The organism is Cellvibrio sp. OA-2007, assembly GCF_000953825.1.
In the GTDB taxonomy this organism is placed as follows: domain Bacteria; phylum Pseudomonadota; class Gammaproteobacteria; order Pseudomonadales; family Cellvibrionaceae; genus Cellvibrio.
This window is the reverse complement of sequence record NZ_BBUL01000096.1, coordinates 287,587-338,568: the sequence shown is the minus strand read 5'-3', so window position 1 is coordinate 338,568 and position 50,982 is coordinate 287,587. Positions and strand designations below refer to the sequence as shown.

Sequence of the window (50,982 nt, the reverse complement as noted above, 5' to 3'; positions counted from 1 at the left end):
TTTGTTCGTTTGCGTGGATTGTTTCTTGCTCATGGATCACCTCTGGAGTAAGTTTACTCAGTTTCTAAGGTGTCCGATATTCGCGGTAGGGATCAGCCCTGGTTTTTATGGCTGGCCTATTCTGCGCCTCATTCACCCTTTCATCTGCCTCCGGCCAGTTTGTTAAAACGCACCGAATTAACCGGTACAGCGGAAGATATAGCCGCGCATCACCGCGAATACTATTTGGCGATGATTGAAGCCATGGATACTGAAATAGGGCGTTTGTTATCAGCGATGAGTGAAAGCCAGCGCGCGAATACAATGATTATTTTTATTGGCGATAACGGCACACCGGCAACCGTGGTGGATGAAACTGTATTCAGTTCCAGCCATGCCAAAAACAGTTTGTACGAGGGTGGCATTAGGGTGCCGATGATTGTGGCGGGTAAGGGTGTTGCACGCAGTGCCAGTCGCGAAGCTGCACTTATCAACACAACCGATTTGTTTGCCACCATCGCCAATGTGGCGGGCAACCCGGTGAGCAGTATTAACGATAGTTATAATTTTTCTGGCTTATTCACTGCTAATAACACTGCAACCGCACCGCGCACTTACAATTATTCTGAATTTGAAAGTGCCGAGGTGCAGGGCTGGACGGTGCGTAACCAGCAATACAAATACATTCAATTTCTTAATGGCACTCAAGAGTTGTATGACTTGAATGCGGATCTGGGCGAGAAAAATAATTTATTAAAAACAGCGGGCGATTATTCGCAAGTGGTCGCTGCATTAAAAGCGCAGGGCGATTTAATTCGCAACACCAGTCCCGCAGCAGCAACTGATCTCACCAATAAAACTTTGGTTAACCGCAGTGCCAATTGCGCTGATTATGTTGCAACTTATCGTGCAGATGCACGTGATGTGAAAAACAATAAAGCGTTTCAGGGTGATCTTAAGATCAGTGTGGCGGGTGAAAAATGTATTTTCACTACCAACGAAATTCCCAATCACGACTTTAACGATGGCACGCAAAAATTTGCCAATGATGTGAGTGCACAAAATACCGTATTTGAAATCACCAGCATGCCCGCGTTTGCAGCAAGCACAACAGAAATTAGTTTGTTGGTGGATAACGCCATTTTATTAAATGGCGTAAAAGTCGATTTGCTCGCGGCGGGTTGTTACAACGTGGGTGATGGCAAAGTAGGTTGTAATAATATGGCGCAGCCTTGGCGTTATGATCCTTTATATGCCGCCAATGGTTTTGTGGTAGACAGCCACAATGCGCACGCCCAGCCAGACGGTACCTATCACTATCACGGCGCGCCCAAAACTTTTTATTCCGAAGTGGCCGGTGAAGATGAGTCGCCACTGGTCGGTTTTGCTGCCGACGGCTACCCAATTTACGGCCCCTACATTAATAAAAATGGCGTGCTGCGCAAAGCAGTGCCCAGTTATCGTTTAAAGAGTGGCGCGCGCCCAAGCGGCAATGGCAACCCAGGTGGAACCTACAATGGCCAATTTCGCGACGACTATGAATACGTCGCCGGTTTAGGTGATTTGGATGAGTGCAACGGCATGCTGCACAATGGGGTGTACGGCTACTACATTACCGATGGTTTTCCCTACATCGTAAAATGTTTTAAAGGCACACCGGATAGTTCTTTCAATAAATGACATGCTGATTAATAGCACTCGGATAGCGAGTGTGTTATTTTTTCCTAAGCCGCACCCATCCAGTGGGGCTTTTTTACAGCAGCAAAAGGAGTTAGTGATGGGGAAACGCTATACAGAAATTTCCGCTGAAATCATAAAATTTATTGCCCAGCAAAAAATATTTTTTGTCGGCACCGCAACGGACGACAGCCGGGTAAATATTTCGCCCAAAGGCATGGATTCACTGCGTGTGCTCGATAGCAACCGTGTTATCTGGCTCAATGTCACCGGCAGCGGTAATGAAACCGCTGCACATCTGCAAACCCACTCACGCATGACAATTATGTTCGCCGCCTTTGACGGCGCGCCGATGATTTTGCGTTTATACGGCAATGCAAAAGCAATTCATCACGGTGATCCAGAGTGGAATACACTGTACGCCCGTTTTCCAATAACCCCCGGCGCCCGCCAGATTTTTGATTTGCAAGTCGATCTGGTGCAAACCTCTTGCGGTATGGCTGTCCCATTTTTTGATTATGTGGGCGAGCGCGAGCAATTGACCAATTGGGCGATCAATAAGGGCGAAGATGGCGTTAAAGAATATTGGAAAGAAAAAAATCAGCTAAGTTTAGATGGCAAGCCAACAGGCATGGAAGAGAAGTTTTTTTAATAAAATAGGCATGTCAACTGCGTAAACTGCTTACAGTTTAGTCACATGCTGATTGCATCAATTGGGTGGCGCGATACATATTGTTATATTCGTATGGTGAATTGGCTATCCAGGCCATTTCTATTTCATGAAAATTAAAATGCTTCTTTTTTTACTTCGGCATTAACAATGCGGGCTTTTCCTTTGTGCAGCTCTACCAGATGGAAAAGTGCTTTTTGCATCCTAGATGAAAAGCTTGCGTCTAATGTTTTGTAGATTTCAAAAAGAAATACTGTTTTCTGATTGCTGATGTCATCGTCTTGAGTGGTGCACGGTTTATCACATATTAACGAGAAAGAAATATATTTATCTGTTTTGATAATGCTAATTTTTGATATCTTTTCAATAGGTATAGACTTTTTAATTGTATCCCCACCTAGCGCGTAGGGGAGTGTTAAGAGGCTGATAAATTGGCCATCTATGATATCGTATTTTAGCCTTCCATCTAGATTAAACTCACTTTGTGTTAATATCCAGTCTTTTGTCTCTTCTAGTGTCTGAGCAGTAGCTGTTGTTGTCATAACAATGGTAAACAACAAAATGAATTTATTCATAGTGTTGAAATATCTAATTCTGAGTTTATTTGTTTTCATGTTTTTTATCTGAAAATTTATCTATTTTTTAGGTTTATGGTTGGAGTATAGATTTAATTTAAAGTCTTCTATTACTGAAGGCTCCCAGTCGCGATCAATAAAATCAGTTTGCATATAGCTTTTGCTTAAAACCTTAATTTCATACCTGTAGGCATTTGGTGTTGTGGGTGAAATAAAAAAGGCCACTACTTTATTAGAGTGTGCGCGCGCTTTAATGACTCCCGATGACTTATGCTGCTCAACTACATTCATCTCGACTTTCATTGATGCTAGCGCCGCACTCCAAATTTCTTCATACATTTTTCCTTCTACGCTAAATGTCCTTCCCCCCGGGCTTCCTGGCTGAAGGTCAGCTAAGCTTATAGTTCCTGCGCAGCCATAGAGAAAAACAAAGCCTAGTAACATTGCCTTCCATTTGGTGGGTGAGTTTTTAGTCGGGTATAAATTAAAAACTTTACGAAACCCATTTGTTGTGATTTTGGTAAGAGATCTTCTATTTTGTGCGGTCATATTTTGGCTCACTAACTTTGCATTTGAACCATATAATTCTGCCTCTGGTGCAGCTGGGTGTTAATTTGAAGTTTCCCGCGAATCGTCCATTAACGCTTCCGTCGCCTTCTCCTTTTATATAGTAACTATCCTCTCCGCCGCATACGGCTGAAATTGCCGCGAGTGCATCACGTCTGCGCGATTCTATTAACTGAGTCAGGCCCGCGTTGCAATAACTAATTTCTCCAGTTGCTCCCACTTGCGCTGATGGAGCTCCAAGCGTAGCCTGCTTTTCTTCGGGAGAATAGATATATGGTTTGGCTTGATTGCTAAACAGAGCGCTTCCTCCGGTTGAGCATGCGGATATTAGGAGTATGCTTGCTGAAGTACTTGCGATGAAAAATTTACTAACGATACTGGATTTACATATACGTAAAAAAATTGTCTTCATCTTGGTTGGTTCCAAACTAGGTTTGTAAAATTCTAGGAGTTTGTAGTTATTTTGATGATGATTTGAATGAATTGTAACCCTACCTTGGTAGGGTGAGCCGGAAGTGGAAGTACTGTTAATATCGACCAACAATTAATTGGATGGCCATTGTGACTACCTTGAAAACAGCGCTCGTGATTGATGACCATCCTTTGGTAGCTCGTGGTATTGGAGGTTTTCTAAGGTCCCATTGTGGTTTTGATGAAGTAGATGAAGTTACAGATACTGAAGACGTCTGGCGCTTAATAGATGTTGCGAGCCCGCCAAGCTTGGTAGTACTTGATTTTTGGTTGTCTAATAACGCATCTCTTCAATTGTTGGTAGAGCTGAAGGCGAAATTGCCTAATACGCCGATATTAGTGATGAGTGCTGATGGGGATATGGTTGTTCAGCAGAAAGTTTTCGCGACAGGAGCTCACGGATTTATTCATAAGCAAGAGGCTGGGTCAGTTTTTGTTGAAGTTGTATCTAAGTTGTTGAGCGGAAAAAGATGTTTTGAAAGTTTGACAAAAGAAAATCTGCGTACAGCGCAGTCTAAAGAGTTGTATGTTACTGCTTCTGAGCTTGGTCTAACTGAACGTCAAGGAGAAATTCTTGGAATGATTCTAAAGGGGTTTCCGAATAAACGTATTGCACAACAACTTTCCATTTCGGAACAAACTGTAAAAGAACATGTAAGCGGTATTCTCATTAGAATGGGTGTGGGCAACAGAGTTGAGATTATAACAAAGCTTCGTGGAAAACGACTGGAATAACTATGTGGCTTTCCCTCTATGAAAGATAAATTTGAATTTGCGCATGGTGAGGCTAGTGTTATTCAGCTTAAAGACATTAGTGCCTCTGGCCGCGCGCGTTTGCTAGATATGGCTTTCGCTAGGCTTAGGTTTAGCTTGTTTGTTATGCCCGTAGTAAGTGTGGTCTTTGTTTGGTATTACGGAAAAATTAACGAAGATTACAGAGTGTTAATTTGGTCGGCACTCTATTGTTGCGCTGCATTAGTTACTTTTTTAATTCTTAGGCTTTATCGTGAAGATCAAAAAAAACAGTCTAGTGAGTGGCTCTTAATTACGTGGCTTCCAAGAATTCAGCTTGTTGCCGCTTTTCATGGGCTAGGCTTGATGGTGTTGCTGCCTATGGTTAGCCATACAGCGACAATAGAATTTAAATATTTATTTACGCTTACTCTGGCCGCTATCGTTGCGGGAAATGCCACACACCAAGCGCCAATGCTTAGTGTTTTTAATTGCTTTTTGATTTTCAGTTGGCATTGTACTGTGTTATTGATGCCCTGGTCATTTTCGTCTCATTGGCAATTTATTATGCCGCTTTCTGTGCTTTATGGAATAGGAATGTTTAAACATGCTCTAACTTCGCACCGTTTTTTCGTCAGAATGATTTGGCTTGAAGAAGAGGGCTCGCGTTTGGCCGAAAATTTTAAGCTCGCCAAGAATGCTGCGGAGACCGCGCTTAGTGATAAGAATCAATTTCTCACTACCGCTAGTCATGATTTACGTCAACCTATGCAGGCAATGGGCTTTCTAATTGAATCCATTATTCGGCGCAATATTGATGCAGGCCTAAAACGGTCGTTAGATGATTTGAAGCAAAGTGTACGCTTGGCGACACAAATGTTTAATTCGTTGCTTGATCTGTCGAGAATTGAGGCCGGGGCTGTAGATATAAAATTGCGGCCTGTAAATCTAAATTCATTAATTGACGATATTGCATTAATTTTTCGTGAAGAAGCGGTAAATAGAAATCTTGACTTAAGAACTTGGAATAGAAAAGAAAAGGTATTTGTAATTGCAGATGAAACTTTGTTGCGCCAATCAATCACCAATCTGATGCACAACGCTCTACGTTACACGAAAAAAGGAAAAATTTTGATAGCAACTAGAGTGCGAGGAAGTTGCTGGGAAGTTGGGGTGTGGGATACAGGAATGGGTGTTGCTATTGATGATAAAGAACATATTTATTCACCGTTTTTTCGTAATGAGCATGCGTGGCGCATTGATAGTGCAGGGCATGGCCTGGGCTTGGCGGTCGTGGCACGTAGCGCTAAGTTCATGAATGCTACTTATGGCTTTACCTCAAGCGAAGGGCGCGGCTCGCATTTTTGGCTGCGGTTACCTGCTGCGAATTCGATAGATTTTAGTCCTCAAGGTTTAGCTGTAAATAATCTATTTGAAGAGATTAAAGATTTTTCACGATTAACGGGTTCATGTTTAATTATTGATGATGATCCTCATGTATGTGTTGCGTGGGAGTCGCTGCTCTGGTCGTGGGGGGTGCGTACTAAATGCGCACCGTCGGGTGCTCTTGCATTGGCCGTTATACAGGCCGGGTTTCAGCCGCAAGTAATTTTCTGTGATCAGCGTTTGCGCTCTGGTGAAAGTGGTTTTGATGTTTTGCGTAGCTTATTGCATCTATATCCGGAAGCTCACGGCGCGATGATAAGTGGTGAGTTTAACTCGCGTGAGTTGGAACATGCAGAAAGTGAAGGGTATTTGGTGCTTCATAAGCCTTTAGAGCCTGATCAATTGTACGCAATCTTGTCTAGGTGGTTGCAGCTTAAACAAAATTGATTAGTGCTCGCTAAAATTTTGCATGGCGGGCTTAACGTTGGTTGTAATTTTGACGGGAGTTGTTGTTTCGGGTTCTAGCGTAAGCCGATTCCCTTTGATTATTAAGCTGATAAAGGTACTGGTTGGAGATCAACTGTTTTTGAGGGTGCGTTCGAGGCCGTCAAGGATAAGGTAAAGTCCTGCAATCCGTTGTGCGCACCGTCGATAAGCTGTTCAGAAAGCGCCCGCAGGTAGGGGTATTTATCAGCGGGAATCATCGGCAGAAAGCTCTGGGCCGCTTCACGATATTCGGACGGATCGACAGGGGAGTTCGACACCTGCAGTGTAAATCCGTAAATATGATTGTCGAGTGCATTCCATGCATGATCTGCCATCGCATGTGAAATACCTGGCAAGCGCAGCAACACACCGCTGCGCGGCGGGACAGTTTGCAAGTTGCGGCTTTGTGGTTTTGCCTCGTAAAAGCTTTCCGCAAAACAGGAACTTAAAAACTACCGCTTAGCTCCTTAGAAAATAGGAGCTCAGAAGTAATAAATATGTTTTCATGTAGGAATTTTATCTAGCCTTGGGAGATTTTAATAACTTGACGGAATGACTTCAAAGGTACTGACATTAACCTACAGCAAGCGCCACGGTTACCCTACCTATCCACGCGATATGCATTTGATCGCGACGGCGGCTGCTGACGTTCTATTTTCTACACCTAATTTTTTAAATATCTGCTCCAAGTGTTTATTCACCGTGCGGGGGCTCATTTCTAAAATTTGGCCGATTTCGCGGTTGGTTTTGCCGTTGGCGATCCATAACAACACATCGGCTTCGCGGCCGGTTACGGCAAATTGTTGTTTGAGTGATTGGGTATCATCTGCCGGTTTGGGTGGGTTGGTGAGGCGCAGTAAATATTCTTTGCCGTCGATTAAATTTAACATTTCCACACTCAATTCTTGCGTGAGCTGTTGCAGTGGCAATTGCCGACCGGTCTCCGGTTTGTGGCTTATCCACTCGCGCAATTGTTGGCTAATAGTGTGTGTGAGCGCGATGGAGTCGGCGGTTGCGCCAGCGCCGTCCAGTAATTGATATACCTGTGGGGTGGCCCAGACCAGTTGACCGTGCAAGTCGATGGTAAATAAATATTGCCCGGCAGTATCCAGTGCGGCGCGCGCGCTTTGGGTGATGCGTGCATTGGCTAGGTGCACCCGCATGCGCGCCATTAATTCTTCCGGGTTTATGGGTTTTGTTACATAGTCCACTCCGCCCGCATTTAAACCCATCACCACATGTTCGGTATCGCTCAGGCCGGTCATAAAAATAATTGGTACATCGGCGAGTTGTGGATTAAGTTTTAATTGACGACAAGTTTCAAAGCCATCCATGTTCGGCATTATGGCGTCGAGCAAAATAATATCCGGGCGAATATTTTTGGTGATGGTGAGCGCCTGTACGCCTTCCAGTGCGACTAACACCGTAAAGTTGGACTCTTCCAATACATCATTCAGCATATGAATGCTGTCTATCGCATCATCTACCACTAATACAACTTGCGACTGGGCTTTAGTGTTCATTGCAATTTACTCGTGGTTTTTACTCATCATGTTCTTGAAGGGATTCTGTCATCAATTCTTCTGTTGATTCAGCGTCATCGGTATCTGCGTCAATCAGCGCTAATATTTTTTCAAACTGAAAATTGTTGGTGAGCTTGGTTAATTCCTGAAGAAATGCCGGATGCGCGGCACCGGTTTGTTCCAGTTGTTGAATTTTGTCTTGCAGGCCTTTTTTATGGCCGATACTGGCGAGCTGGGCTATATCATCCAGATGTTGATCAGCGGGTAATTCAAGTGCGCCAATAAGCTGTGCCTGAGGTGTAATTACCTCTTGTTTTTCATAACACCACACCAGACTTAACAGCCGACCAATATGATCCAACAACACATCAATACGCACTGGTTTTATCACATAAGCGTCGTGTAGTGGGGTGATTTCGGTGTTGTTGTGTGCGGGTAAATCCTTACCTTCGCTGGCATCGGCAGACACCATAATGATCGGTGAGTTAAAGCCCGTCTCACGCAATTGTTTGGCCAGCTGCCAACCATTAAGGCCGGGCATGGAAACATCCAGCATAATCAAATCAGGGCGATTGTTATTATCGATTTCCTGTTCGAGGCGGCTTAGCGCGAGCAGCGGATTATCTAATTCGATAATGTCAAAACCGAGTGGCGTCAACATGGCGCGCATAAGTTGGCGATGAGATGCTTCGTCATCTACCAACATAATTCTGCGCACCGCACCTTTATAACCGTAAATGGTTTGTACCGGTGCAGTGATAAATTCCGCTTTCGGTGTGCTAATACTCGACAGCATTAAACTGGCTTTAAAGGTGCTGCCACTGCCAAGGGTGCTGGTTACAGAAATGTCGCCGCCCATAATTTCACTGAGTAAGCGGGTGATGGTTAAACCCAGCCCGGTTCCTGTTGCGGTCGAACCTGCGCGACGCACGCGCTCAAATGGGCGAAAAATCCGTTCTATATTTTCTGGTGCAATACCTTCGCCGGTATCGCTAATGGTAAATTCGGCAACCTGACTGCGATAGCGCAATTTAAACATTACGCTGCCTTTTTCGGTGTATTTAATCGCGTTGGATAATAAATTAATTAAAATTTGGCGCAGGCGTTTTTCGTCGGTGCGGACAAATTCAGGTAAGCGATCTTTGCACTCATAAATAAACGCGAGCCCCTTGGCCTCCGCTTGCAGGCGAAACATGTGGACGAGCTGTTCCATTAATACGGCAATGCGTACTTGATCCTGATGTAAATCCAAACGGCCTGCTTCGATTTTGGAAATATCCAACAAGCCTTCAATTAAATCTGCTAGATGCTCACCGCTGCGGCGAATAACACCCAATGCATCTTTGCGATGGGTGGGCATGCTTGGATCTTTTTCTAATAATTGTGCGTAGCCGAGCACTGCATTGAGCGGTGAGCGCAATTCGTGGCTGATTCCGGTGAGGTAGCGGCTCTTGGCTTGGTTGGCGGCTTCCGCTTCTTCTTTTGCGGTTTGCAATGCGCGGTCGGTGCGTTCATGTGCTTCAATTTCTTCCATTAATAAGCGTGTTTGGCGTTGCGATTCCTCTTGTGCAACTACGCGGCTTTCGTGGGCTAATACAAATAACCAACTCACCACACCGGTAATAATCACCAGTAAGAAAAAGACTTTCCATAAGGTGGCTTCCAATAAAGCTGCAGTTTCCGGTGCATCAATCGGTGTTTGAAAATAAATGAGCGACAAGAGTATTGCCGAAAGCCCATTGATAAACAGCACTAAAACCGCAAAGTGACCTACGCGAGAATTAATATTGGCGGTGATCGATTTCGGTAAAAAGACTTTAAAAAAATTACTCAGCTGAGTGGAGTAATTTGCACCGGGTTTACAGTAATCCTGACAGCGCGCATCTAGTGAACAACAGAGCGAACAAATGTGCCCAGCGTAAGCGGGGCAGTAGGTCATATCTTCCGTTTCAAATTTATGTTCACAAATACAGCAGGAAATAGTGGCGTGGTCGCCATCGCTGTATTCGGCATCATCCATCACATTGACCACGGGGCGAGCGAGGTAATAGCGGCCGCCTGTGATAAATGCAATCGCAGGAGCACAGATCAGTGCTAAACCTAACGCAATAAAATGGGAAAGTGCTTGCGCGATATCGCCAAAAATTCCAGTGTGACAAATAATGCCAACGACTGAGGCAATTAACATAGAACCAACCCCAACGGGATTGATGTCGTACAAGTGAGCACGTTTAAATTCAATATGTTTGGGGCTGAGGCCGAGTGGTTTGTTGATCACCAAATCTGCCACCAGTGAACCGAGCCAGGCGACGGCGACTATGCCGTAGAAACCGAGTGTCTGTTCCAGTGCGCGATAGACGCCAAGTTCCATCAACAATAATGCAATCGCAACATTAAACACTAACCAGACTACGCGGCCCGGGTGACTGTGAGTTAAACGCGAGAAAAAATTCGACCAGGCAATGGAACCGGCATAAGCGTTAGTCACATTAATTTTTAATTGACTCAGGATGACAAAAATACCGGCGATGGATAAGGCCACTTCCGGTGAGCTGGCGATATAACTGAAGGCCACCATGTACATGCGTGTCGGGTCGGCGGCTTCGGTGATACTAATACCGTGATTTAACGTGAGCACCGCGAGAAAGGAACCTGCGAGAATTTTAATTGCGCCAATCACAATCCAACCCGGGCCACCGGCAATTAATGCCGCCCACCAGCGCAAACGGGTGTGAGGTTTGGGTGCAGGTAAAAAACGTAAAAAGTCTACTTGCTCGCCAATTTGTGCAATCAATGAAAAAATAACGGCGGATGCGGCACCAAACAATAAAATATTAACGCCTTCGCGGAGGGCATCTTGTGCCTGCAGGCTGCCGGAAAATGCTGTCCAACTTTCTACTGCGCTGGCATCGGCATAAATAATAAAAACAAACGGTAATAGTTGCAGAATAATCCACAGCGGCTGGCTCCATAATTGGAAGCGACTAATAAACGTAATGCCGTGGGTCACCAGCGGAATGATCGCCAGCGAGCTGATTAAATAACCCCATGCGAGTGGAATGCCAAATAATAAATCCAACGCCATCGCCATAATCGCGGCTTCGAGTGCGAAAAAAATAAAGGTGAACGATGCGTAAATCAGCGAGGTGATAGTTGAGCCTATATAACCAAACCCTGCGCCGCGGGTAAGCAAATCTATATCAACCCCGTATTTTGCGGCGTAATAGCTGATAGGAATAGCGGTGAGAAAAATAATGAGGCTGACCGCCATGATGGCAGCAACGGCATTGTTAAAACCGTAATGCAAGGTAATAGCGCCGCCGATGGCTTCGAGTGCGAGAAAAGAAATTGCACCTAGTGCAGTTGTGGCTACCCGTGCAGCAGACCAGCGCCGTGCGCTTTTGGCGGTGAAACGCAGCGCGTAATCTTCCAGGGTTTGGTTGGCAACCCACTGGTTGTAGTTGCGGCGCACGCGAAATATATGCTGCTTGGCAGTCATGGAATACCCGTTAAACAGTCTGTTCGTCCGGGAACGTCTCGTTGATTAAAAGTGAGTGGTTTTTATTCGCGCTTTATATTTGCGCGTTATTTGTGTGCATTTATGCACTTATGGTTTCTTTCTTGGTGCGTTTTTGTTGCTGTGAAATCAATTTATATACTTACTGCTGGCGTTTAAACACCTACCGTCAATCTCTACTCAATTGCTGTACCAACATTATGGGGCGCTGAAATTAAGCTGTTTCAGGTTTTATCCAGCTTTAAGCCTAATGTCCAAGTTTGCCAAATATGGACATGAGTGCTAGGCTAGGCCAAGCCAAGTACGTAAAGAAGAGGCCACGCCATGAATATCAGCTTTACCGAGAAACAAGCTCAATATATAGCCGCGCAAATTGATGGTGGCGATTATCAAAATGCCAGCGAGGTAGTGCGCGATGCGCTGCGGTTACATGAGGTATACCGTCATCGTGTTATCGATGAGCTGCGCGCTGAAATTGCCAAGGGCTGGGAAGGTGCGACCAGCAGTAAAACCGTTCAGGACATCATTGCTGATAAACGCAAAACCAAGCGCAAATGACTTCTGCATTAAAAACCTATCGCCTATCGCTGGCAGCGGAAGCTGACCTGGGCGATATATTTGATTACACCGCCGAACAGTTTGGCGCAGATCAAGCTGCTAGCTATCTTGCTGGGCTTGAGGTGCAACTTGTCCAACTGACTGCCAATCCAAAACTGGGGCGCGAGCGCAAAGAAATTCGCGCTGGGTTGCGCAGTATTGCTTATACCAGTCACGTCATCTTCTATCGCATTCGCACGGACCATATCCGTGTTGTCCGCATTCTTCACGGCAGTCGTGATTTGCCAAGGTTTTTCTGAAAGCCAGAATTCATCTTTATTGATCGTCGTATATACCTTCTGCATTAATTCTTTTGAAAAATACCCAAGCCTACCGCTAATTGCTATGCGTCAAATGACGTAGTGGTCTGTGTCATTTATCGAATGGTTCTCACTGCTGGTCGCGTTTAAATTGTGAACCGTAGAGAAAGCTTCAGCTTCAAAGTTTCTTCTCGACAATCAACGTCTTAGTAAGGACAAAAACTCAGTGGTAACAATCTGCAAATCCCTATTACAGCTTGTGTACAACCCAAACAATTTTTAATTACCTGAGGAACGACCATGAACAAGACCATGCTATCTACCCTCCAGACACCGCTCCAAAAACAAAGGGTGGGAATGAAAACCTGGAAAAAATGTTTGCTAACACTCGCTGCATCACTGGCATTTGGTACCGTCCATGCTGCTGATGTGAATACCACTGGCCTTGCAGTGACAGATACGACGGTTAAGGTCGGTATTCTTCACTCGGTGACGGGCACTATGTCGATCAGTGAAACCGGTTCTGTGCAAGCAGAAAAAATGGCGATTGAACAGATCAATGCCATGGGCGGTGTGCTTGGGCGCAAAATTGAATATATCCAAGAGGATGGTGCGAGTGACTGGCCAACCTTTGCGGAGAAATCTAAAAAATTATTGGTGAACGATAAGGTCGCTGCGGTATTCGGTTGCTGGACTTCTGCATCGCGCAAAGCCGTATTGCCGATTTTTGAACAATACAACGGCATGCTCTACTACCCCACCTTTTATGAAGGTTTGGAGCAATCACCTAACGTGATTTACACCGGTCAGGAAGCGACGCAACAAATTATTGCGGGCATTGACTGGGTAACCAAAACCAAAGGTGCAAAATCATTTTACTTGCTCGGTTCAGATTATATTTGGCCGCGCACCTCGAACAAAATTGCGCGTAAACATATTGAAAAATTAGGTTTGAAAGTGGTGGGTGAAGAATATTATCCACTCGGTCATACCCAATTTAACTCGGTGATTAACAAAATCAAACTGAATAAACCTGATGTTATTTATGCGATTGTAGTGGGCGGCTCTAACGTTGCGTTCTACAAACAATTAAAAGCAGCGGGTATTGATATGACTAAAGAGAAACCACTGGTGTTGACCATCTCGGTAACTGAAGATGAAATTCTCGGTATCGGTGGTGAAAATATGGTGGGTGCTTATGCGGCGATGAAGTATTTCCAAAGCTTGCCGAACGAAAACAACAAAAAGTTTGTGGCTGATTTTAAAGCTATGTACGGCAAAGACATTGTAATCGGCGATGTAACCCAAGCTGCTTACCTTGGCCCTTGGTTGTGGAAAGCGGCAGTGGAAAAAGCGGGTTCATTTGATATTGATAAAGTGCGCGCTGCATCGCCCGGTATTGAGTTGACCACTGCGCCTGAAGGTTATGTGAAAGTTCACCCGAATCATCACCTCTGGTCCAAAACCCGCGTAGGTCATGCCCGTGCTGATGGTCAATACGATGTAGTGTTTGAAACTAAAGAGCTGATCGAGCCAGATCCATTCCCTAAAGGTTATCAATAACAAAAAAGTAATCACCAGCCGCTGGCTGGTGATTACTTTGTAAAAAATGTAACTGGTCTAATTTTTTAAACGAGATGATGAGGATACAGCCATGTTTGCTGAATACAGTACCTCGGAGTTGTTATCAATCTTTGCCATGCAAGGTGTAGCAGGATTGATTTTGTTTTCGGTATTTGTGCTTATGGCCTTGGGGCTGGCTATTATTTTTGGCCAGATGGGCGTGATCAATATGGCGCACGGCGAATTTATGATTCTCGGTGCCTATGTTACTTATTTAACATCCAATGTTTTTTCTACTTACCTTCCTGATTTATTTAGTATCTATTTTATTCTTGCCATGATTCTCGCGTTTCTTGTGGCTGGAGCATTGGGCGCATTCGTTGAATGGGCGATGATCCGGCATCTTTATCACCGGCCATTGGATACCTTATTGGCAACCTGGGGTTTAAGTTTAATTTTGCAACAAACCTATCGCACTGTGTTTGGTCCGCGTGAAGTGGGTGTGACATTACCGGATTGGTTAATGGGCTCCTATCAACTTACTGAAACGATTGAATTACCGATTAATGGATTATTTGTGATGTGCCTTGCGCTGGGTATTTCACTCGCGGTTGCATTGTTAATGTATCGCTCTCGCTGGGGAATACAGGTTCGCGCTGTAGTGCAAAATCGTCCTATGGCCGGTGCAGTTGGCATTAATACCGGCAAGGTAGATCGCGTGACATTTGCTTTGGGCTGCGGTATTGCTGGTGTTGCGGGTAGTGCGTTTACCATGATTGGTTCGACTGGCCCGACCTCTGGCCAACTTTATATTGTGGATACATTTTTGGTTGTCGTGTTTGGTGGTGCATCGAGTTTGATCGGCACTATCGCGTCGGCATTTAGTATTTCGCAAGCGCAATCGACGATGGAATTTTTTATGAGTGGTTCTATGTCAAAAGTATTAACACTGTTGTTTGTGGTGTTGATTCTGATGTTGCGTCCGCAAGGTTTGTTCACGCTCAAAGTGCGCCGTTAAGAGGAGTCACTCATTATGTCCCTTTTGCTGAAATCAAAAGCGGGTATGGCATCGCTCCTACCCAAAAAAGAGTTGTACGGATTTTTGGTGCTCGCGTTAATTCTTGTTGTTGTACTGCCACTTTCGCTGGATATTTTTCGCCTCAATTTGGTCGGTAAATATTTAACCTATGCGTTTGTCGCAGTGGGTTTGGTGTTGTGTTGGGGTTATGGTGGAATTTTAAGTTTGGGGCAGGGCGTATTTTTTGGTTTGGGTGGTTACATCATGGCGATGTTTCTCAAGCTGGAAGCGTCTGATCCTGAAAGTACTAAAATTCAATCCACCCCCGGCATTCCCGATTTTATGGATTGGAATCAAATCACCGAATTGCCGTTTTTCTGGCAGCCCTTTTACAGTTTCACCTTCACCTTGATCGCACTCATTATTGTGCCCACGATTATTGCGTACATAGTGGGTGTGGCCATGTTTAAACGGCGTGTGGGTGGGGTTTATTTTGCGATTATTACCCAGGCGATTGCAGCGATCCTGACGATTTTAATTATCGGTCAGCAGGGTTATACCGGTGGTGTAAATGGCATGACAGATTTGCGCACACTGCACGGCTGGGATATTCGCACCGACAACGCCAAATACATTTTTTACTTTTTGTGTGTATTTATGTTGTTTGTGTGTTTGCTGATCGCGCAGTTTATTCGCAAAAGTAAATTGGGTCGTTTGCTGGTGGCAATGCGCGATAAAGAAGATCGCGTGCGCTTTTCGGGTTATGACGTTTCCAACTTTAAAATATTTGTGTTCTGTATCGGTGCCATCTTCGCGGCGATAGGCGGTGCGATGTTTACTTTGCAAGTGGGTTTTATGTCGCCCACGCTGGTTGGCATTGTGCCCTCGATTGAAATGGTAATTTTCTGCGCAGTGGGCGGGCGTTTGTCCATCATTGGCGCAGTGTACGGTGCTTTGGTGGTGAACTTTGCTAAAACATCTTTCTCGGAAAGTTTTCCGGAGCTTTGGTTGTTTGCCATGGGCGGTTTGTTTATCGCGGTGGTAATGGCATTCCCCAATGGTTTGGCGGGTTTGTACAACACCTATGCCGCGCCTAAAGTGGATGCTTTTTTTGCCAAACTATTTAGCAAAAACACAACGGACAATTCTGCTCCGCCTATCACACCGGCGACAAAACCAGTAACCAAAACCGAATCAACCTCGCTGCCACAAGGAGCACTCCATGAGCCCCAGTAATACAGACTTTGTATTGGCGGTGGAAGGTCTCACCGTTTCATTTGATGGTTTTAAAGCAGTGAATGATTTGAGTTTTTATGTGGATGAAAATGAGATCCGCGTGATTATCGGCCCCAATGGTGCCGGTAAAACTACGGTACTGGATTTAATTTGCGGCCGCACCAAAGCCACCGAAGGCTCAATCAAGTTTCGCAATAAAGAACTCACCAAAATGAAAGAGCACGACATAGTGAAAGCGGGTGTCGGGCGCAAGTTTCAAACCCCATCCATTTATGGCGATTTAAGTGTGTTTGAAAATTTGGAGATTTCATTTCCGCGCGGTCGCTCAGTATTTGGTGCCTTGGTATTCAAACGCGATGAAGAGGTGATTAATAAGGTTCATGAAGTTGCCGATATGATTTTTCTTGGCGATCAGTTGGATAAACAAGCGGAACTGCTCAGTCACGGGCAAAAACAGTGGCTGGAGATTGGCATGTTGCTGATGCAAGACCCTGATCTGCTGATGCTTGATGAGCCGGTGGCGGGCATGTCCGTAGGCGAGCGGCAACAAACTGCAGAATTGCTGCGCAGCATTATCAAAGATCGCTCGGTGATTGTAATCGAACATGATATGCAATTTGTTGCACAAATCGCCGACAAAGTGACTGTGTTACATCAGGGAAAAATTCTCGCCGAAGGCTCCGTGGATAAGGTTAAAACCAATCCAAAAGTGATTGAAGTTTACCTTGGCCATTAACAGGGTCTTACACCCCTAATAGTACGAGTAACAGCCCGGAGAAAAAGTTATGTTGTCTGTATCAGATTACCGCGTCAGTTATGGCCAGAGTGAAGTGTTACACGGATTAAATTTTGAAATAAAACCGTGTGAAATTGTCGCCGTTATGGGGCGCAATGGCATGGGTAAAACGACCCTGATGAAATCCTTAATGGGCGTAATTCCCAGTTCGGGCGGCAGTGTGAAATTAGAGGGAGCAGAGGTCAGCCATATGAAAAGCCATCAGCGCGTAGCGAGTGGTTTTGGTTTTGTGCCGCAGGGGCGAATGATTTTTTCCAGTATGACGGTGAAAGAAAATATTGAAACCGGGTTGACCACCACCAAGCGCCGCAGTGTACCTAAAGAGCTTTACGATATGTTTCCTGTGTTGCTGGAAATGCGCAATCGGCGCGGCGGCAATTTATCGGGCGGGCAGCAGCAGCAATTGGCGATTGCGCGCGCTTTGGCGAGCGATCCGAAAATGTTGTTTCTCGATGAGCCCACTGAAGGCATACAGCCGTCCATCATTCGCGAAATAGGTCGAACGCTAAAAATGATTCGCGATCAGCGCGGCTTATCGATTGTGGTATCGGAACAAGTATTGAGTTTTGCGCTGGATATAGCCGACCGGATTTTAGTCATCGAAAAAGGTGAAATTGTGCATGAAGAATTGCGCGCGACAATTAATGAAGCCAAGGTGGCATCTTATTTGTCGGTGTGATTTTTTAATGTGGTGTAGATAAACAGTTTAACTTCAGCCAGCTTTCGCCATGTCTCGGGCGATCGCTGGTTTTTTTTATTGCAGATTAATCCTGGCGATCTTCCGGCGGTTTTCTATCGCGCGGTTCAGGCATGTTGTCGGGTTTGCACGCAAGTGTCGCGTCATCGGTTTGGCGTGGTGGTGTGCTGCATACGCCGTTGATTAATTCATCATTGCGCCCCGCAAATGTACAAGCGTCATTTGCGTTTAAGCCTTTGCAGGCGAGCAGGGCTTGTTGCGGTGGCCCTGCATGTTGCTCATCACGCGATGGACGTTGTTGCTCCGCTGCATAAACTGGCAGTGCAAATGAATGAAACAAAACGCCAACTATTCCTAAGCATTGCGCCGCTTTAATTAATGTTTTCATTAGTTACCTCTTTTTACTTGCTGGTCTCGGTTGATGGATGCATTCAGTTATCCATAAGACGCAAGCTTTTGGTGTTGGTTCTAACGGCATGACCAGTGTCATAGTTTTTGCACAATCTGTATTTTCCATACGTTAAATGACGTAGTTCTGCGCGCTATTTGTCGTATGGTGAATTATCGGTTCACGCCAGATACTGATCCTGTTCCGTGACAATTTGTCCAACCACAGCAGGAGTCAGTACCATGGCTGAAACGATTATCAAAATAGATTTAACTAAATCGCCCTATGAAAATGAAATGATTCACAACCGCTGGCATCCGGATATCCCCATGGTGAAAACCGTGAAGCCTGGCGAAGATTTTATTATTGAATGCTACGATTGGACTGGCGGCCAAATTAAAAATGACGACTGTGCCGATGACGTGCGCGATGTGGATTTATCGCAAGTGCACTTTCTGTCTGGCCCCGTGGGTGTGGAAGGGGCAGAGCCGGGCGATTTATTGGTGGTCGATATTCTTGATATTGGCGCCTTTCAAGAAAGTCTCTGGGGCTTCAACGGCTTTTTCTCCAAACAAAATGGCGGTGGTTTTTTAACAGAGCATTTTCCCGAAGCGCAAAAATCGATTTGGGATATCAACGGTATGTTCACTAAATCCCGTCATATTCCCAATGTTGAGTTCGCTGGTTTGGTGCACCCTGGTTTGATTGGTTGTTTACCCTCTAAGGAAATGCTGTTGGAGTGGAATAAGCGTGAAAAGGAGTTATACGAAACTGAGCCTGATCGCGTTCCTGCACTCGCCACCCTGCCTTATGCCGATACAGCCCATATGGGCAAGATGGCTCCCGATGCTGCAAAAATTGCCGCTGCAGAAGGTGCGCGCACCGTTCCGCCGCGTGAGCATGGCGGTAACTGCGATATTAAAGATTTATCGCGCGGTTCCAAAATTTATTTCCCTGTATATGTAAAAGGCGGCGGCTTATCTGTCGGCGATTTGCATTTTAGTCAAGGCGATGGCGAGATCACGTTTTGCGGTGCGATTGAAATGGCCGGTTGGATTCATTTGCGGGTGAGTTTAATCAAAGACGGCATGGCGAAATACGCGATTAAAAATCCGATCTTCAAGCCGAGCCCAATTGCACCGAAATATGACGACTACTTAATCTTTGAGGGTATCTCTGTTGATGAATATGGCGAGCAACATTATCTGGATGTGCATGTCGCTTATCGCCAGGCGTGTTTGAATGCGATTAACTACATGACCAAATTTGGTTACTCAAAAGCCCAAGCGTATTCCATTCTCGGTTGTGCGCCGGTGCAGGGGCATATTTCGGGTGTGGTAGATATACCAAATGCCTGCGCGACGCTCTGGTTGCCCACGGATATTTTTGATTTCGATATCAACCCATCGGCAGAAGGACCAACCAAAAAAGTATCGCCGGGAATGGATGTGCCTCTGTCGAAGGATAAATAGGAGTATTAACTATGCCCGTATACGACTACAAGTGTGCAGATCATGGTTTGTTCTACGAATTGGCCTCCATGGATGATTCCAGCAAACCTATTGCATGCCCAACCTGCACAAAGCTCTGTCCGCGCGTCATCATGATCGCGCCGGGGTTTTTGGATATGAAAAAAGAAAATCGTGCAGCGCACGCGCGTAATGAAACCGCGATGAATGCCCCGGTATTTTCTACGCCGGAATATCGCGCTGAACAGCAGGCGCGCCGCGAGCATAAACACGGTAAGGGTTGTGGCTGTAGTGATAAACCGATTCGGAAATCGAATTTAATGTACACCGCTGGTGGCAACAAAATGTTTCCATCAATGCGGCCATGGATGATTAGTCATTGAGTTGAAATTGGTTTGTCGCGCAATTAAAAAGGGCTTCTTGTGATGCCCTTTTTAATACATTTGCTTTGCTAGTGCTTTTTTTCCGTTGCACGCAAGGTGTCAATATAATCGTTCAGCGTGCCAAATAAATCGCCCAGTAATTCTGGCGCCTGCATGCATTTAGCTGCGCCCATAATGCCTTGATAGCTGCTAAAAATGAACATCGAAATTTTTACCGGGTCTATATCTTGTCTGACTATGCCATCGGTCTGCCCTTGGGCAAGCGAATGTACTATGGTCATGTGTACACCTTCAAATACTTTTTCCAGACGCTGGTGAAAGCCGGCATCGATTGCGGCCATTTCCTGATTCAGATTATTTAACGGGCAGCCATTAAAGGCGACGGCATTTTGAAAGGACTCGGCTTTTCGTAAAAACATTTTTTGCAGGGTGGTCAGTGGGTCTTTTGATTGTAAAAACAGTTCTTCCCACACGCTTTGAAACTGCCCCATTAATACTTCATCGACCACTGCGTAACCCAAGGCTAATTTGTTGGGAAAATAATGATACAGAGCACCTTTAGCCAAATTGGTCTTTTGCAGAATGGAGTCAATACGCATACCCTGATAGCCGTTTTGGAAAATCTCTTCCCGTGCGGCTTCCAGAATGCGAGTGCGGGTTTGTTCGGCATTGCGTTCAGTTGTCATAATTGTCTCTAGGGTAATTAATCATTTTATTGTTATGGGTTTTCATGACATCCCAGTGAAACACTTTAGTAAAAGTATCTTCATGCAGCCAGCGCGCCGCTAAAACGACGGCGCCTGGATTTTAACTACATTGGTTTTAATATTGCCCATCAGGCTTGCAAAAAATAATAGCAAACAGGCGTTTAGCTCGAGAGTCTCTTCAAACCATTGGGATAAACCCTTATCAATACTGAATAACTCCCGGTCAAACGGCCAGCCGCAGGCATAAAAAATACAGGCAATCAGTGTCATCACAACTGTGGGTGACAGCAATATTTGCCCTAAATTGCGCATAACCAGCCCGATGCGACGTGACATATGCAGTACAAAGCCGAGAATCATTAAGACGGCTATAACGCGTAGGGTTTTTTCCAGTATATCCCACGCGGCGGCGTTGCCCAGTTTATCTATATCCACTTCGCGTAAAAAAAGCGCTAGGGCGAACAATGCCAAGCCTATGCGAATATCGCGCTTTAGGCCTGAATCATGGGCGTTAAATGCGCGCCAGCCTTGAATTACGGCGGCCACCAGCAAAAAGCCACCTTGTGCCAATTCGAGTAGGGCATTTTCTTGCACAATTGCTGCATTGAATTGCCAGGCTTCAAAGCTCAGGGTGCTACAAATCGCTAAAACACCCATTATGAAGAATGTTAAGGCTATTGCTCTGATTTGATTGGTGTAACTCATCAATTCCAGCGAAAACGGCTGGAAATCTGCCATGTGATAGGGTGAGCGTAACTCAAGGTTTGGAAAGTTCTTTAGTGACGGCATCTGTGACAGTGACGATTTGAATCTGTCTTTCATTAAGGGTTTGCTCCTCGAGCGATCTTGTGGTGTCTGGTCTTTCCAGTTATAAACCGACTGGTTGGTCTGTTGCCATTAGATAACAGACCAAATGGTCTGTCAACGTGGCTTTTGTGAAAAAGTGTCAGGCTGGAGGGGGCGCTGAGGCTGAATTAATCTTGCTTTAAGTTTGCGTGAGTAAGCTGTGCTAAGCGTTAACACTACTGGCAGACTGGGTTATGCTGCAGGGCTCTCACGTATTATGAAGGATTGACTATGAAACCTCGCAGTAAAATGAAGCCGCTGTTGGCGCTGTTGATTTTTGCCCTTGGTCTGGGTGTGCTCAATAGCGTTAATACACAGCAATTGCTGGAGTCAGATGCCGCACAAGCACAGCTGCAGCTAGCGTCAGAGGGCAGCAGTGTTGCGGGAAGCGACGTACTAATTGCAGAGGCATTCCGCGATGGGCAGTCTAATGTTCAACTTGGTGGTGAGGGCAGGGTGCTGCGAATTTTGCCGGATGACAACGAGGGTAGTCGCCACCAAAAATTTCTATTGGAGCTGGATTCTGGTCACACTTTATTGATTGCTCATAATATTGATTTGGCGCCGCGTGTAGAGAATCTGCGCGAGGGCGAACGCTTGGAGTTTTATGGTGAGTACGAATGGAATCAGAAAGGTGGTGTCATCCACTGGACTCATCATGATCCACGGGGACAGCACCCCGGTGGTTGGCTGAAATATGAAGGCCGTATCTATAAATAAATCGTTTTAACACAATAAGAAGCTTACCGAGGAACAACGATGAATAACCCCAGTACTGTTAGCCGCTATAGCCCGATTATTATTGGTTTGCACTGGTTTATGTTTGTGCTGTTGATTGCGGTGTTTGCCACCATTGAAATGCGCAGCTTATTTCCGCGCGGCAGTGATCCGCGGGACTTGGTTAAGGCATTGCATTTTATGCTGGGGATTGCCGTGTTGCTGCTGGTAGTTATTCGCCTTGGTGTGCGTTTATCCAGCCCTACGCCTGCAATTGTTCCTGCGCCGCGTTCGATTGAAAACCTGCTCGCCAAAAGCATGCATATCGCGCTCTATGTTTTTATGATTTTTATGCCGATTGCCGGCTGGATAATTTTAAGTGCTGAAGGGCATGGCGTTCCTTTTTTGGGGCTGGAGTTACCACCCTTAGTTGATAAAAATCATGCGTTAGCGGAACAGGTTGAAGATATTCACAAACTGGTTGGTGAAATAGGGTATTACTTGATTGGCTTGCATGTATTGGCAGGTTTATTTCACCACTATATAAAGCGCGACAATACCTTAACGCGCATTTCACTCATCAATAAAAAGTCTTGAAGTTATGCCTCATCGCGAGGGACATCGTTCCCATCACTCAGGTTGGTTGCGCGCTGCGGTATTGGGCGCAAACGATGGCATTATTTCCACCGCCAGTTTGATGATGGGAATTGTCGCCGCGCAGGCTGATTCTTCTGCCGTTTTATTGGCCGGTGTGGCGGGGTTGGTGGCGGGCGCGATGAGCATGGCCGCCGGCGAATATGTTTCGGTTCGCTCACAGGCAGATACCGAGGCTGCTGACCTTGCACGCGAAACCCATGAGCTTGCGACTGATGCAGCAGGCGAGCATCGCGAGTTGGAAGAGATTTATGTCGCGCGCGGTTTGCAGCGTGAACTCGCCCGCGAAGTAGCCAAACAATTAATGCAGCACGATGCACTCGGCGCCCACGCGCGGGATGAGTTGGGCATCACCGATATGTACAGCGCGCGGCCACTGCAAGCGGCGCTCACTTCCGCTGCCACTTTCGCCGCCGGTGCGCTGATTCCGCTATTGGTTGTGTTGTTGCATCCTGCACAATATTTATCCTTTGCGATTGTAGCGAGTTCACTGTTTGCGCTGGTGTTGTTAGGTGGGCTTGCCGCTAAAGTGGGCGGCGCCAATCTCTGGCTTGGCGCTGCCCGCGTCGGTTTTTGGGGGGCTGCCGCTATGGCGTTAACCTCTGTCGCTGGGCATTTATTTGGTGTTGTGTTCTGATCCAAAAATAATCGCGATTACCTCGCTCATGGCTCGATTAATCTGCGCAAATGTTTCGTCGCTCGCCAGAATTTCCTGTGCAGTTTGGGTATAGCGCGAACCATCAATATCCTCGCCGCAATGTTCAATCAGCGCGCGCGCCGATTCAGATGTGGTTTCCAAATGGAACTGGAAACCGTAAACCTTCTCTTGATACACATAAGCCTGATTGGCACAGCCTTCGCTGCGCGCGAGGTGAACCGCACCGGGTGGCAACGCAAAGGTATCGCCATGCCAGTGAAAGACTACCGGGTAGCGGGAAAATACTTGGGCTATAGGATGGGTCGCCGCTGCGGGATCAATCGTGATTGGCAGCCAGCCAATTTCTTTGTGCGGGTTGCGGGTGACTTTTGCGCCGAGCACATCGGCAATTAGCTGGGCGCCCAAACAAATTCCCAGCACGATTTTTCCGGCGCCGATGGCCTGTTTAATCAGGATTTTCTCATCGGCTAGCCAGGGGTAGAGCGCTTCATCATAAATACCCATGGGGCCGCCCATGACGATTAATGCATCAAACTCATCGAGTGCCGGGGCTGCATCGCCTCTGTACCAGTGAGTGCTGGACAGCGCGTAACCGCGCGCGCGAAAGTCGTTGGCCATACTGCCAATATCTTCAAAGGCAACGTGTTGCAAGCTGTGAATTCTCATAGAGGGTTCCTTCTGTTGCTCATAGGCGCTGGTGAAAATGGATAAAACAGTGCTGATTATGCAGAAAACCATGGAGTTGGTGGCCATTAATTCCCTCCAACTGGCGTCAAAGCCGCTGATTGTCTGATGATTGGTGTATACTCGGGCACAGTTCATGCGTGCAATTAATAGACTGTTTGCGCGTTCCTTCTACTGTCTCGCCACAGGTTTGAATTCCTTGGTAGGTTTGAACCCCTCTAATGCCAGATTTGAACGCTCTGATGCATAAGTGAGAAGCAGTAGTTATATCGGTAAGTCTGCGCGACTTCCCCCCTAAGCCTCTGGCTGCAATAACTTTTGGTGATTAGATTGATCGGATTCTTTAAAAAATTGATTGGTTCAGGTGCGGAAAAACCTGAAAAAAACGAGGCAACATCCAAGCCTGCTAGTGACAAACCCGCCGCAAAAAAACATCCCCGCGAGCGCAGTGGCCAGAACAATCGCGGCAATCGCAACTCCCGCGACCAGCGCCAAGGTCAAAAAAGCGAGCAACAAGCTCCCGCAGTAAAACGCGATCACTCGCCTAAACCTGCGCGCCATGCTGAGCAGCGTCCCAAAAAAGCCGTTAAGGTCGATCACGGCCCATGGGATATCGCCCAGTTTGAAGTAGAGCAAATCGAAGGCAAAAGCCGCTTCCACGATTTTGATTTAGAGCTGCCGATCATGCGTGCGATTGCGGATCTCGGTTTTAAATACTGCTCGCCGATTCAGGCGCAATCACTACCCTATGCCTTGCAAGGTAAGGATGTGGTGGGCAAGGCCCAAACCGGTACCGGTAAAACGGCGGCGTTTTTAACCGCAATTATCGATGATCTGCTTAAAAACCCTATCACCGAAAAACGCTACGCCGGTGAAGCGCGCGCACTGATTATTGCTCCGACACGGGAGCTGGTAATCCAAATCGCGGAAGATGCCAAAAGCCTGTGCAAATATACGGATTTGAAAATTCACACATTGGTTGGCGGTATGGATTACGTCAAACAACAGCGTCACTTGCACGATGATCTGGTCGATATCTTGGTTGCCACACCCGGGCGGTTGCTCGATTTTTGCGGCAACAAAGATGTGTATCTCGACCAGTTGGAAATTCTTGTTATCGATGAAGCTGACCGCATGCTCGATATGGGCTTCATTCCGCAAGTGCGTCAGATTGTGCGCCAGACACCCAAGCGTGAAGATCGCCAGACACTGTTTTTCTCTGCCACCTTTACCGACGAAGTGCGCACCCTGGTTGAGCAGTGGACTTACCAGCCGACAACGATCGATATAGAGCCAGAATCGGTTGCCAACGAACGTGTTGAGCAGCATGTCTATTTGGTTTCAACCGAAGAGAAATACACCCTGCTGTATAACTTGATTCAACAGGAACACGCCGAGAGCATGATTGTATTTGCCAATCGCCGCGATGAGTGCCGCGATCTGCAAGAAAAGCTGCAGCGCCACGGTATTAAGGCGGGATTGCTCTCCGGTGAAATCGCGCAGAACAAACGTGTGTCTACTTTGGATGCATTCAAAACCGGTGAGATAAAAGTGCTGGTGGCGACCGATGTTGCCGGGCGCGGGATTCATATCAGCGGTATCAGCCACGTAGTGAATTTCACCTTGCCAGAAGAGCCGGAAGATTATGTACATCGCATTGGCCGCACCGGTCGCGCGGGTAAAAACGGTACCTCGATCAGTTTTGCCTGTGAGGATGACGCCTTGTTGCTGGAGCCTATTGCAAAGCTGTTGGGCAAGAAGATTAAGTGCGAGCAGCCACCGGAGTATTTGTTGCTGACCCCGCCCGACAGTCCGCCAGCACCGCCGCGGGCACGCACCAGTGAGCGGTTTAGCAATCGCTCGGTCGGCAATCGCCCAGGGGGCAATCGCAGCCGCAGGCCGCGCAACTAAGCTCATTTGTATTATCGCTAACCATTGATTGATTCGCCCGGTATTCACCGGGCGCTCCCATCGCCTGGAAGGGTTATGTCCTCTGCTAAATCTGCCTTGTTAACCCTGCATTTGGGTGCCTTCTTAATGGGCGCGACCGGGCTTTTCTCTAAAATTATTGAATTGCCCGCGTGGGATATTACCGGTTACCGCACCTGGATTGCGGCGGTGGTATTGTTTCTCTGGGTCTGGTGGCGTGAATCTCATATTGGCCTGAAATCCCTGCGTGATTTTGGTCGCATGTTTATTCTGGGTGTGTTGTTGGCATCACACTGGGTCACATTTTTTTATTCGATGCAGGTCGCCAATATCGCCGTAGGCATGATTTCGCTCTATGCCTATCCGGTAGTCACGGTATTTCTGGAGCCATGGCTCAAGCGCACCAAGCTCGACTGGCGCGATGTGGTGAGTGGTTTTTTAGTGCTGGTCGGGATTTATTGCCTGGTGCCGGAGTTCGATATAGATAACAACATGACCCAGGGGGTGATCTGGGGGGTGATTTCCGCGCTCACCTTTGCAGTGCGCAATTTATTGTTGGGCCATTGGTTTAGCAAACAAAGTGCGGCGCGCTCCATGAGCTACCAAGTTCTGGTAGTTGCACTTCTGATGACACCGGTTTTGTATCTGTCACCACACCAGCCTACACAGCATGATTGGTGGTTGTTGTTATGTCTGGGGGTCGGATTTACTGCCATTACTCACACCCTGTTAGGGTTTTCCCTGCGCTATTTAAAAGCGAAAACCGTGGGCTTGGTGGCTTGTTTACAGCCGGTTTACGCGGTGGGTTATGAAATCGCCTTTCTGCACACCTACCCCGATCTGAGCACCTTACTTGGCGGCAGTATTATTATGGCGGCAGCGATTTATGAGTCGCTGCGCGAGCATAAAAAATCTGCTCTTTAGTTCTTAGGCTATGTTGAAAAACAATTTTAAGTGCTAAAGATTAAGCCTAATCATAGGCTTAGCGCATTTTCCTAAGCTTTTGTTAAACATTGGCTACACTCAATGAATACTTACGCATTTGTTGAGTGGTTTCCTATGAAAAAAATTCTCATTGTAGAAGACAGCGATATGGTGATGAAGGTGTTGCGCCATTTGGTGCACAGTGCATCGCTGGCATACGAAGCTGTCTATGCCGCCAGTCTGGCACAGGCGACGAGTCTTTATGAGCAATCGCCAGATGATTTTTTTGCGGCATTGGTTGATCTGAATCTGCCCGATGCACCTGATGGCGAAGTGGTGGATTTTACCCTCAGCAAAAAAATTCCCACCATTGTGCTCACCGGCTCTTACGATGAAAAACGGCGCGAGCAATTGTTCAACAAAGGCATTGTGGATTACGTAACCAAAGAAGGTCGCTACGCTTACAGCAAAGCGATTGGCATGATTCATCGGCTGGAAAAAAATCAGCGCATCAAAGTATTGGTAGTAGATGATTCGGACATGTCGCGCAAGCATATGGCGAATTTGTTTCGTCGCCATTTATTTCAAGTGGTAGAAGCCGTTGATGGCGTTGATGCAATTAAAGTACTGCTGGAAAATCCGGATATTAAATTATTGATCACCGATTACAACATGCCTCAAATGGATGGCTTTGAACTGGTGCGCAACCTGCGTTACAAGTACGACAAAACCGATTTGATTATGATTGGGGTGTCTGGTGAAAGTAGCGAGGCGCTCTCGGCTAAATTTATCAAACACGGTGCCAATGACTTTTTGCGCAAACCGTTTCACCCGGAAGAGTTTTACTGCCGCATTATTCACAATATTGAATATCTTGAATTGGTCGAACAAATTACCGAAAACGCCCAGCGCGACCACCTTACCGGTCTTTACCATCGCGCTTATTTTTTTAATGCGGCGCGTGAACTGTATAAGACGGCAGTAGAAAAGGCGGTTCCGTTATCTATGGCGATTATCAATATCGATCAGTTCAGCAGCGTAAATGAGCGCTATGGCAATGCCTGGGGTGATGTGGCGCTCAAACATATCGCGGCCAATTTGCATAATATGCTCGGGCGATTTTTATTGGCTCGCGCAGACAGCGATGATTTTTATGTATTAATGCCGGGGTTAGATCACGAAAAAGCAGCGGCCTTGTTAAGTAAAGTGAAACAGTTACTTGCTGCTGAAGCCTGTACGCTAAGTGGCGAGATCTGTAATTTCTATTTCAGTGCAGGGGTAACCAGTCAATTGCACCAGAGTCTGGACCAGCAATTCGCTCAGGCCCACACTTACTTGCAACACGCCAAAGAAGCTGGTGGCAATATGATTGTGGATGATGGGGATGCGGAGGAGTAAGTCGCTTTTCGCTTAAAATATACAAGGGCGCCAATTGGCGCCCTTGTTGTTTGTGCTGTTCTGAATCAATGTGTTGTGTGGTTGGTTATTATGGTGAAAGATGTTTGACCTCTTTCACCCAATATAAAGTTGCCCCCGCAACGGCAATCGGTGTAACAAAAATATTCAATACCGGCACCATGCTGCCCAACAAAATAATCCCGCCATAGGAATAACTGGTCAGCGGTTGCTTATTCAAGCGGCGGCGCAATTCGCGAAAGCTGAGCTGATGGTTATCGGCAGGGTAATCTGAATACTGCACCGCCATACACCAGCAGCTCCAAATCGCGCCGATCAATACACCCAGTAAGTTTGCACCAGGAATAAAAAACAGCGCGATAAACACCAACAAAATCAGTAAGCCACGGCTGACAAAATACCAAAGCTTTACAGCTTCGCGTTGCAGTGTGCGTGGAATTAATTGCCCCCAGGGTTCATCTGGAGGTGCAACGCCGGTCAAGTGGGTTTCGATCTTCTCGGCCAGTAAACCAAAAAATGGCGCCGCTAAAAAATTGGTAATGATATTAAAGCTGTAACCATAGACAACCAAAAAAACAAATCCCACCAGCGGCCACAATAGCCAAGCAAACCAGTCCAGCCAATCCGGCGACCAATCCAACACCAGCGCAAAAAAATCGCCAAACGCGTGATAGAGCGCAATCGTTACCACCACAAAAATAAGTAGGTTAATTAACAGCGGAATTAAAATAAACCGGCGAAACCCCGGCTTCACCACCAGCCGCGCACCTGCTAAAAAATAATCTATCGCACTACCGGGAGAGCCTTGCATCTATTCTTTCCTTCTCAAGCGTTGTAAAAAATAATCAGTGCTCGCAAACACCAAACCTGCCAGCGCGCCGTATAAATGCGATTCCACCGCCACCGCAACGGGCAGCAGCGCCTGCAAATCCGTTGCCGTATAACCAGCACTATTTTCCTGCATTAATTTAACCACCACCAAGCCTAACGCAAGTACCCGAATCCAAATAGGATAACTGCGTGTAAGCAATAACCCCGCAACAATTAACCCATGAATCGCCCCAGATAAACCAGCATAAGGTGCATACTCGGGATTCAGTAGATAAATTCCCACACCGACACTGGCGCAGCACCAGAACAATAACAGCGAGAATTTTTTTAACGAGTATTCCGCAAAAAAAGCCAACACACCCAATAACAGCGCCGCTGCGTTCATTAGTGTATGCAACCAACCAAAATGGACCATGTTGCCGGTGAGTAACCGCCAAACTTCGCCAGCGGCAACTCTGGTGGGGTCGAGGCTGAGCGTGCCAAATACTATCGCGTCCATTGCGGTAAGGCAGAGCATTAGCGCGCTTAATATCAGGCAAAACCCCAAGGGCGCGGTTATTTTAATAGTGGGCATCGAATGTGTTGTAGGCAGTAAATTGAGGTTGCATCTTAGACTCAGAGTGTAGGTCGGTGCAAATTACCCAGTGCGGTCATTGTTGGAGCGGCGGCTTTTTGGGACAGTAATGTAATAAGTAATAGCGTGTATTGGTTGATGGTTGATGGTTGATGGATGTGTTTTAATTCTGAATGTATGGCGGCTTGCTTCGCGAAGCCGCCCTACGTGAGACTAATATATCGCGAGAAACGAAAAAGGCAGCCATTGCGGGCTGCCTTTTTGTTTGTGGTGATGCTATTTCTATTTACTTCGCACCATGTGCTTCTAACGCAATGACATACTCTTCGCCGTTGCGGTGGGCTTTTGCGACTTGCAGGAAGGTTTTGCCTTCCGGGCCGACTGCGTTTATATCTTTACCGGCTTCAACAAAAAACTTTACGAAGGTTTTGAAGTTTTCGCCGAGCATGCCGCGATAGGCTTTTTCCAGCAGGTGGTAATCGGCATTGACGCCCGCAGGGGCGGGGTAGTTTAAAAAGGTTTTGATGCGGTCGTCGTCGAAAGTTTCGCCGAGGACTTTTTCTTTGTCTTTACGTAAGCTCATTTTTTCAATCTCTTAGCCGTTTAATTTCTTAACCAACAACTCATTCAGCACTTGCGGGTTCGCTTGGCCTTTGGATGCTTTCATCGCTTGACCCACAAAGAAGCCGAGCATTTTTGCGCGTTTGTCTTCCGGCGCGGCGCGGTAGCCTTCTACTTGTGGGGCGTTAGCGGCGAGAATGTCGTCGATAATTTTTTCCAGCGCGCCGGTATCGGAAACCTGTTTTAACCCTTTGGTATCGATAATGGTGTCGGCATCGCCTTCGCCGTTGCACATAGCTTCAAACACTTGCTTGGCGATTTTGCTGGAGAGAGTTCCGTCTTTTACACGCAGAACCAAACCAGCGAGCAATTCAGGTGTAATCGGCGATTGGTCAATGCGCTGTTCAGTGCGATTCAGGTAAGCACCTAAATCCGCCATGATCCAGTTGGCAGTGAGTTTGGCTTCGCCAGAAATTTTTGTTGATGCTTCAAAAAACACAGCTGCAAATTTATCCATGGTGATCTGGCCAGCGTCGTAGCTGCTCAAACCATATTGCTCAACAAAACGCGCGCGTTTGGCTTCGGGCAATTCCGGCATTTGTGCGCGTACCGATTCGATGTACGCATCATCCAGAATTACTGGCAGCAAGTCAGGGCAGGGGAAGTAGCGGTAGTCATTACTATCTTCTTTGCTGCGCATGCTGCGGGCTTTTTTGGTATCGCCGTTGTACAGGCGCGTTTCTTGACGAATTTTTCCGCCGTCTTCCAATACATCAATTTGGCGTTCAACTTCGAGCGCGATGGCTTCTTCCATAAATTTAAATGAGTTTAAATTTTTGGTTTCAGTGCGCGTGCCGAGTTTTTCCTGGCCTTTGGGACGAACGGAAATGTTTACGTCAAAGCGCATTGAACCCTGGCTCATGTCGCCGTCGCAAATTTCCAATGAAGTAACGATGGAGTGTAACTTTTTCGCAAAGGCAACGGCTTCTTCAGCGCTGCGCATATCGGGTTCGGTGACCACTTCAATTAGCGGCGTGCCAGCGCGATTTAAATCGATTCCGCTCATGCCAGCAAAATCTTCGTGTAAAGATTTTCCTGCATCTTCTTCCAAATGCGCGTGGTGAATACGAACGCGTTTGCTGCGGCCTTCGCCCAATTCCAAGTCAACAAAACCTGCGCCGACGATGGGTTCGGCGAGCTGCGTGGTTTGATAACCTTTGGGTAGATCGGGATAAAAGTAATTTTTGCGTTCAAACACGGAGCGCTTGCCGATTTCTGCATTTACGGCCAAGCCAAACATGGTGGCAAAGCGAAATGCTTGTTCGTTGACGACTGGCAGTGTGCCGGGCAGTGCCAAATCAATCGCGCAAGCTTGGGTGTTTGGCTCAGCACCGAACGCAGTGCTGGCGCCAGAGAAAATTTTAGTTTTGGTGGCCAGTTGTACGTGAACTTCCAAGCCGATTACGGTTTCCCATTGCATCTTTGTATTCCTCTCTTATTCAATGCCAGGGGCGGATTGTTGGTGGAAGTTAGTTGCTTGCTGGAATTGGTGTGCCGCATTTAACAGCTGCGATTCAGCGAAGAAGTTGCCAATCAATTGCAAGCCAACTGGTTTGTTATCGACTAATCCGCAAGGAATCGATAAGCCGGGCAAGCCCGCCAAATTGGTGGCGATGGTATAAATATCTTCCAAATACATGGCCACTGGATCTTTGCTTTTTGAACCAAATTGGAATGCTGGCGATGGCGAGGTCGGCCCGAGAATGACATCGACACTGTCGAATGCATCGACAAAATCTTGTTTAATCAAGCGGCGCACTTTTTGCGCTTTGCTGTAATAGGCATCGTAATAACCGGCAGACAATGCGTAAGCACCAACAAGAATACGGCGCTTCACTTCTGCACCAAAACCTTCACTGCGCGAGCGCATATAAAGATCATTTAAATCGGTGGGGTTTTCGCAGCGATGACCATAACGCACGCCGTCAAAGCGCGATAAGTTTGCTGAACATTCTGCCGGTGCGATTACGTAGTAAGCGGGCACTGCCAAGTGCGTGTGTGGCAAGCTGACGCTGTGAATGGTTGCGCCCAAGCCTTCGTACACTTTGATCGCATCTTCAACCAATTTTGCGGTTTGTGGATTTAAACCTTCACCGAAATATTCTTTTGGTACACCGATGCGCAAACCTTTTAAGGATTTGTTTAAGTCGGCGGTGTAATCCGGTACGTCGCGTTCAACGCAGGTGGAATCTTTTGCATCAAAGCTCGCCATGTCGTTTAACAAAATCGCAGCGTCTTCCGCAGTGCGCGACAAAATTCCCGCTTGGTCGAGGCTTGAGGCAAACGCAATCATGCCCCAGCGCGATACGCGGCCGTAGGTTGGTTTAATGCCGGTTAATCCGCACAGTGCAGCTGGCTGACGAATAGAGCCGCCAGTGTCCGATGCAGTCGCCGCCGGTGCTAAATGTGCAGCCACTGCCGCAGCAGAACCGCCTGAAGATCCGCCGGGTACACAATCAATCGCCCAAGGATTTTTTACCGGGCCGTACCAGCTGGTTTCATTGGATGAGCCCATGGCGAATTCATCCATATTGGTTTTACCCAGCATCACCACACCGGAATTTAAATAATTTTCAACGATAGTGGCGTTGTAGGGCGCGATAAATTTATCGAGCATTTTGGACGCGCACGACGTGCGTACGCCGGTGGTGCAAAAAATATCTTTGTGTGCAATTGGCACACCGCAGAGTGCGGGGGCGTTGCCAGCGGCTAAACGTTTGTCGGCAGCAGCGGCTTGTTGCAGGGCGATGTCGTTAGTCACAGTGATATAACTGTTGTAAGTGCTATCGAGACGCGCGATGCGGTCGAGATAATGTTGGGTCACTTCGGTACTGGAAAAGTCTTTGTTGCGCAGACCCTTGACCAGTTCGGCAATGGTGAATTGATGCATTGCAAATATCCTGATTTTTCTTCGAGAGAAGGGATTTTTATTCGATAACCTGCGGTACGAGGTACAGGCCGTCTTGGGTGGCGGGTGCAATCGCTTGGAAAGCGTCGCGCTGGTTGGGCTCGGTCACTACATCCGCACGCAGGCGCTGTACGGCATCCAGTGGATGCGCCATGGGCAATACGCCATCGGTATTGACCGCTTGCAGTTGGTCAACCAGAGCCAGCACATCGGAGATACTTTTGGCCGCTTCATCGGCGGCCTCATCGCTAATCTGGATGCGCGCCAGGTTGGCGAGCTTGGCGATATCGGAACGGTCTACAGCCATGGGGTCTTAGCTCCAGCAAAAGAAACATGAAAACAGTATGGTGAAACAGCAAAAATCGTAAACAGTAAAAGTGTGGCGAACGGCAGCGAAGCTTGGCTATACCACTAAAAACGGGCGCCAAAGGTACCACATTTGCGCCTTGCCCTGAACCCTTGTGGTTGATAGAGTGCGGCGAGTTTTTAACCATGTTGAATAAATGTTTTTAGCGATGCGCGCATTGCGCAAAAAGTAGCCGCAAACGTCGGCGATATTAGCGATTTATTTGAACTTTGCGGTTAATTTAGGTCGGATAAAAAGCGAAAATTCACTTATACTGCGCGCTTCTTAAAAATTTGCAGGGATTCTTCGCCTCATAAGCAATAAGTTGCGGAGAAAATATTCAGGGAACTGCGTTTGCAGAATCGAATCCTGATTGCCATGAGCGCGCCGTCGCAAGAGTGGGCAACTGTTGTTAGCAACACCAAAACAACCCGAATTCTATTTAACACATTCTAATTTAAGGCCTCGTCCCGTCATGATGAAACTTTTGCGTGGAGCATTTTCTAACGATCTCTCAATCGACCTTGGTACAGCAAACACGCTGATTTATGTGCGCGGTCGCGGCATAGTGCTTAATGAGCCATCGGTAGTGGCGATTCGCCATCACAACGGCACCAAAATTGTGGAAGCCGTAGGGGTTGAGGCAAAGCGTATGCTGGGCCGTACACCGGGCAATATTACTGCTATCCGCCCGCTGAAAGACGGTGTAATCGCCGACTTTCAGGTCACTGAAAAAATGCTGCAACACTTTATCCGCAAGGTGCACGAAAACTCCTGGTTTAGCCCATCCCCCCGCGTTCTGATCAGTGTTCCCTGTCTTTCTACCGAAGTTGAAAAGCGTGCGATTCGCGAATCTGCATTAGGTGCTGGCGCGCGTGAAGTGCGTTTGATTGAAGAACCTATGGCAGCGGCAATTGGTGCTGGCCTGAAAGTATCGGAAGCAAATGGTTCTATGGTGGTGGATATAGGTGGTGGTACTACCGAGATTGCGGTTATCTCTTTGAACGGTGTGGTGTACTCCGATTCCGTGCGTATCGGCGGCGACCGTTTTGATGAAGCAATCGTGAACTATGTTCGTCGCAACTACGGCAGTGTGATTGGTGATGCGACTGCTGAGCGTATCAAACAAGAAATTGGCTGTGCTTTTGCCGGTAGTGAAATTCGCGAGATTGATGTGCGCGGTCGCAATTTGGCAGAAGGTGTGCCGCGCAGCTTTACCCTGAGCAGCGATGAAATTCTTGAAGCACTGCAAGATCCATTAGCCGGTATTGTTCAGGCGGTGAAAAGCGCGCTGGAACAATCGCCTCCGGAATTGGCCTCTGATATCGCCGAAAGCGGTGTTGTGTTGACTGGCGGTGGCGCTTTGCTGCGTGACATTGATCGCCTGTTGTCGAACGAAACCGGTCTGCCCTTTATTGTTGCTGAAGACCCACTGACCTGTGTGGCTCGTGGTGGTGGTATTGCGCTGGAGATGAACGACAAGCGCAATATTGACCTGCTGTCGTCCTGATTTGTTTTGAAGCCCGTGTTTTGCGGGCTTCAACTCCAGGGGAGAACTCACCATTAAACCGCTCTTTGCCCGAGGCTCATCCGCCACCAGTCGCGCTTTCATTTTTGTTTTGATTGCGATGGCGCTGGTGATTGTTGGGCTTTATACCGACCGCCTTGAACCGTTGCGCGAAAAACTCGCCCAAGTGGTAACACCTTTCTATCAGATTACCGATGTACCTAGCCGCGTAAACGATTGGCGCAAAGATACGTTTGTCTCTCAGGCAGATCTCAAGCTCGAAAATGAGGCGCTTAAAACTGAATTATTGATTCATCGGCGCAAACTGCAACAGTTGGCTTCGCTTGCCGCAGAAAACGTGCGTTTGCGCCAACTGCTCAATGCCAGCCAGATGCTGCAGGATACGGTGCTGATTGCGGAACTGATTGGGGTTTCGCCCAACCCGCTCAGCCATAAAGTGATTATCAATCGCGGTACGGTAGATGGCGCGTTTAAAGGCCAGCCGGTATTGGATGCGTTTGGTTTGATGGGGCAGGTGATTGAGGTGGGTGAAACATCCAGTACGGTACTGCTCATTTCAGACTCCACCCACGCAATTCCGGTGCAGGTTAATCGCAATGGTGTGCGCGCAATTGCCGAAGGCACCGGCGATTTAAATAGTTTAAGTCTGCGCCACGTATCGGCCAATACCGACATTCGCGCGGGTGATTTGCTGGTCAGCTCCGGGTTGGGCGCGCGTTTTCCGGTTGGCTATCCGGTTGCTGAGGTGCAGCAAGTAGTGCGTGATCCGGGCAAGGCGTTTCTGACTGTGATCGCCAAACCTATGGCGCGTTTGGATCGCAGTCGCCATTTGTTATTAGTCTTTGAAAACCGCGATCAGGCCAGTGTGCCGGGCGCCTTAAGCCTGCCGACGACCGAACCTGCTGCTTCCGCTGGATCGTCTTCTTCCAGCTCGGCCGCCGGAGCGCGCTGATGCTCAGCCCGCAGTTGAATCTTTATTTTATTGTCGCTCTGAGTTTTGTGGCGGCATTAATCTTGTCGGTTTACCCGTTACCGATGGACATGCGTTGGTGGCGCCCTGAGTTTGTCTTGGTAGTGGCGATTTACTGGATCTTTTTTATGCCGCTAACGATCAGCTTTACGCTGCTCTGCGCTCTGGGGTTGTTTCAGGATTTGCTTGAAGGCGTGCCCTTTGGCCAGCACAGCCTCGGTCTGATAATCGTGGCCTATATTTGTATCCTCTCGTACCAACGGGTGCGCAACTTCTCAATTGGCCGCCAATCAGCTTGGATCTTTGTGCTGGTTGGTATCGCCCAGCTAACGGATAACTGGGTGCAGGGCATGGCCGGGCGCCAGTTGTCGGGTATTCAATTTTTATATCCGGCAATCACCAGCGCGCTCTTATGGCCCGTCTGCTCTTGGTGGCTAAACGGCATAACGCATCGCTACCATCATTAACTGCCCTTTGCGGTATCAGGAGTTTTCAGCGTGAGCGCAGTTGTTTCCGATGTTATTCCAGATTTGTATCTTGCATCCCAGTCGCCCCGTCGGCGTGAGCTACTGCGCCAGATTGGTGTGCACCATGCGGTCATATCCGCTTCGATTCCAGAGCAGCCTGCGGCGGGTGAAACCGCGTTGGATTATGTTCAGCGTCTCGCTCGTGAGAAAGCTGCTGCCGGTTTTGCTCAGTTAGTCCAACAACAATTGCCATTAGCGCCTGTGCTTGGGGCCGACACACTCGGTTTATTGGATGGCGCAATTCTTGAAAAACCGCGCGATCAAGCGCACGCCCAACAGATGTTGCGTCAGCTATCAGGTCGCACCCATCAGGTCATTACTGCCGTTGCGCTTCATTCGTCTACCCGGCAAGCGCTACGTGTGTCTATCACTGATGTGACGTTTCGCGAATTAAGCGATGCCGAAATTGCCGCTTACTGGGCAACTGGTGAGCCGCAGGATAAGGCGGGCGGTTATGCGATTCAGGGGTTGGGCGCAGTGTTTGTTAACGAAATCCGCGGCAGCTATTCCGCTGTTGTTGGCCTGCCGATCGAAGCGACCTGTGAGTTGCTGAAGGAGTTCGGTATTGCCTGGTGGACTGCCGGAGTAGAGCTATGAGTGAAGAGATTCTAATCAATGTCTCCCCGGTGGAGACTCGTGTCGCGCTGGTAGAAAACGGTGTAGTGCAGGAGTTTTACATCGAGCGCAGCCACGGCGAAAGTTATGTCGGCAATATCTATAAAGGCAAGGTGGTCAGAGTCTTGCCGGGTATGCAGGCAGCTTTTGTCGAGATAGGTTTGGAACGCACCGGTTTTATCCACGCTGCCGATATGATGCCCGAGCCGCCCGAGGGCGAGGTTCGCCGCAGCGAAGTGCCGGATATACGCACCCTGGTGCGCGAAGGGCAAACGCTGTTGGTGCAGGTGGCCAAAGACCCTATTAGCACCAAGGGCGCGCGTCTGACCACCCATCTCACCCTGTCCTCCCGCTATCTGGTGTACATGCCTAATTCAAGCCACATCGGGGTGTCTACTCGTATAGAGGATGAACCCGAGCGCGAGCGTTTGCGCCAAGCGGTGGAAACCGCAGTTGCAGAGCAGGGCATTAGTGGCGGTTTTATTGTGCGCACCGTGGCCGAAGGCGCCGATGCCGCAGCGATCAATGCGGACATCCCCTTTTTGCGCCAGCTGTGGGAGGATTTGACCGCAAAATTGCCTACTTTGGGGGTGCCTGCGGAACTTCATCGCGATATGCCGCTCTATCTGCGCGCCCTGCGCGATATGGCGCGTGCGCCGATTGACCGGGTGCGGGTGGATTCGCGGCTGACCTGGCAACAAATGCAGGAATTTGCCGCGCAATATGCACCGCAATTGGTGGAGTTGATTGAGTTGTACAGCGGTGATCGTCCGCTGCTGGAGCTCTACGGCGTGGAAGAGGAGATCCATCGCGCCCTGGAGCCGCGTGTGCCGCTCAAATCCAACGGTTATTTGATTATCGAACAGACCGAAGCCATGACCACGGTGGATGTAAACACTGGCGCTTTTGTCGGTCATCGCAATTTGGAAGAGACGATTTTCAAGACCAATCTGGAGGCGGCTTCTTCGATTGCCCGCCAGCTGCGGCTGCGCAATTTGGGTGGCATTATCATTCTCGATTTTATCGATATGAAAGACCCTGAGCATCAGAGGCAGGTATTGCGCACTCTGGAAAAGGCGCTGGAGAAAGATCACGCCAAAACCCGCATTACCGGCGTATCAGAATTGGGTTTGGTGGAGATGGCGCGCAAGCGCACCCGTGAATCCCTTGGTCAGTTACTCTGTGAACCATGCCCTGTGTGTCAGGGGCGCGGGCAGGTGAAGTCGGCGGAAACCGTGTGTTATGAGGTTTTCCGTGAAATTTTGCGCATGGCGCGCACCTATGACAACCAAAAGTTTTTGGTATTGGCATCGCAGTTGGTGGTTGACCGCCTGCTAGATGAAGAGGCCGCCTATGTGGCCGACCTGGAAGCTTTTATTAACCGAACCATCGAATTCAGGGTTGAGGCGCTCTTTCAGCAAGAGCAGTACGATATCGTATTGGTCTGATGTGCAATGCAACATTTACTCAGCAACCCCTAGCCCGGAATAGATCGCTGCAATGACTCGCGCTTTACGCAAATTGGTGAAATGGTCTTACTTTCTGGTTGCTCTCACCCTGATTTTATTGGCGGTGGTGGTGCAATCCGGGCGTAGCTTTTCCCATTTATTGGGCGATTACAATCACAACATTGCCGATTATTTCTCATCCAAGCTCAATGCCCAAGTGGCTATAGGGCAGATTCAAGCTGATTGGGATGGTTTAAAACCCAGCCTGCTGGTTCGTGATCTCAGTATCAAGAGTAAGGCTGATGAACCCATAGTTGCGCTAAAACAAGCGCGCCTGCGGCTTGATATGCTGGAGTCGCTCGTCAACTTGCGCCTGGTGTGGAGCAATCTATCGCTCAGCCAAGTGGATATGAGCTTTGCCCAGACCGCCGATGGTTTTTGGCAAATTCCCGGTCTGCCGAAGCGCACCGACGCCAATAAACCGGGTGTGCAGTTGGACGCGCTGCTCGATATGCTGCTGCTCTCCACCAAGATTGAATTTCAGCGCAGTCACCTCAGTTTTCAGTTTGCGTCGGGCAAACAAATGCAGTTGGCTTCACCTTATTTACTGCTGGAAAATGCCGGTGATTTCCATCGCCTTGCTCTGCAAATCGATGTGGATGAGCAGCCGCGCAGTGTGTATCTGATCATGGAAGGACAGGGTGATCCACGGGATCAGGCCAGCTTTCGCAGCAAAGGCTATCTGCAGCTGAATCGTTTTCCCACCAGTGAGCCTATCGCTGCAACCAGTGCGTTTCTGCTCAATGGGGTGAGTAAAGCCAGCGTGCAGAGCGAGGGAATGATCGACGCCAATATCTGGTTTGAAAGTCGCGTTGGTCAACAAGGTTACGATTTGGTTGGACGCTTGGGGCTGCAGCGTTTATCGCTTCCGCTGGGGGAGCGCCGTCTGTCGCTGGATAATTTTGCCACTGAGTTGACCGGTTATTGGCTGCCTAGCGGTGAATGGCGTTTAGGGCTGCAGCAAATTAATGCCGCCATGAATGAGCAAAAAATTACCGATGTAAATATTGCGGCAGCGTCTACCGGGTTTAAAAAGCCCTTGCAAATCAGTATGGATAAGCTGGATCTCGCGCGTTTGAGCAATATGCTCAATAGCGCAGGAGTGCTGGGTGATGGCAAATTGCAGGAGGTGTTAACAACGCTCAACCTGCGTGGACAAGTTCGTAACTTGCAACTGACCTTGCCATTGCAGGCACCGAAAGACTGGCTGTTGCGCGCCAATCTCAATCAGGTGGCTGCCGATGCATGGCATGGCGTGCCTGCTCTTACCGGTGTGGATGCATATCTCCAAGCGGGTCAAAAAGGCGGTTTTGTCGATATAGATACGCAACAGTTCACCATGCACTACTCCCCCACCTATTCGGCGCCGATGGCGTACGACCGCGCTAAAGGGCAGGTCGCGTGGCATTTGCAGCCGGAAAATAACCAGATTTATGTCAATAGCGGCCAGTTGGAGTTCCAGCAAGGGGATGAAGTGGCGCGCGGTTATATGTGGCTATCGCTGCCATGGCAGCGCAACACGGGTGATATTGACCTCTATTTACAGATTGGTGCTCGCCAGCTCAATGCCGGCCTCTATCAAAAGTACACGCCTGCCGTGGTGCCCCAATCACTGCTGGCGTGGCTGGAGCAGAGCATAGGCGCAAAAAATTCGGGCATTGCGACACAAGCCGGTTTTGTCTATCGCGGCACGCTTAATACCCCAAATCCAATGGCGCGCACTTTCCAGCTGTATCTGGACATAGAACAGGCCGAGCTTAACTATCACCCAGGCTGGCCAGCCTTAAGTCACTTGGACGGCCGCTTGTTGGTAAGCGATCTGCAGGTTTCTGCCAGTGTGACGGGCGCTAAACTTTACACCAGCCAAGTGAATTGGGCTGAAGTGCGGGTGAATCCGCGCGCGCAGGGAGCAGGTTCGCTGTTGCAGGTGGATGGTGATATCAGTGGCGCTGCCAGCGACGGTATTCGCGTATTGCGTGAAGGTATGTTGCGCCAGTACTTGGGCGGCAGTATGGACTCCTGGTTTATGCTGGGTGAAATGAAGGCGCGACTGGATCTGGATATTCCCATCGGGACTGGCGAGGAAAAGCCGGAAGGTGCGCATCAACAGGTAGATGTTGAGTTGAATGTACCTCGGTTTGAATTGCAAAACCTGAATTTGGCAGTGAATGACTTAACCGGTCACATCAGTTACAACAGCGATACGGGAGTCAGCAGCGACACGCTTCACGGGCAGTTTTTTGATCAGCCAATAGCGGCCAAACTGAGTACGGTTAAGCTCGATAGCTACAGTAAAACACTGATTGAACTGGATGGTGTGGTCGACGCACAACAAATTGCCTACTGGAGCAAACGACCTGAGGCGCTGTTCCTCAATGGCAACTTGCCCTATCGCGCGCGGGTAGAATTACATCACCGCCCGGCGCGCCTGAAAAACCTGGTTGAGTTGAGCCCGGAAGAAACACCGGATGCTGTGCAGTCCGCCGAGGCATTCACAGAGCAAGCGTTTGCCGAAGTGACCATTACCAGCAATCTGGAAAATGTCAGCGTCAACTTGCCCGCACCTTATGGCAAACCCGCCAAGGGGGAGCGGCCATTTGAATTCAAACTCTGGCTGCAAGAGAATCAAGCGCAAATAGATGTGCGCTATAACAATGACATCCAGGCCTTGTTGCGCACGGATCGAGCGCGCAACAACAATTTACTCAACGCTAATATCGCCCTTGCCAGTGACGCAAAACTGAGCGAGCAACCGCAATTTTTAGTTTCCGGATTTTTGCCCGGCATTGATCTAGACGCTTGGAAAGAAGTACGCGCGCGCTATAAAACCTATACCGAGCGGCTCACTCCCGCCATTGCTCAGGCCTTGTCATCGTCGCAATCTGCTGCCATTTATGAGCCAGAACAAGATGCACCTGCAGGGCTTGTCGCCGGATTGCCCTTTCGCGCGGAGTTAATGTTGGGGCAGTATGAACTCGGCTCCACGCTGCTTGAAAATCTGAATGTGGTTGCCGTGCCAGTGCCGCTTGGCTGGCAACTGGAGGTCGAGAATTCGGTGGTTGCAGGCAAGTTGTTAGTGCCGGACAGTCCGTTTATCCCATTGCAAGTTGATTTGACTCGCTTATCGCTCACCCAGAGCATGTTGGGGCAGGCAGATCAGATCGCGGCAGTGGATGGTGCCAGCGAAGCAGCTGGAGAAACCAGTGCTGCACCAGCCAGACCGGTGGAGATTATTGATCCACGTAAATTACCCTTGGCGAATATCAGTATTGCATCCTTGTTGATGGACGATAACAACTATGGCAATTGGTCGCTGCAACTGCGCCCAAATGAGCAAGGGGTGGTGATCGATAATATTCGCGGCAGCATTAGAGGTGTTACGGTCAGCGCCGTCGATGAGGCACAGGAAGGTGCCCGTCTGATTTGGCAAAACACGCCAACCGGAGTACAGACGCGTTTTATCGGCAACTTGAGTGCGGCTGACTTGGGTGGCGTGTTGCGCGCGTGGGGTAAGCCAGACACTATAGAAAGCGAAACTGCACACTTTAGTGCCGATCTGTTTTGGGCAGGCTCACCGCAAGACTTTAATCTGGTAAATCTGAATGGCGAGATGAGTATCGCAATTGAAACCGGGCGTTTTAAACGTGAAGCCAATGCGGGCGATGGCATTCTGCGCCTGATGTCGATTCTTAACTTCGATACGCTGGCGCGCCGGTTGCGTTTTGACTTTTCGGATCTCTACAAAAGTGGCCTCGCCTATGACGCGATCGATGGAAAGGTACGTTTCAATCAGGGCACTATGGTATTTGAAGAACCCTTAATCGTTCGCACGCCCTCCAGTGGTATGCAAATGGCGGGCAGTATTGATCTGCGCAATGAAACCCTCAATACCCGTTTGGTTGCCACCTTGCCCGTAGCTGGGAACGTAACTTTCTATGCTGCGCTTGCAACCGGGTTGCCCGCCGCTGCCGGTGTTTACTTGATAAGCAAACTATTCAAAAAACAGGTAGATCAGGCGACTAGTGTCAGTTACACGATTAAAGGCAGTTGGGACGAGCCGAAAATGCGTTTTAACCGCTTGTTTGAAAGTGAAAAAAGTTTGCGTGATAGCGTAAATGAAAAACAAGAGGAGGCCTTGCCACCCGACAAGCCTTCAGCAAATAGCACTCGCAAGAAACAATAAGGGCGCCTCCTGGGCGCCCTTATTGTTTGTGTGTGGTTCGCAGCGGAATATATGACTAATCCTGTGCGTCCAATTGCTCGCGAATAAACCCGAACAGTTTGCGCGCATTCGCCGGCGGCTTGTTTTCTTCGCGCTCTTTTTGCGCGCTGCGGATTAACTGGCGCAAGTGTTGTACATCAATGCCTGGGCAAGAGGTGACCAGGGTTTGGAATATTTGTTTGTCACCTTCGATCAGCAAATCGCGGTAGCGCTCTACTTGATGCTGGCGGTGTACATACTGGTCGCTGCGATTTTGCAACTTATCGACAGCGGCTTTAATTTCTTCGTGATTACCTTCGCGCATCAAGCGGCCAATATATTGAATCTGGCGGCGACGCGCCTCTTTAGGCGGCATTTTGCGCACGATGTAGATGGCGTCCAGCATTTCCTCGCTCAGTGGGATCTGTGCGAGTTGCTTTTCGTTCATGGTGATAAAACTTTCACCCAGTGCCTGCAGCGCATGCATATCGCGTTTAACCTGCGATTTACTGAGGATGTAGTCATCGGGATTGATGTCGTCGTAGTTGTAAACCATAAGAATAACTGTACTTGGTGCGCAAAGCGCAAATGAATATAGGGGTAAACCGGCAAAAGCGTGTAATACAAGGCGCCGGAAAAGGTCGCGCAGCTTAGTGCAGAAAAGCAACAACAACAACCGCTTTTGCCAGAATGTCTGTTGGAGAATAGCTGACTATAACGATAGTTGGTCTATTCGCCTTCTTCAAAGCGGTCGGCAATCAACGTGCGGATCGCGCATAGTGCGGCTTCGGCATCCTCGCCTTCCACGCTGACTTGCAAAGCGGTTCCCTGACTTGCAGCCAATAACATCAATGACATCACGCTCTTGGCATCGGCCCAGTGGCCTTCGCCGACACGCGCTTGCACCTTGGCCTGATACTGGTTGGCAAGGGTAGCAAGTTTAGCTGCAGCGCGTGCATGCAGGCCGCGTTTATTGATGATGTCGAGTGTTTCGATGTGCATGGTTTAGGGTTTTTTGTGTTTGTTAATGTCGCGATGACGAACTTGCACATCGCTAAAACTGTTGTCGAAATGTTTTTGTAGCCGCTCGGATAAATACACTGAGCGGTGTTGGCCGCCGGTACAGCCTATCGCAATGGTAATGTAGCTGCGGTTATTGGCCTGATAGCGCGGCAGCCAGCGTGTTAAGTAGTGTTCAATGTCCTCGTACATTTCTTTGACGGTGACCTGCTCTTCAAGAAAGTCGATTACATCCTGATCTCTGCCGGTCTGTGGCCGCAGTGCAGGTTTCCAATGCGGATTGGGCAGGCAGCGCGCATCGAATACCAAATCGGCATTGACCGGCACTCCGTGTTTGAAGCCAAAGGATTCAAACAGAATCGCCATAGTTGATTCACTGCGTCCCACCACACGCTCTTTCACCAAATCGCGCAGTTCGTGCAAATTCAGATGGCTGGTGTCGATGACTTGATCGGCGCAGTCGCGAATCGGTTCAAGCAACTGCTGCTCGGCGCGGATCGCTTCTTCCAAGCTGGTGTGTTTATCAGACAGCGGATGTTTGCGCCGGGTTTCACTAAAACGTTGGATTAGTACTGGTTGCTGTGAATCCAGAAACAGGGTTTGGAAGGGTAGGTGGGCTTCCTTAAGGGTGCTGATCATTTGCGGAAAGATAGCCAGATCCTGCCAGGCATTGCGCACATCTATGCCAATCGCAAACCGGTGCTGGTCGTCTTTGTGGATCTGGATCTGGGCAACCAGTGCGGGCAACAGGCTCACCGGCAGATTGTCGATACAGTTAAAACCCACGTCTTCCAAAACGTGAAGCGCTGTACTTTTACCCGACCCTGACAGGCCGCTGACGATCACCAGATGCATAACAAAGCCCTGCTTAAGTGATTAGCGCTGCTTGATAAAGCGCTTCGTTGCTCTTGGCCGCCCGCAAACGCTGGCGGTATTCAGCGTTATTTAATGCACCAGCAAGCGCGGCGAGGGTTTGTAAGTGTTCGCTGTGGGCATCTTCCGGCACCAGCATGGCGAATAAAATATCGACTGGCTGCGAGTCTATGGCATCGAAGTCGATTGGCGCAGCCAGAGTGATCAGCGCACCTACGGTGCCGCTGCAATGCTCAACCCGGCAGTGGGGAATCGCAATGCCGTGGCCTATGCCGGTAGATCCCAGACGCTCGCGGCCAATCAGGCGGCGAAATAATTCATCGGCATCGATATCGGGAATATCTTGTGCAATGGTGTTGGCGAGCAACTCCAGTGCACGTTTTTTACTGCCACCTTCAACGCCACAAAGTGTGCGGCCGGGGCTAATCAGGGATTGAATTTGCATAACAAGGTGATGCTGTGCATCTCTCAACAAGTGATGCCGACATCGCATACTAGCAATGACGGCATAGGTTCAAATTAACGATGGCTGGCTGCCATGCACTCAGCGATGACTGCGCATTTTCTCTTTGTGTTTAATCAATTGACGATCAAGCTTGTCGGATAGTGCATCAATAGCGGTATACAAATCTTCATGGGTGGCATCGGCAAATAAATCTTTACCGCTTACATGAATAGTGGCTTCTGCTTTTTGAATCAGTTTATCTACCGAGAGGATGACATTAACACTGGTGATGCGGTCGTTGTGCAGGCTCAGTCGCTCCAATTTACTGGAGACATACTCTCTCATTGAATCAGTTACTTCTACGTGGTGACCGCTGATATTTAATTGCATAAGTACTTCCTCTCGCTGGAAACAAAACGGCTGTTACTAGAGCAGCCTCACAATACAACCTACATTAGACTCACACTGTTAATCTAGCTATTTTGAGCATTAATTGCTAAATCGTTTTGCGCTCATTCGATGGCGGAATGTTGAGCGACTCACGATATTTTGCAATCGTACGTCGCGCCACTTGAATGCCTTGCTCGCCGAGCAGGTCGGTAATTTTACTGTCGCTCAATGGTTTTTTCGGATTCTCTGCGCTGACCAATTTTTTGATGATGGCGCGAATCGCAGTCGATGAACACTCTCCGCCGCTGTCGGTGCTGACGTGACTGGAGAAAAAATATTTCAATTCAAAAATACCCTGCGGTGTGTGCATGTATTTTTGCGTAGTGACTCGCGAAATAGTCGATTCGTGCATCTCCACAATTTCGGCTATATCGTGCAACACCAATGGCTTCATTGCCTCGGGGCCGTAATCTAAAAAGCCGCGCTGTTTTTCTACGATACAGCTCGCCACTTTCAGCAGGGTTTCATTGCGGCTCTGCAAACTTTTTAAGAACCAGCGCGCTTCTTGCAGATTATCTTTTAAAAATGTGTTGTCGGTGCTGGAGTCGGCGCGTTTCACCATGGAGGCGTAATCGGAGTTGATGCGCAAGCGCGGTGCTATGTCCGGGTTGAGTTCAACGATCCAGCGACCATCGCGTTTGTCGACAAATACATCGGGAACAACGTATTCGGTATCGCCATTGGCAATCATATCGCCCGGCCGCGGATTTAAACTTTGAATTAAGGCTACCGCTTGGCTTAACTCTGCTTCTTTTAATTTGGTACGGCGCATCAGCTGGCGATAATCGCGGCTGCCGAGCACTGGCAAGTATTGTTTGGTAATTAACTTTGCTGCTTCCAAAAACGGCGTTTTGGGGTCAAATTGTTGCAACTGTACCAGCAGGCATTCAGATAGATTTTGGCTGCACACGCCGCAGGGATCAAACTGCTGTAAACGGTGTTGAACGGCTTGGACTTCATCGAGTTCCAGCTCTTCAAAATCGCCGCGCATACCTTCAAAAATTTCTTCGATACTGATGGACAGCATGCCGCTGGGCTCCACTGCATCGATAATTGCCATGGCCAGTACACGGTCGCGGTCCGACATAGGCGTCAGATTCAATTGCCACATCAGGTGGTCGTAGAGCGAATCGGTCACTGCGCGGCGGCTCTCGAAATCACCGTCTTCGTTGTCGTAATTGCTGGAGCTGCCGCTAGAGGAGGATTGGTACACATCATCCCAACTGGTATCTACTGGCAAATCGCTGGGAATGGAGTCGCTCCAATCGCCGCTGTCTGCGCTAAAGCTGTCGCCTTCGCCATAGACATCGCTATCGCCATCGTTGGTGCTACTGGTCTCGCTGTAATTGTCGCCAGTAGAGGAGAAGTTTTCGCTTGCGGTAAAGTCGCTGCCGTGATCAGCGCCCGCTTCTGCGGCGATTTCCAACTGGCGGGTGTAGTCTGCTTTGTCCTGCTCGCTACCTTCATACTCATTGGTTGCGTTTGGCGAATCGAAGGCTTCTTCCATTTCCAGCATTGGGTTGGATTCGAGCGCTTCCTGGATTTCTTGTTGCAGATCTAAGGTCGATAGTTGCAAAAGGCGAATAGCCTGTTGCAATTGTGGGGTCATGGTCAGCTGTTGACCGAGTTTGAGCTGGAGAGATTGCTTCATTATGTGAACGACAAACCCTTATAACGCGGATGGAAAACATCGGATAAGTGGAGTTTAGTCAGGGTTTGGCGCGCAAGCAATACAGTTAAGCAAGCTTTGTGCCTAATGGATAAAGATTGTTACTTGTCAAGTTTTTTGTGTGTTGCTTATGGTGGTGCCAAGAGGGCGGCTGGTAACACTCTTGGTGCCGGCGGTTCACACGCTTACAAGCGGAAATTTTCGCCCAGATAGACTTCACGCACTTTGCTGTTGCTGAGTACTGTGTCGGCATCACCTTCGGCAATAATGTGGCCTTCGCTGACAATATAAGCGGTCTCGCAGATATCCAGCGTCTCGCGCACGTTGTGGTCGGTAATTAACACGCCGATGCCGCGATCTTTAAGGTGGCGCACAATTTCTTTGATGTCGTTGACAGAGATGGGGTCAACACCGGCAAAGGGTTCATCGAGCAGAATGAATTTAGGGTCGGTGGCCAGCGCGCGGGCGATTTCTACCCGGCGGCGTTCACCGCCCGAAAGTGCCATGCCCAAGCTGTCGCGGATGTGGGTGATATGGAACTCGCTCAGCAGCGATTCGAGCTTTGCCTGACGTTGAAAGCTATCTAAATCCTTGCGTGTCTCCAGAATCGCCATGATGTTATCGGCAACGCTCAGCTTGCGGAAAATCGATGCCTCCTGCGGCAAATAGCCAATACCTGCGCGCGCGCGCCCGTGAATTGGGAGCTGGGTAAGATCGCGGTCGTCAATCAACACTGTGCCGTTATCAGCAGCTACCAGCCCGGCAATCATATAAAAACAGGTGGTTTTACCCGCGCCATTGGGGCCGAGTAAACCAACAATGCGGCCGCTTTCAACGGTGATGGATACGTCGATAACGACTTTGCGTTTTTTGTAGCTTTTAGCCAGATGGCGTGCGTGCAGAGTAGGCATAGGTATTATTGCGCAGCGTTGGATGATGAGGTGGGAGCACTTGGGTCGGTGTTGTTCGTCTTTGGCGGAATCACAATTTCGATTCGCTGGCCGGTGCCGGATGCGCTGGTATTGCCAGCTGCTTTCATCACTTCTTTCACTAAGTCGTAATCAATATGGGGGCCGCTCATCACTGCACCGTTTTGCTCAACTGATGCATCTTCAATTAATACCAGATGCTCGTTGCTGGGGGTGTAAGTAATTTGTTTGGCTGCGGCGGTGACGACACCTTGATCTTTTTCGGGCTGCTGCTGGAAGCGCGCCGGGTTGCCGGAGGCGATCATTTTTTCCACGCTGCTGTCAGGGTTGGTGTGAATCACAATCGACTCCGCAGTAATCACTAGCGAGCCCTGTTGAATTTTTACCGAACCCGTATAGGTCGCCACCCCATTTTTTTGATCGACAGTAAGGTTGTCCGCTGAGCCGCGAATGGTTTCATGTTTGTCGCTGGGTAGAGCCAGGCTGGTGGTGCTATAGCTGGCGATAAATGCAGCGATTGCCACTGCAATTGGGGATAAAACAAAACGAAATTTAGCGGGGATCATAAACAGCCTTAACCTGGGACTTTAACTGAAGCCGACTCTGCGCCAGGTCGGCATCCATACCAATCGCATCTATCTGACCTTTAGCGCTGCGCATCTTAACAGCTTTGTCGGTTTCCGCGAATTGTTCACTGGCGCGCACGCGCAGCTCGCTAGTGGTGATTTGAATCAATCCCTGTGTCGGCGTCTGCTGTTGAATTAATACATTATCAAGCAGGCGAATAAGTTGGGCGTTGGCTTCGCTGCGACCAGTTTCAGCGGTGACTAACCAGGGCGCTGCGGATTCGGCATCGTAAAAAGCCATATCCGGATGCTGGATCAGCGTGTAATCGCGATCTGACGGGCCATCGGGATTTAATTGGTAGTGGGTGATTTGTGGTGTCGATAACTGATAATGCAGGCGGCCTTGTGAATCAAATTCGCGGGTTTTTACCTCTTGCATATAAAATTGTGGAAAACCACTGGGGTCATATTCGTGGTTTGCCAATTCAGCTTTTTGGCGCAATGAGAAAGCAAAAAAACAGATCACCAGTGCAAAGGCGATTAGCCAAGGCGCCGGAATATATTCGTGGATTTTGTAGATCCGTTGCAAAAAAGCCATCACCTAAACTTCACTGTTAGAGGCTAAAAAGGGTGCTAATGCCGCATCAAATGTACCCTGTGCCTGCATGATTAAATCGCACGCGGCGCGCACTGCGCCTTCGCCACCGCGCTCGGTGCTTTGCCAATGAGCGCGGCTAACAACACTTGGATGAGCATTGGCAACAGTCAAGGCGAGGCCGACGCGGGTCATCACGGTTAAGTCGGGCCAGTCATCGCCCATAAAGGCGATGTCATTCAAATCAAACGGGTGTTCCTGCAGTATCTCTTGCAGTGCATCCCACTTATCTTCGCGCCCTTGCACCAGAATGTTGATGCCTAAATTGCTCGCGCGGCGGGCGACCAGATTGCTGGTGCGACCGGTGATAATGCCTACTTTTACTCCGCTTTTTTGCAGGATTTTCAGCCCCTGACCATCCAGCGTGCTGAAGGATTTAAGTTCTTCACCGTTGTTGCCAAAAAAGAGTCGGCCATCGGTCAGTACACCGTCTACATCTAACAACAGCAATTTAATGCGCGCGGCGCGCTTGCGCAATTCAGGGCTCAATTCATGGTTCATGCAGTGCTTCCGTGGTTAGATAATGCCTGCGCGCAGCAGGTCATTGATTTTTACGACACCAACAAGTTTTTTTTGTTCGTTAGTGACCAGTAATACGTTAATTCTTGCCTGTTCCATTAGCGCCAGTGCCTCTGCCGCCAAGGTGTTTTCGCGCAGCATTTTGGGTGTGGTGTTCATTAGTTCACCCACGGTGGCAATGCGGATATCGACACCTTTATCGATACTGCGGCGCAAGTCGCCATCGGTGAAAATCCCGAGCAATTCATCGCCTTCCATTACCGTTGTCATGCCAAAACCTTTGTCTGACATTACCATCAGCGCATCGAGCATGGGGGTGCTGGCGCTGACGCGTGGAATGTCATCGCCGCTGTGCATCACATCGGCGATACGCAACAGGAGTTTGCGCCCGAGTGCGCCGCCGGGGTGAGAAAAGGCGAAATCTTCGGCGGTAAAACCGCGTGCTTCCAGCAGTGCAATGGCCAGTGCATCGCCCATGACCAGGGTGGCGGTGGTGCTGGAGGTGGGCGCAAGATCCAATGGGCAGGCCTCAAAGGCGACGCTGATATCCAAATTCACTTCGGCGACTTCGGCGAGTGTGGATTGGCTATTGGCGGTCATGCTGATGATCTTGATGCCGGCGCGTTTGAACAGTGGCAGCAGGGTAACTATTTCGCTTGAGGTGCCCGAGTAGGAGATGGCGAGCACTATGTCGTTTTGGGT

Annotated in this window: 51 protein-coding genes (1 of these 51 only partly in view); 25 read left to right on the top strand and 26 right to left on the bottom strand. The window is 48.6% G+C overall.

Annotation, left to right across the window (positions count from 1 at the left end; translation table 11 throughout):
- Nucleotides 1-69: 69 nt before the first annotated feature.
- Together AWU77_RS18325 and AWU77_RS18320 are read left to right on the top strand one after the other, a co-directional pair.
- Nucleotides 70-1,659 carry a YHYH protein gene (locus AWU77_RS18325; protein ID WP_202966672.1) on the top strand — a complete coding sequence of 530 codons (1,590 nt, stop codon included), beginning with the start codon at nucleotides 70-72 and terminating at the stop codon, nucleotides 1,657-1,659.
- A 97-nt stretch (nucleotides 1,660-1,756) separates the two neighbouring features.
- Nucleotides 1,757-2,308 carry a pyridoxamine 5'-phosphate oxidase family protein gene (locus AWU77_RS18320; RefSeq protein WP_062066968.1) on the top strand — a complete coding sequence of 184 codons (552 nt, stop codon included), beginning with the start codon at nucleotides 1,757-1,759 and terminating at the stop codon, nucleotides 2,306-2,308.
- 134 nt (nucleotides 2,309-2,442) lie between these two features.
- Here AWU77_RS18320 and AWU77_RS18315 read toward each other — a convergent pair whose 3' ends face one another.
- Nucleotides 2,443-2,940: a hypothetical protein gene (locus AWU77_RS18315; RefSeq protein ID WP_062066827.1), complete on the bottom strand. Its 498-nt coding sequence runs from the start codon at nucleotides 2,938-2,940 to the stop codon at nucleotides 2,443-2,445.
- 21 nt (nucleotides 2,941-2,961) lie between these two features.
- A complete protein-coding gene (locus AWU77_RS20390; RefSeq protein ID WP_152625401.1) occupies nucleotides 2,962-3,450 on the bottom strand; it encodes a hypothetical protein in 489 nt (162 codons plus the stop codon).
- Between the two features lie 579 nt (nucleotides 3,451-4,029).
- On the opposite strand from AWU77_RS20390, the gene AWU77_RS18300 reads away from it, so the two are divergent.
- Complete coding sequence (locus tag AWU77_RS18300; protein ID WP_202966671.1) at nucleotides 4,030-4,674, top strand: response regulator transcription factor; 645 nt, start codon at nucleotides 4,030-4,032, stop codon at nucleotides 4,672-4,674.
- An 18-nt stretch (nucleotides 4,675-4,692) separates the two neighbouring features.
- Entirely contained in the window at nucleotides 4,693-6,504 is a 1,812-nt protein-coding gene (locus AWU77_RS18295) for a hybrid sensor histidine kinase/response regulator (RefSeq protein WP_062066814.1), read from the top strand.
- A gap of 101 nt (nucleotides 6,505-6,605) precedes the next feature.
- On the opposite strand, the gene AWU77_RS18290 is transcribed toward AWU77_RS18295, so the two are convergent.
- The 3 genes from AWU77_RS18290 to AWU77_RS18280 form a co-directional block, all read right to left on the bottom strand.
- On the bottom strand, nucleotides 6,606-6,938 hold the full coding sequence (locus AWU77_RS18290) for a hypothetical protein (RefSeq protein WP_062066811.1): 333 nt from the start codon (nucleotides 6,936-6,938) through the stop codon (nucleotides 6,606-6,608).
- A gap of 210 nt (nucleotides 6,939-7,148) precedes the next feature.
- The gene (locus AWU77_RS18285) at nucleotides 7,149-8,066 is read right to left on the bottom strand and encodes a response regulator (protein ID WP_062066808.1); all 918 of its coding nucleotides are present in this window, start codon (nucleotides 8,064-8,066) and stop codon (nucleotides 7,149-7,151) included.
- A gap of 19 nt (nucleotides 8,067-8,085) precedes the next feature.
- Entirely contained in the window at nucleotides 8,086-11,565 is a 3,480-nt protein-coding gene (locus tag AWU77_RS18280; RefSeq protein ID WP_062066805.1) for an ATP-binding protein, read from the bottom strand.
- Between the two features lie 342 nt (nucleotides 11,566-11,907).
- Here AWU77_RS18280 and AWU77_RS18275 point away from each other — a divergent pair, with 342 nt between their 5' ends.
- The 7 genes from AWU77_RS18275 (at nucleotide 11,908) to urtE (ending at nucleotide 17,732) form a co-directional block, all read left to right on the top strand.
- Nucleotides 11,908-12,141 (top strand): type II toxin-antitoxin system ParD family antitoxin, encoded by a 234-nt coding sequence (locus AWU77_RS18275; RefSeq protein ID WP_062066802.1) that lies wholly within the window; start codon nucleotides 11,908-11,910, stop codon nucleotides 12,139-12,141.
- The gene (locus AWU77_RS18270; protein ID WP_062066799.1) at nucleotides 12,138-12,440 is read left to right on the top strand and encodes a type II toxin-antitoxin system RelE/ParE family toxin; all 303 of its coding nucleotides are present in this window, start codon (nucleotides 12,138-12,140) and stop codon (nucleotides 12,438-12,440) included. The genes AWU77_RS18275 and AWU77_RS18270 overlap by 4 nt, the downstream gene beginning before the upstream one ends.
- Before the next feature lie 312 nt (nucleotides 12,441-12,752).
- A complete protein-coding gene (urtA, locus tag AWU77_RS18265) occupies nucleotides 12,753-14,003 on the top strand; it encodes an urea ABC transporter substrate-binding protein (protein ID WP_375600844.1) in 1,251 nt (416 codons plus the stop codon).
- A 91-nt stretch (nucleotides 14,004-14,094) separates the two neighbouring features.
- The gene (urtB, locus tag AWU77_RS18260; RefSeq protein ID WP_062066792.1) at nucleotides 14,095-15,021 is read left to right on the top strand and encodes an urea ABC transporter permease subunit UrtB; all 927 of its coding nucleotides are present in this window, start codon (nucleotides 14,095-14,097) and stop codon (nucleotides 15,019-15,021) included.
- 45 nt (nucleotides 15,022-15,066) lie between these two features.
- The gene (urtC, locus tag AWU77_RS18255; protein ID WP_062066966.1) at nucleotides 15,067-16,257 is read left to right on the top strand and encodes an urea ABC transporter permease subunit UrtC; all 1,191 of its coding nucleotides are present in this window, start codon (nucleotides 15,067-15,069) and stop codon (nucleotides 16,255-16,257) included.
- Entirely contained in the window at nucleotides 16,244-16,993 is a 750-nt protein-coding gene (gene urtD / locus AWU77_RS18250; RefSeq protein WP_062066790.1) for an urea ABC transporter ATP-binding protein UrtD, read from the top strand. Before urtC ends, urtD begins: the two co-directional genes overlap by 14 nt.
- A 49-nt stretch (nucleotides 16,994-17,042) precedes the next feature.
- Complete coding sequence (urtE, locus tag AWU77_RS18245; RefSeq protein ID WP_062066787.1) at nucleotides 17,043-17,732, top strand: urea ABC transporter ATP-binding subunit UrtE; 690 nt, start codon at nucleotides 17,043-17,045, stop codon at nucleotides 17,730-17,732.
- 85 nt (nucleotides 17,733-17,817) lie between these two features.
- Here urtE and AWU77_RS18240 read toward each other — a convergent pair whose 3' ends face one another.
- On the bottom strand, nucleotides 17,818-18,138 hold the full coding sequence (locus tag AWU77_RS18240; RefSeq protein ID WP_062066784.1) for a hypothetical protein: 321 nt from the start codon (nucleotides 18,136-18,138) through the stop codon (nucleotides 17,818-17,820).
- 242 nt (nucleotides 18,139-18,380) lie between these two features.
- Between AWU77_RS18240 and fmdA the strand changes: the two genes are divergently transcribed.
- Both fmdA and AWU77_RS18230 read left to right on the top strand, forming a co-directional pair.
- Nucleotides 18,381-19,610, top strand: a complete 1,230-nt coding sequence (gene fmdA, locus AWU77_RS18235) for a formamidase (protein WP_062066781.1) — start codon at nucleotides 18,381-18,383, stop codon at nucleotides 19,608-19,610.
- A gap of 11 nt (nucleotides 19,611-19,621) precedes the next feature.
- Complete coding sequence (locus AWU77_RS18230; protein ID WP_062066778.1) at nucleotides 19,622-19,990, top strand: FmdB family zinc ribbon protein; 369 nt, start codon at nucleotides 19,622-19,624, stop codon at nucleotides 19,988-19,990.
- 68 nt (nucleotides 19,991-20,058) lie between these two features.
- Here the strand turns inward: AWU77_RS18230 and AWU77_RS18225 are convergent, their stop codons facing one another.
- A complete protein-coding gene (locus tag AWU77_RS18225) occupies nucleotides 20,059-20,676 on the bottom strand; it encodes a TetR/AcrR family transcriptional regulator (RefSeq protein WP_062066775.1) in 618 nt (205 codons plus the stop codon).
- A 99-nt stretch (nucleotides 20,677-20,775) separates the two neighbouring features.
- Entirely contained in the window at nucleotides 20,776-21,519 is a 744-nt protein-coding gene (locus AWU77_RS18220) for a hypothetical protein (RefSeq protein WP_152625400.1), read from the bottom strand.
- Nucleotides 21,520-21,774: 255 nt separating this feature from the next.
- On the opposite strand from AWU77_RS18220, the gene AWU77_RS18215 reads away from it, so the two are divergent.
- From AWU77_RS18215 to AWU77_RS18205, 3 genes are read left to right on the top strand one after another with little or no spacing between them, the layout of a single operon-like run.
- Nucleotides 21,775-22,263: a DUF3465 domain-containing protein gene (locus AWU77_RS18215; protein ID WP_084618540.1), complete on the top strand. Its 489-nt coding sequence runs from the start codon at nucleotides 21,775-21,777 to the stop codon at nucleotides 22,261-22,263.
- A gap of 39 nt (nucleotides 22,264-22,302) precedes the next feature.
- Nucleotides 22,303-22,857 (top strand): cytochrome b, encoded by a 555-nt coding sequence (locus tag AWU77_RS18210; RefSeq protein ID WP_062066769.1) that lies wholly within the window; start codon nucleotides 22,303-22,305, stop codon nucleotides 22,855-22,857.
- A gap of 4 nt (nucleotides 22,858-22,861) precedes the next feature.
- Nucleotides 22,862-23,551: a VIT family protein gene (locus AWU77_RS18205; RefSeq protein WP_062066767.1), complete on the top strand. Its 690-nt coding sequence runs from the start codon at nucleotides 22,862-22,864 to the stop codon at nucleotides 23,549-23,551.
- On the opposite strand, the gene AWU77_RS18200 is transcribed toward AWU77_RS18205, so the two are convergent.
- The gene (locus tag AWU77_RS18200) at nucleotides 23,531-24,238 is read right to left on the bottom strand and encodes a type 1 glutamine amidotransferase (protein ID WP_062066764.1); all 708 of its coding nucleotides are present in this window, start codon (nucleotides 24,236-24,238) and stop codon (nucleotides 23,531-23,533) included. The two genes, AWU77_RS18205 and AWU77_RS18200, sit on opposite strands and share 21 nt — an antisense overlap.
- Before the next feature lie 339 nt (nucleotides 24,239-24,577).
- Between AWU77_RS18200 and rhlB the strand changes: the two genes are divergently transcribed.
- The 3 genes from rhlB to AWU77_RS18185 all read left to right on the top strand — a co-directional run bounded on the left by rhlB (nucleotide 24,578) and on the right by AWU77_RS18185 (nucleotide 28,507).
- Complete coding sequence (gene rhlB, locus AWU77_RS18195; RefSeq protein ID WP_062066960.1) at nucleotides 24,578-26,167, top strand: ATP-dependent RNA helicase RhlB; 1,590 nt, start codon at nucleotides 24,578-24,580, stop codon at nucleotides 26,165-26,167.
- A gap of 75 nt (nucleotides 26,168-26,242) precedes the next feature.
- The gene (locus AWU77_RS18190; RefSeq protein WP_062066761.1) at nucleotides 26,243-27,109 is read left to right on the top strand and encodes a DMT family transporter; all 867 of its coding nucleotides are present in this window, start codon (nucleotides 26,243-26,245) and stop codon (nucleotides 27,107-27,109) included.
- A gap of 135 nt (nucleotides 27,110-27,244) precedes the next feature.
- Entirely contained in the window at nucleotides 27,245-28,507 is a 1,263-nt protein-coding gene (locus AWU77_RS18185; RefSeq protein WP_062066957.1) for a response regulator, read from the top strand.
- A gap of 88 nt (nucleotides 28,508-28,595) precedes the next feature.
- Here the strand turns inward: AWU77_RS18185 and cysZ are convergent, their stop codons facing one another.
- From cysZ to gatC, 6 genes are all read right to left on the bottom strand, one after another.
- Entirely contained in the window at nucleotides 28,596-29,336 is a 741-nt protein-coding gene (gene cysZ, locus AWU77_RS18180) for a sulfate transporter CysZ (RefSeq protein ID WP_062066758.1), read from the bottom strand.
- Nucleotides 29,337-29,873, bottom strand: coding sequence for a rhombosortase (rrtA, locus tag AWU77_RS18175; RefSeq protein ID WP_062066953.1), 537 nt, complete (start codon nucleotides 29,871-29,873; stop codon nucleotides 29,337-29,339).
- A 343-nt stretch (nucleotides 29,874-30,216) separates the two neighbouring features.
- Nucleotides 30,217-30,513, bottom strand: coding sequence for a PA4642 family protein (locus tag AWU77_RS18170; protein WP_062066755.1), 297 nt, complete (start codon nucleotides 30,511-30,513; stop codon nucleotides 30,217-30,219).
- Nucleotides 30,514-30,525: 12 nt separating this feature from the next.
- On the bottom strand, nucleotides 30,526-31,971 hold the full coding sequence (gatB, locus tag AWU77_RS18165) for an Asp-tRNA(Asn)/Glu-tRNA(Gln) amidotransferase subunit GatB (RefSeq protein WP_062066752.1): 1,446 nt from the start codon (nucleotides 31,969-31,971) through the stop codon (nucleotides 30,526-30,528).
- A gap of 15 nt (nucleotides 31,972-31,986) precedes the next feature.
- Nucleotides 31,987-33,441 carry an Asp-tRNA(Asn)/Glu-tRNA(Gln) amidotransferase subunit GatA gene (gene gatA, locus AWU77_RS18160; RefSeq protein ID WP_062066749.1) on the bottom strand — a complete coding sequence of 485 codons (1,455 nt, stop codon included), beginning with the start codon at nucleotides 33,439-33,441 and terminating at the stop codon, nucleotides 31,987-31,989.
- 37 nt (nucleotides 33,442-33,478) lie between these two features.
- Nucleotides 33,479-33,766 (bottom strand): Asp-tRNA(Asn)/Glu-tRNA(Gln) amidotransferase subunit GatC, encoded by a 288-nt coding sequence (gatC, locus tag AWU77_RS18155; protein ID WP_062066746.1) that lies wholly within the window; start codon nucleotides 33,764-33,766, stop codon nucleotides 33,479-33,481.
- A 514-nt stretch (nucleotides 33,767-34,280) separates the two neighbouring features.
- On the opposite strand from gatC, the gene AWU77_RS18150 reads away from it, so the two are divergent.
- From AWU77_RS18150 to AWU77_RS18125, 6 genes are read left to right on the top strand one after another with little or no spacing between them, the layout of a single operon-like run.
- The gene (locus AWU77_RS18150; protein WP_062066743.1) at nucleotides 34,281-35,315 is read left to right on the top strand and encodes a rod shape-determining protein; all 1,035 of its coding nucleotides are present in this window, start codon (nucleotides 34,281-34,283) and stop codon (nucleotides 35,313-35,315) included.
- Between the two features lie 52 nt (nucleotides 35,316-35,367).
- Nucleotides 35,368-36,285 (top strand): rod shape-determining protein MreC, encoded by a 918-nt coding sequence (gene mreC, locus AWU77_RS18145; RefSeq protein ID WP_152625399.1) that lies wholly within the window; start codon nucleotides 35,368-35,370, stop codon nucleotides 36,283-36,285.
- Nucleotides 36,285-36,770: a rod shape-determining protein MreD gene (mreD, locus tag AWU77_RS18140; protein WP_062066740.1), complete on the top strand. Its 486-nt coding sequence runs from the start codon at nucleotides 36,285-36,287 to the stop codon at nucleotides 36,768-36,770. The genes mreC and mreD overlap by 1 nt, the downstream gene beginning before the upstream one ends.
- Before the next feature lie 30 nt (nucleotides 36,771-36,800).
- Nucleotides 36,801-37,427 carry a nucleoside triphosphate pyrophosphatase gene (locus tag AWU77_RS18135; RefSeq protein ID WP_304413309.1) on the top strand — a complete coding sequence of 209 codons (627 nt, stop codon included), beginning with the start codon at nucleotides 36,801-36,803 and terminating at the stop codon, nucleotides 37,425-37,427.
- A complete protein-coding gene (rng, locus tag AWU77_RS18130) occupies nucleotides 37,424-38,893 on the top strand; it encodes a ribonuclease G (protein ID WP_062066737.1) in 1,470 nt (489 codons plus the stop codon). The genes AWU77_RS18135 and rng overlap by 4 nt, the downstream gene beginning before the upstream one ends.
- Nucleotides 38,894-38,945: 52 nt before the next feature.
- Nucleotides 38,946-43,136 (top strand): YhdP family protein, encoded by a 4,191-nt coding sequence (locus tag AWU77_RS18125; protein ID WP_084618539.1) that lies wholly within the window; start codon nucleotides 38,946-38,948, stop codon nucleotides 43,134-43,136.
- Between the two features lie 55 nt (nucleotides 43,137-43,191).
- Here AWU77_RS18125 and yjgA read toward each other — a convergent pair whose 3' ends face one another.
- From yjgA to AWU77_RS18070, 11 genes are all read right to left on the bottom strand, one after another.
- The gene (gene yjgA / locus AWU77_RS18120) at nucleotides 43,192-43,710 is read right to left on the bottom strand and encodes a ribosome biogenesis factor YjgA (RefSeq protein ID WP_062066734.1); all 519 of its coding nucleotides are present in this window, start codon (nucleotides 43,708-43,710) and stop codon (nucleotides 43,192-43,194) included.
- A 173-nt stretch (nucleotides 43,711-43,883) separates the two neighbouring features.
- Entirely contained in the window at nucleotides 43,884-44,156 is a 273-nt protein-coding gene (locus AWU77_RS18115) for an HPr family phosphocarrier protein (protein ID WP_062066731.1), read from the bottom strand.
- A 3-nt stretch (nucleotides 44,157-44,159) separates the two neighbouring features.
- The gene (gene rapZ, locus AWU77_RS18110; protein ID WP_062066728.1) at nucleotides 44,160-45,029 is read right to left on the bottom strand and encodes an RNase adapter RapZ; all 870 of its coding nucleotides are present in this window, start codon (nucleotides 45,027-45,029) and stop codon (nucleotides 44,160-44,162) included.
- A gap of 13 nt (nucleotides 45,030-45,042) precedes the next feature.
- Nucleotides 45,043-45,492 (bottom strand): PTS IIA-like nitrogen regulatory protein PtsN, encoded by a 450-nt coding sequence (ptsN, locus tag AWU77_RS18105; RefSeq protein ID WP_062066724.1) that lies wholly within the window; start codon nucleotides 45,490-45,492, stop codon nucleotides 45,043-45,045.
- A 99-nt stretch (nucleotides 45,493-45,591) separates the two neighbouring features.
- Nucleotides 45,592-45,882: a ribosome hibernation-promoting factor, HPF/YfiA family gene (gene hpf, locus AWU77_RS18100; protein WP_062066721.1), complete on the bottom strand. Its 291-nt coding sequence runs from the start codon at nucleotides 45,880-45,882 to the stop codon at nucleotides 45,592-45,594.
- A gap of 106 nt (nucleotides 45,883-45,988) precedes the next feature.
- Nucleotides 45,989-47,593 carry an RNA polymerase factor sigma-54 gene (locus tag AWU77_RS18095; protein ID WP_062066718.1) on the bottom strand — a complete coding sequence of 535 codons (1,605 nt, stop codon included), beginning with the start codon at nucleotides 47,591-47,593 and terminating at the stop codon, nucleotides 45,989-45,991.
- Nucleotides 47,594-47,796: 203 nt separating this feature from the next.
- Nucleotides 47,797-48,522: an LPS export ABC transporter ATP-binding protein gene (gene lptB / locus AWU77_RS18090; protein WP_062066715.1), complete on the bottom strand. Its 726-nt coding sequence runs from the start codon at nucleotides 48,520-48,522 to the stop codon at nucleotides 47,797-47,799.
- Between the two features lie 5 nt (nucleotides 48,523-48,527).
- Nucleotides 48,528-49,106 carry a lipopolysaccharide transport periplasmic protein LptA gene (lptA, locus tag AWU77_RS18085; RefSeq protein WP_084618538.1) on the bottom strand — a complete coding sequence of 193 codons (579 nt, stop codon included), beginning with the start codon at nucleotides 49,104-49,106 and terminating at the stop codon, nucleotides 48,528-48,530.
- Entirely contained in the window at nucleotides 49,093-49,704 is a 612-nt protein-coding gene (lptC, locus tag AWU77_RS18080; RefSeq protein WP_062066712.1) for an LPS export ABC transporter periplasmic protein LptC, read from the bottom strand. Before lptC ends, lptA begins: the two co-directional genes overlap by 14 nt.
- 3 nt (nucleotides 49,705-49,707) lie before the next feature.
- Nucleotides 49,708-50,262: an HAD family hydrolase gene (locus AWU77_RS18075; protein ID WP_062066709.1), complete on the bottom strand. Its 555-nt coding sequence runs from the start codon at nucleotides 50,260-50,262 to the stop codon at nucleotides 49,708-49,710.
- A gap of 15 nt (nucleotides 50,263-50,277) precedes the next feature.
- Nucleotides 50,278-50,982 carry the 3' portion of a KpsF/GutQ family sugar-phosphate isomerase gene (locus AWU77_RS18070; RefSeq protein ID WP_062066706.1) on the bottom strand. Its footprint extends 264 nt past the window's final position, so the window shows 705 of its 969 coding nt (coding positions 265-969); its start codon lies beyond the right edge, outside the window; the stop codon is at nucleotides 50,278-50,280.

Coding starts and splice junctions, on each gene's coding strand:
- AWU77_RS18170 (WP_062066755.1), bottom strand. CDS start 30,513: ATGAGCTTACGTAAAGACAAAGAAAAAGTCCTCGGCGAAACTTTCGAC.
- yjgA (WP_062066734.1), bottom strand. CDS start 43,710: ATGGTTTACAACTACGACGACATCAATCCCGATGACTACATCCTCAGT.
- rrtA (WP_062066953.1), bottom strand. CDS start 29,873: ATGCTCTGCCTTACCGCAATGGACGCGATAGTATTTGGCACGCTCAGC.
- AWU77_RS18285 (WP_062066808.1), bottom strand. CDS start 8,066: ATGAACACTAAAGCCCAGTCGCAAGTTGTATTAGTGGTAGATGATGCG.
- AWU77_RS18205 (WP_062066767.1), top strand. CDS start 22,862: ATGCCTCATCGCGAGGGACATCGTTCCCATCACTCAGGTTGGTTGCGC.
- ptsN (WP_062066724.1), bottom strand. CDS start 45,492: ATGCAAATTCAATCCCTGATTAGCCCCGGCCGCACACTTTGTGGCGTT.
- AWU77_RS18275 (WP_062066802.1), top strand. CDS start 11,908: ATGAATATCAGCTTTACCGAGAAACAAGCTCAATATATAGCCGCGCAA.
- AWU77_RS18240 (WP_062066784.1), bottom strand. CDS start 18,138: ATGAAAACATTAATTAAAGCGGCGCAATGCTTAGGAATAGTTGGCGTT.
- AWU77_RS18200 (WP_062066764.1), bottom strand. CDS start 24,238: ATGAGAATTCACAGCTTGCAACACGTTGCCTTTGAAGATATTGGCAGT.
- AWU77_RS18125 (WP_084618539.1), top strand. CDS start 38,946: ATGACTCGCGCTTTACGCAAATTGGTGAAATGGTCTTACTTTCTGGTT.
- gatC (WP_062066746.1), bottom strand. CDS start 33,766: ATGGCTGTAGACCGTTCCGATATCGCCAAGCTCGCCAACCTGGCGCGC.
- gatA (WP_062066749.1), bottom strand. CDS start 33,441: ATGCATCAATTCACCATTGCCGAACTGGTCAAGGGTCTGCGCAACAAA.
- lptA (WP_084618538.1), bottom strand. CDS start 49,106: ATGATCCCCGCTAAATTTCGTTTTGTTTTATCCCCAATTGCAGTGGCA.
- AWU77_RS18150 (WP_062066743.1), top strand. CDS start 34,281: ATGATGAAACTTTTGCGTGGAGCATTTTCTAACGATCTCTCAATCGAC.
- AWU77_RS18075 (WP_062066709.1), bottom strand. CDS start 50,262: ATGAACCATGAATTGAGCCCTGAATTGCGCAAGCGCGCCGCGCGCATT.
- AWU77_RS18095 (WP_062066718.1), bottom strand. CDS start 47,593: ATGAAGCAATCTCTCCAGCTCAAACTCGGTCAACAGCTGACCATGACC.
- AWU77_RS18185 (WP_062066957.1), top strand. CDS start 27,245: ATGAAAAAAATTCTCATTGTAGAAGACAGCGATATGGTGATGAAGGTG.
- AWU77_RS18280 (WP_062066805.1), bottom strand. CDS start 11,565: ATGACTGCCAAGCAGCATATATTTCGCGTGCGCCGCAACTACAACCAG.
- urtB (WP_062066792.1), top strand. CDS start 14,095: ATGTTTGCTGAATACAGTACCTCGGAGTTGTTATCAATCTTTGCCATG.
- AWU77_RS18115 (WP_062066731.1), bottom strand. CDS start 44,156: ATGCACATCGAAACACTCGACATCATCAATAAACGCGGCCTGCATGCA.
- AWU77_RS18295 (WP_062066814.1), top strand. CDS start 4,693: ATGAAAGATAAATTTGAATTTGCGCATGGTGAGGCTAGTGTTATTCAG.
- rng (WP_062066737.1), top strand. CDS start 37,424: ATGAGTGAAGAGATTCTAATCAATGTCTCCCCGGTGGAGACTCGTGTC.
- lptB (WP_062066715.1), bottom strand. CDS start 48,522: ATGCCTACTCTGCACGCACGCCATCTGGCTAAAAGCTACAAAAAACGC.
- AWU77_RS18210 (WP_062066769.1), top strand. CDS start 22,303: ATGAATAACCCCAGTACTGTTAGCCGCTATAGCCCGATTATTATTGGT.
- AWU77_RS18220 (WP_152625400.1), bottom strand. CDS start 21,519: ATGAAAGACAGATTCAAATCGTCACTGTCACAGATGCCGTCACTAAAG.
- AWU77_RS18315 (WP_062066827.1), bottom strand. CDS start 2,940: ATGAAAACAAATAAACTCAGAATTAGATATTTCAACACTATGAATAAA.
- AWU77_RS18190 (WP_062066761.1), top strand. CDS start 26,243: ATGTCCTCTGCTAAATCTGCCTTGTTAACCCTGCATTTGGGTGCCTTC.
- AWU77_RS18230 (WP_062066778.1), top strand. CDS start 19,622: ATGCCCGTATACGACTACAAGTGTGCAGATCATGGTTTGTTCTACGAA.
- urtD (WP_062066790.1), top strand. CDS start 16,244: ATGAGCCCCAGTAATACAGACTTTGTATTGGCGGTGGAAGGTCTCACC.
- AWU77_RS20390 (WP_152625401.1), bottom strand. CDS start 3,450: ATGACCGCACAAAATAGAAGATCTCTTACCAAAATCACAACAAATGGG.
- mreD (WP_062066740.1), top strand. CDS start 36,285: ATGCTCAGCCCGCAGTTGAATCTTTATTTTATTGTCGCTCTGAGTTTT.
- AWU77_RS18270 (WP_062066799.1), top strand. CDS start 12,138: ATGACTTCTGCATTAAAAACCTATCGCCTATCGCTGGCAGCGGAAGCT.
- AWU77_RS18320 (WP_062066968.1), top strand. CDS start 1,757: ATGGGGAAACGCTATACAGAAATTTCCGCTGAAATCATAAAATTTATT.
- AWU77_RS18225 (WP_062066775.1), bottom strand. CDS start 20,676: ATGACAACTGAACGCAATGCCGAACAAACCCGCACTCGCATTCTGGAA.
- gatB (WP_062066752.1), bottom strand. CDS start 31,971: ATGCAATGGGAAACCGTAATCGGCTTGGAAGTTCACGTACAACTGGCC.
- urtE (WP_062066787.1), top strand. CDS start 17,043: ATGTTGTCTGTATCAGATTACCGCGTCAGTTATGGCCAGAGTGAAGTG.
- urtA (WP_375600844.1), top strand. CDS start 12,753: ATGCTATCTACCCTCCAGACACCGCTCCAAAAACAAAGGGTGGGAATG.
- cysZ (WP_062066758.1), bottom strand. CDS start 29,336: ATGCAAGGCTCTCCCGGTAGTGCGATAGATTATTTTTTAGCAGGTGCG.
- rapZ (WP_062066728.1), bottom strand. CDS start 45,029: ATGCATCTGGTGATCGTCAGCGGCCTGTCAGGGTCGGGTAAAAGTACA.
- fmdA (WP_062066781.1), top strand. CDS start 18,381: ATGGCTGAAACGATTATCAAAATAGATTTAACTAAATCGCCCTATGAA.
- hpf (WP_062066721.1), bottom strand. CDS start 45,882: ATGCAATTAAATATCAGCGGTCACCACGTAGAAGTAACTGATTCAATG.
- lptC (WP_062066712.1), bottom strand. CDS start 49,704: ATGGCTTTTTTGCAACGGATCTACAAAATCCACGAATATATTCCGGCG.
- urtC (WP_062066966.1), top strand. CDS start 15,067: ATGGCATCGCTCCTACCCAAAAAAGAGTTGTACGGATTTTTGGTGCTC.
- AWU77_RS18215 (WP_084618540.1), top strand. CDS start 21,775: ATGAAACCTCGCAGTAAAATGAAGCCGCTGTTGGCGCTGTTGATTTTT.